54 protein-coding genes and 1 pseudogene (1 of these 55 only partly in view) are annotated in these 56,148 nt (G+C 61.2%); 12 read left to right on the forward strand and 43 right to left on the reverse strand.

Translation table 11 applies throughout. From position 1 onward, the window contains the following. Positions 1–357: 357 nt before the first annotated feature. The 8 genes and pseudogenes from LXM94_RS07435 to LXM94_RS07470 all read right to left on the reverse strand — a co-directional run. Positions 358–1,611, reverse strand: a pseudogene (locus LXM94_RS07435) (acyl-CoA dehydrogenase family protein); the annotation flags it as partial. Further along, entirely contained in the window at positions 1,608–2,483 is an 876-nt protein-coding gene (locus tag LXM94_RS07440; RefSeq protein ID WP_235770530.1) for an amidohydrolase family protein, read from the reverse strand. The gene LXM94_RS07440 and the pseudogene LXM94_RS07435, both read right to left, overlap by 4 nt. An 11-nt stretch (positions 2,484–2,494) precedes the next feature. Beyond that, positions 2,495–4,372 carry a feruloyl-CoA synthase gene (locus LXM94_RS07445; RefSeq protein ID WP_235770531.1) on the reverse strand — a complete coding sequence of 626 codons (1,878 nt, stop codon included), beginning with the start codon at positions 4,370–4,372 and terminating at the stop codon, positions 2,495–2,497. A 23-nt stretch (positions 4,373–4,395) separates the two neighbouring features. Further along, a complete protein-coding gene (locus LXM94_RS07450; protein WP_235770532.1) occupies positions 4,396–5,166 on the reverse strand; it encodes a crotonase/enoyl-CoA hydratase family protein in 771 nt (256 codons plus the stop codon). A 7-nt stretch (positions 5,167–5,173) separates the two neighbouring features. After that, positions 5,174–5,941: an SDR family NAD(P)-dependent oxidoreductase gene (locus LXM94_RS07455; RefSeq protein WP_235770533.1), complete on the reverse strand. Its 768-nt coding sequence runs from the start codon at positions 5,939–5,941 to the stop codon at positions 5,174–5,176. 76 nt (positions 5,942–6,017) lie between these two features. Further along, on the reverse strand, positions 6,018–7,535 hold the full coding sequence (locus LXM94_RS07460; RefSeq protein ID WP_235770534.1) for a tripartite tricarboxylate transporter permease: 1,518 nt from the start codon (positions 7,533–7,535) through the stop codon (positions 6,018–6,020). 17 nt (positions 7,536–7,552) lie between these two features. Next, on the reverse strand, positions 7,553–7,975 hold the full coding sequence (locus LXM94_RS07465; RefSeq protein ID WP_235770535.1) for a tripartite tricarboxylate transporter TctB family protein: 423 nt from the start codon (positions 7,973–7,975) through the stop codon (positions 7,553–7,555). 58 nt (positions 7,976–8,033) lie between these two features. Continuing rightward, positions 8,034–8,990, reverse strand: a complete 957-nt coding sequence (locus LXM94_RS07470) for a Bug family tripartite tricarboxylate transporter substrate binding protein (protein ID WP_235770536.1) — start codon at positions 8,988–8,990, stop codon at positions 8,034–8,036. A gap of 109 nt (positions 8,991–9,099) precedes the next feature. On the opposite strand from LXM94_RS07470, the gene LXM94_RS07475 reads away from it, so the two are divergent. Genes LXM94_RS07475 through LXM94_RS07485 form a run of 3 tightly spaced genes read left to right on the forward strand, consistent with a single transcriptional unit; the run spans position 9,100 to position 12,045 of the window. Beyond that, positions 9,100–9,774, forward strand: a complete 675-nt coding sequence (locus tag LXM94_RS07475; RefSeq protein ID WP_268965051.1) for a GntR family transcriptional regulator — start codon at positions 9,100–9,102, stop codon at positions 9,772–9,774. Continuing rightward, on the forward strand, positions 9,771–10,541 hold the full coding sequence (locus tag LXM94_RS07480; RefSeq protein ID WP_235770537.1) for an enoyl-CoA hydratase-related protein: 771 nt from the start codon (positions 9,771–9,773) through the stop codon (positions 10,539–10,541). The genes LXM94_RS07475 and LXM94_RS07480 overlap by 4 nt, the downstream gene beginning before the upstream one ends. A gap of 1 nt (position 10,542) precedes the next feature. Further along, entirely contained in the window at positions 10,543–12,045 is a 1,503-nt protein-coding gene (locus LXM94_RS07485; protein WP_235770538.1) for an AMP-binding protein, read from the forward strand. 229 nt (positions 12,046–12,274) lie between these two features. On the opposite strand, the gene LXM94_RS07490 is transcribed toward LXM94_RS07485, so the two are convergent. After that, positions 12,275–13,255 (reverse strand): quinone oxidoreductase family protein, encoded by a 981-nt coding sequence (locus LXM94_RS07490; RefSeq protein ID WP_235770539.1) that lies wholly within the window; start codon positions 13,253–13,255, stop codon positions 12,275–12,277. Positions 13,256–13,320: 65 nt separating this feature from the next. On the opposite strand from LXM94_RS07490, the gene LXM94_RS26150 reads away from it, so the two are divergent. Beyond that, complete coding sequence (locus LXM94_RS26150) at positions 13,321–13,674, forward strand: ArsR/SmtB family transcription factor (protein ID WP_329605593.1); 354 nt, start codon at positions 13,321–13,323, stop codon at positions 13,672–13,674. Between the two features lie 152 nt (positions 13,675–13,826). Here the strand turns inward: LXM94_RS26150 and LXM94_RS07500 are convergent, their stop codons facing one another. Genes LXM94_RS07500 through LXM94_RS07510 form a run of 3 tightly spaced genes read right to left on the reverse strand, consistent with a single transcriptional unit; the run spans position 13,827 to position 17,665 of the window. Then, positions 13,827–14,915 carry an alpha/beta hydrolase family protein gene (locus LXM94_RS07500; protein ID WP_235770540.1) on the reverse strand — a complete coding sequence of 363 codons (1,089 nt, stop codon included), beginning with the start codon at positions 14,913–14,915 and terminating at the stop codon, positions 13,827–13,829. Then, positions 14,912–16,561, reverse strand: a complete 1,650-nt coding sequence (mhpA, locus tag LXM94_RS07505) for a bifunctional 3-(3-hydroxy-phenyl)propionate/3-hydroxycinnamic acid hydroxylase MhpA (protein ID WP_235770541.1) — start codon at positions 16,559–16,561, stop codon at positions 14,912–14,914. Before mhpA (LXM94_RS07505) ends, LXM94_RS07500 begins: the two co-directional genes overlap by 4 nt. Positions 16,562–16,600: 39 nt before the next feature. After that, positions 16,601–17,665: a maleylacetate reductase gene (locus LXM94_RS07510; RefSeq protein ID WP_235770590.1), complete on the reverse strand. Its 1,065-nt coding sequence runs from the start codon at positions 17,663–17,665 to the stop codon at positions 16,601–16,603. Positions 17,666–17,753: 88 nt separating this feature from the next. On the opposite strand from LXM94_RS07510, the gene LXM94_RS07515 reads away from it, so the two are divergent. Next, on the forward strand, positions 17,754–18,770 hold the full coding sequence (locus LXM94_RS07515) for a LysR family transcriptional regulator (protein WP_235770542.1): 1,017 nt from the start codon (positions 17,754–17,756) through the stop codon (positions 18,768–18,770). Positions 18,771–19,002: 232 nt separating this feature from the next. Continuing rightward, entirely contained in the window at positions 19,003–19,662 is a 660-nt protein-coding gene (locus tag LXM94_RS07520; protein ID WP_235770543.1) for a TetR/AcrR family transcriptional regulator, read from the forward strand. Between the two features lie 336 nt (positions 19,663–19,998). On the opposite strand, the gene LXM94_RS07525 is transcribed toward LXM94_RS07520, so the two are convergent. From LXM94_RS07525 to LXM94_RS07545, 5 genes are all read right to left on the reverse strand, one after another. Further along, positions 19,999–20,910, reverse strand: coding sequence for an alpha/beta hydrolase (locus tag LXM94_RS07525; protein ID WP_235770544.1), 912 nt, complete (start codon positions 20,908–20,910; stop codon positions 19,999–20,001). A gap of 454 nt (positions 20,911–21,364) precedes the next feature. Continuing rightward, positions 21,365–21,697, reverse strand: a complete 333-nt coding sequence (locus LXM94_RS07530) for a hypothetical protein (protein ID WP_235770545.1) — start codon at positions 21,695–21,697, stop codon at positions 21,365–21,367. Further along, complete coding sequence (locus tag LXM94_RS07535; protein WP_235770546.1) at positions 21,685–22,596, reverse strand: dioxygenase family protein; 912 nt, start codon at positions 22,594–22,596, stop codon at positions 21,685–21,687. Before LXM94_RS07535 ends, LXM94_RS07530 begins: the two co-directional genes overlap by 13 nt. Before the next feature lie 98 nt (positions 22,597–22,694). Beyond that, positions 22,695–23,756, reverse strand: a complete 1,062-nt coding sequence (locus LXM94_RS07540) for a maleylacetate reductase (RefSeq protein WP_235770547.1) — start codon at positions 23,754–23,756, stop codon at positions 22,695–22,697. Positions 23,757–23,759: 3 nt separating this feature from the next. Next, positions 23,760–24,968: an FAD-dependent monooxygenase gene (locus LXM94_RS07545; protein ID WP_235770548.1), complete on the reverse strand. Its 1,209-nt coding sequence runs from the start codon at positions 24,966–24,968 to the stop codon at positions 23,760–23,762. Between the two features lie 375 nt (positions 24,969–25,343). Here LXM94_RS07545 and LXM94_RS07550 point away from each other — a divergent pair, with 375 nt between their 5' ends. Next, positions 25,344–26,231: an AraC family transcriptional regulator gene (locus LXM94_RS07550; protein ID WP_235770549.1), complete on the forward strand. Its 888-nt coding sequence runs from the start codon at positions 25,344–25,346 to the stop codon at positions 26,229–26,231. 109 nt (positions 26,232–26,340) lie between these two features. On the opposite strand, the gene LXM94_RS07555 is transcribed toward LXM94_RS07550, so the two are convergent. From LXM94_RS07555 to LXM94_RS07575, 5 genes are all read right to left on the reverse strand, one after another. Next, positions 26,341–27,072 (reverse strand): dienelactone hydrolase family protein, encoded by a 732-nt coding sequence (locus LXM94_RS07555; RefSeq protein ID WP_235770550.1) that lies wholly within the window; start codon positions 27,070–27,072, stop codon positions 26,341–26,343. A gap of 9 nt (positions 27,073–27,081) precedes the next feature. Continuing rightward, a complete protein-coding gene (locus LXM94_RS07560) occupies positions 27,082–28,026 on the reverse strand; it encodes a Vgb family protein (protein WP_235770551.1) in 945 nt (314 codons plus the stop codon). 66 nt (positions 28,027–28,092) lie between these two features. Beyond that, positions 28,093–28,926, reverse strand: coding sequence for a D-2-hydroxyacid dehydrogenase (locus LXM94_RS07565; RefSeq protein ID WP_235770552.1), 834 nt, complete (start codon positions 28,924–28,926; stop codon positions 28,093–28,095). Between the two features lie 149 nt (positions 28,927–29,075). Then, the gene (gene mdlC / locus LXM94_RS07570; protein ID WP_235770591.1) at positions 29,076–30,707 is read right to left on the reverse strand and encodes a benzoylformate decarboxylase; all 1,632 of its coding nucleotides are present in this window, start codon (positions 30,705–30,707) and stop codon (positions 29,076–29,078) included. Positions 30,708–30,819: 112 nt separating this feature from the next. Further along, complete coding sequence (locus tag LXM94_RS07575; RefSeq protein ID WP_235770553.1) at positions 30,820–32,268, reverse strand: aldehyde dehydrogenase; 1,449 nt, start codon at positions 32,266–32,268, stop codon at positions 30,820–30,822. Between the two features lie 320 nt (positions 32,269–32,588). On the opposite strand from LXM94_RS07575, the gene LXM94_RS07580 reads away from it, so the two are divergent. The 4 genes from LXM94_RS07580 (at position 32,589) to LXM94_RS07595 (ending at position 36,403) form a co-directional block, all read left to right on the forward strand. After that, entirely contained in the window at positions 32,589–33,632 is a 1,044-nt protein-coding gene (locus LXM94_RS07580) for a TRAP transporter substrate-binding protein (RefSeq protein WP_235770554.1), read from the forward strand. A 74-nt stretch (positions 33,633–33,706) separates the two neighbouring features. Continuing rightward, a complete protein-coding gene (locus LXM94_RS07585; protein WP_235770555.1) occupies positions 33,707–34,213 on the forward strand; it encodes a TRAP transporter small permease in 507 nt (168 codons plus the stop codon). Between the two features lie 6 nt (positions 34,214–34,219). Further along, positions 34,220–35,542: a TRAP transporter large permease gene (locus tag LXM94_RS07590; RefSeq protein WP_235770556.1), complete on the forward strand. Its 1,323-nt coding sequence runs from the start codon at positions 34,220–34,222 to the stop codon at positions 35,540–35,542. 90 nt (positions 35,543–35,632) lie between these two features. After that, positions 35,633–36,403 (forward strand): IclR family transcriptional regulator, encoded by a 771-nt coding sequence (locus LXM94_RS07595; RefSeq protein WP_235770557.1) that lies wholly within the window; start codon positions 35,633–35,635, stop codon positions 36,401–36,403. An 88-nt stretch (positions 36,404–36,491) separates the two neighbouring features. Here LXM94_RS07595 and LXM94_RS07600 read toward each other — a convergent pair whose 3' ends face one another. The 10 genes from LXM94_RS07600 to mhpA (LXM94_RS07645) all read right to left on the reverse strand — a co-directional run bounded on the left by LXM94_RS07600 (position 36,492) and on the right by mhpA (LXM94_RS07645) (position 45,330). After that, positions 36,492–36,632 carry a hypothetical protein gene (locus LXM94_RS07600; protein WP_235770558.1) on the reverse strand — a complete coding sequence of 47 codons (141 nt, stop codon included), beginning with the start codon at positions 36,630–36,632 and terminating at the stop codon, positions 36,492–36,494. A 17-nt stretch (positions 36,633–36,649) separates the two neighbouring features. Continuing rightward, entirely contained in the window at positions 36,650–36,817 is a 168-nt protein-coding gene (locus LXM94_RS07605) for a hypothetical protein (protein WP_235770559.1), read from the reverse strand. A gap of 41 nt (positions 36,818–36,858) precedes the next feature. Then, on the reverse strand, positions 36,859–37,707 hold the full coding sequence (locus tag LXM94_RS07610; protein ID WP_235770560.1) for an intradiol ring-cleavage dioxygenase: 849 nt from the start codon (positions 37,705–37,707) through the stop codon (positions 36,859–36,861). 25 nt (positions 37,708–37,732) lie between these two features. Continuing rightward, positions 37,733–38,812: a branched-chain amino acid ABC transporter permease gene (locus LXM94_RS07615; protein WP_235770561.1), complete on the reverse strand. Its 1,080-nt coding sequence runs from the start codon at positions 38,810–38,812 to the stop codon at positions 37,733–37,735. Between the two features lie 8 nt (positions 38,813–38,820). Further along, positions 38,821–39,684, reverse strand: a complete 864-nt coding sequence (locus LXM94_RS07620) for a branched-chain amino acid ABC transporter permease (RefSeq protein WP_235770562.1) — start codon at positions 39,682–39,684, stop codon at positions 38,821–38,823. Beyond that, a complete protein-coding gene (locus LXM94_RS07625) occupies positions 39,681–40,394 on the reverse strand; it encodes an ABC transporter ATP-binding protein (protein ID WP_235770563.1) in 714 nt (237 codons plus the stop codon). Before LXM94_RS07625 ends, LXM94_RS07620 begins: the two co-directional genes overlap by 4 nt. After that, a complete protein-coding gene (locus LXM94_RS07630) occupies positions 40,391–41,110 on the reverse strand; it encodes an ABC transporter ATP-binding protein (RefSeq protein WP_235770592.1) in 720 nt (239 codons plus the stop codon). Before LXM94_RS07630 ends, LXM94_RS07625 begins: the two co-directional genes overlap by 4 nt. A gap of 64 nt (positions 41,111–41,174) precedes the next feature. After that, the gene (locus LXM94_RS07635) at positions 41,175–42,440 is read right to left on the reverse strand and encodes an ABC transporter substrate-binding protein (protein WP_235770564.1); all 1,266 of its coding nucleotides are present in this window, start codon (positions 42,438–42,440) and stop codon (positions 41,175–41,177) included. Between the two features lie 32 nt (positions 42,441–42,472). Beyond that, complete coding sequence (locus tag LXM94_RS07640) at positions 42,473–43,534, reverse strand: maleylacetate reductase (protein WP_235770565.1); 1,062 nt, start codon at positions 43,532–43,534, stop codon at positions 42,473–42,475. Between the two features lie 65 nt (positions 43,535–43,599). After that, complete coding sequence (mhpA, locus tag LXM94_RS07645; protein ID WP_408015600.1) at positions 43,600–45,330, reverse strand: bifunctional 3-(3-hydroxy-phenyl)propionate/3-hydroxycinnamic acid hydroxylase MhpA; 1,731 nt, start codon at positions 45,328–45,330, stop codon at positions 43,600–43,602. A 409-nt stretch (positions 45,331–45,739) separates the two neighbouring features. Here mhpA (LXM94_RS07645) and LXM94_RS07650 point away from each other — a divergent pair, with 409 nt between their 5' ends. Continuing rightward, positions 45,740–46,441 carry a TetR/AcrR family transcriptional regulator gene (locus LXM94_RS07650; protein WP_235770567.1) on the forward strand — a complete coding sequence of 234 codons (702 nt, stop codon included), beginning with the start codon at positions 45,740–45,742 and terminating at the stop codon, positions 46,439–46,441. Positions 46,442–46,906: 465 nt separating this feature from the next. On the opposite strand, the gene trbI is transcribed toward LXM94_RS07650, so the two are convergent. The 11 genes in view from trbI to trbB are tightly spaced (at most 17 nt apart) and all read right to left on the reverse strand, a layout consistent with a single transcriptional unit that may run on beyond the window. Continuing rightward, positions 46,907–48,223, reverse strand: a complete 1,317-nt coding sequence (trbI, locus tag LXM94_RS07655) for an IncP-type conjugal transfer protein TrbI (RefSeq protein ID WP_235770568.1) — start codon at positions 48,221–48,223, stop codon at positions 46,907–46,909. An 11-nt stretch (positions 48,224–48,234) separates the two neighbouring features. Continuing rightward, positions 48,235–48,708, reverse strand: a complete 474-nt coding sequence (gene trbH / locus LXM94_RS07660; protein WP_235770569.1) for a conjugal transfer protein TrbH — start codon at positions 48,706–48,708, stop codon at positions 48,235–48,237. After that, positions 48,708–49,562 (reverse strand): P-type conjugative transfer protein TrbG, encoded by an 855-nt coding sequence (gene trbG, locus LXM94_RS07665; protein WP_235770570.1) that lies wholly within the window; start codon positions 49,560–49,562, stop codon positions 48,708–48,710. Before trbG ends, trbH begins: the two co-directional genes overlap by 1 nt. 17 nt (positions 49,563–49,579) lie before the next feature. After that, a complete protein-coding gene (locus LXM94_RS07670; RefSeq protein ID WP_235770571.1) occupies positions 49,580–50,257 on the reverse strand; it encodes a conjugal transfer protein TrbF in 678 nt (225 codons plus the stop codon). A gap of 17 nt (positions 50,258–50,274) precedes the next feature. Next, complete coding sequence (trbL, locus tag LXM94_RS07675; RefSeq protein ID WP_235770572.1) at positions 50,275–51,471, reverse strand: P-type conjugative transfer protein TrbL; 1,197 nt, start codon at positions 51,469–51,471, stop codon at positions 50,275–50,277. Continuing rightward, positions 51,465–51,695, reverse strand: a complete 231-nt coding sequence (gene trbK / locus LXM94_RS07680) for an entry exclusion protein TrbK (protein WP_235770573.1) — start codon at positions 51,693–51,695, stop codon at positions 51,465–51,467. Before trbK ends, trbL begins: the two co-directional genes overlap by 7 nt. Then, complete coding sequence (gene trbJ / locus LXM94_RS07685; protein WP_235770574.1) at positions 51,692–52,501, reverse strand: P-type conjugative transfer protein TrbJ; 810 nt, start codon at positions 52,499–52,501, stop codon at positions 51,692–51,694. Before trbJ ends, trbK begins: the two co-directional genes overlap by 4 nt. After that, positions 52,473–54,935, reverse strand: coding sequence for a conjugal transfer protein TrbE (locus LXM94_RS07690; RefSeq protein ID WP_235770575.1), 2,463 nt, complete (start codon positions 54,933–54,935; stop codon positions 52,473–52,475). Before LXM94_RS07690 ends, trbJ begins: the two co-directional genes overlap by 29 nt. A gap of 10 nt (positions 54,936–54,945) precedes the next feature. Next, positions 54,946–55,245 carry a conjugal transfer protein TrbD gene (locus tag LXM94_RS07695; RefSeq protein WP_235770576.1) on the reverse strand — a complete coding sequence of 100 codons (300 nt, stop codon included), beginning with the start codon at positions 55,243–55,245 and terminating at the stop codon, positions 54,946–54,948. Then, on the reverse strand, positions 55,238–55,642 hold the full coding sequence (gene trbC, locus LXM94_RS07700; protein ID WP_235770577.1) for a conjugal transfer pilin TrbC: 405 nt from the start codon (positions 55,640–55,642) through the stop codon (positions 55,238–55,240). Before trbC ends, LXM94_RS07695 begins: the two co-directional genes overlap by 8 nt. Then, positions 55,632–56,148, reverse strand: the 3' portion of a protein-coding gene (trbB, locus tag LXM94_RS07705) for a P-type conjugative transfer ATPase TrbB (RefSeq protein ID WP_235770578.1). The gene runs 455 nt beyond the window's last position; 517 of the gene's 972 nt are visible here — the last part of the coding sequence; the start codon falls outside the window, past its right edge; the stop codon is at positions 55,632–55,634. Before trbB ends, trbC begins: the two co-directional genes overlap by 11 nt.

The following is a 56,148-nucleotide window of genomic DNA, read 5'->3' on the forward strand; positions in this document are numbered from 1 at the left end:
AAATTTGTTCGTCGTCTTGCTTGTCATAGACCCTACTTCTCACGAGTTGGGGTCTCCGGCAAACCCGGCGCGGTTCAGCGGGAACGACAGCACCCGATCGAACAACCGCGCAAATTCCGGTTCGTGCCCCGCGTTTGCCATGCGCGACCAAACCGCGCGGTAGAACAGCGTACATGTCAACTGAGCGAAGTCGTGCGCCAGCGCTGCCGGATCGTGGGCTTCTTCAACGAGCTTGCGCGCCGCGCGCCATGTCTCACGCAGCGTTAAGATTTCGGGCCGCTCGCTCAACCGCCCGATCAACGCGTCGAAAGCATCAGCCCCTGCGCCGCCCTGCGCCCGAAGACCCCGGCTCGCAACGGCAGACTCGTGAATACCATTGGCGCCCTCGTAGATCGAGGTGATACGCGCATCGCGCCAAGTCTGATGAACGCGATACTCGTTGAGATAGCCGTATCCGCCCAGCACCTGTATGCCCAGATCGGCCGCCCGGATCCCTGCCTCGGTGCAGAACACCTTGCAAAGCGGCGTGAGGAAGTCCGCCAGCGCGCCATCCGCTCCGCGCGCCATCTCCACCAGGGTCACATGCACCATGGAGCGAGCGCCAAGTGCCAGGCTGCGCTGCTCGTCCAGCATCCGGCGAACATCGGCGTGATCGGACAGAACCGCCGCGCTGCCATCGGGCCTGCGGCCCTGTTTGCGTTCGGCGGCATAGGCTGTGGCGATGGCATGGGCGCGACTGGCATGGGCGACACCCTGAAGCGCCACGTCGAGCCGGGCATGGTTCATCAGCGTGAACATCGCCTTCAGCCCGTCGCCTGGCGCGCCGATCAACTCGGCCGGCGCCCCGTCGAAAGCCATCTGGCAGGTGGGCGAGGCATGCAGGCCCAACTTGTCCTCGATCCGGGTGATCTTGATCGCGGGCCCCGCCCGCGTCTTGCCGGCGAGGAACAGCGACAGGCCCTTGACCCCATCCTCGAGCGCGCCGGTCCGGGCGAGCACGAGATGCAGGATGTCCTCGGACAAGTCCTGATCGCCGCCGGATATGAAGATCTTCTCTCCGTCGATCCGCCACCCGTCGCCATCCCGCGTGGCTTTCGTGCGAATGCGCGACAGATCCGAACCCGCGTCGGGTTCGGTGAGGCACATGGTCGACAGCGCTTCGCCCGCCGCCAGGCGCGGAATCCATTCGGCCTGCTGTGTCTCGGTGCCGAAACGTCGCAAGGTCGTGATGGCGCCCGGCACGAGGTTGCAGATCATCTGCATCGCGTGGTTCGCGCCGGAAAAGACCTCGGACACCATCGCAGCGACCAGCGGACCCTGACCCATGCCTCCGTGGATTTCAGGCGCCGTCAGGCCCTGCCACCCCATTTCGGACAGCTGACGGAACGCATCGGGGAAGCCTTCGGGCATCCGGACATGGCCATTCTCCAGCCGGCAGCCCTGGGTGTCGCCGATCTCATCCAGTGGTGCGATGACGCCTTCGGCGAATGACGCGAAGGCCTTCAGGATATCGGCGGCGAGCTCGTCGTCCCAGTCCGGCAGCTGATCCGCCGTGGCGACCTTGCGCAGCGAAAACAAGATGTCGTCAACCGGCGCGGCAAATGGTGTCATGCCCCGACCCCCAACAGACGCATCGCGTTTTCCTTCAGGATTAGCGGCCGCACCTCATCGCGGAAGTCGGCCTTATCGAAGGCGTCAAGCCATTTCTCGGGGGCGATCATCGGCCAGTCCGAGCCGAACAGCATCTTCTTCTTCAGGATCGTGTTCGCATACTGAATAAGAATTTTTGGGAAGTATTTCGGCGACCAACCCGAAAGGTCGATGTAGACGTTCGGCTTGTGCTGGGCGACCGCCAGCGCCTCCTCCTGCCAGGGGAAGGAAGGGTGAGCCAGGATGATCGGCATGTCGGGGAAATCGACCGCGACATCGTCGATATACATCGGGTTCGAGTATTTAAGCCGCATTCCGTTGCCGCCCTTCATTCCCGAGCCAACGCCAGTTTGGCCGGTGTGGAACAGCGCAGGTTTGCCGGTCTCGGCAATGGCCTCGTAAAGCGGCCAGGCCAGTCGGTCGTTGGGGTAAAAGCCCTGCATGGTCGGGTGGAACTTGAAGCCCTGCACGCCGTGGTTTTCGACCAGGTTGCGCGCCTCGCGAGCGCCGAGCTTGCCCTTGTGCGGGTCGATCGAGGCAAAGGGGATCAGGACGTCATCGTTCTCGGCGGCAAGCGCTGCCACCTCCTCATTCTTATAGCGCCGATAGCCAGTTTCACGCTCTGCATCGACGGGGAAGATCACCGCCGCAATGTTCATCGCCCGGTAATGCGCTGCGGTCTGCGGCACGGTGGGCGGATGCTCCCAGGGCGCGCCGAAATACTTCGCCATTGTGGACTGCAGATCATCATAGCCGTCGTCGGCGTGGCAACCGCAGGCTTCCTCGGCGTGAGTGTGGAAGTCAATTGCCCGCACGGATGCGAAATCGACCATCTCGGCCTCCTTCAGACGCGGATCAGCGCCGGATCTTCGTTGTCATAAAGCCGCTCCAGAAGTTCAGTACGGCGGGTGAGGATTTTCTTGATGTTCAGCGACCCCTTGTCGGTGATCTCGTGATGCTGCAGAGACGGTGGCTCGGCGAGGATCAGCGCCCGGGTTATACGCCTGGCCGAGCCGGTGACCTGGGCGTTCATGGTCCTCAACCGCTCTTCGATCAGCGCCATCAGGAGCGGATCGGTGATGGTCCCGCCAGTGTTCGGGCTGACCTCGGCCCCGCCGGTTGCGGGAAAGACGAACAATCCGACCTCGCCGCGATCGTGGCCGCAGATGACAACGTCCTGCACCAGACCAGCCATCTCCTTCAATGCCGCCATTCTCAAATTACCTGCCTGCACCCAGGTGCCAGTGTCGAGCTTGAAGTCCTCAGACACGCGGCCGTCGAAGACAAGGCCGCGTGAGGCGTCGGAGGGATCCACGAATTTCACCGCGTCACCGGTGATTAGGAAGCCCTCATCGTCGAAGGCCTCCGCGGTTTTGGCGGGATCGTTGAAATAACCTTGCGTCACGTTCGGCCCCTTCACCCGGATCTCGCAGCGCATCTCATCGTCGGGGATCAGCTTGACCGTCACCCCCGGCAGCGGCACGCCGATCACACCCGATCGGCCGATCGGCTCGTGAACCAGCAGGCAGGCGGGTGCGGTCTCGGTCAGACCCCAACTCGAGATCATTAGAGGCAGTCCGCCGCGCGCCTCGATGCAGAAGCGTTCCAGCGCTTCCCAGACCTGCTGCGGCAGCGAGGCGCCTGCGTAGAACAGAAGCTGCTGATCTTTGAAGAGGTGGCGTTGCAGGGCGGGATCGTCCTTGATCGCCTCGACCAGCATCCCCCAGCCGACCGGCACGTTGAAGGTTAATGTCCCCGGTCGGTCGGTGCGGTTCTTCAGCGTGGTGGCAAACCCCTTGTCGGTAGGCTTGCCACTGTCGATGGTCAGCGTGCCGCCATGGGCGAGCATCATGTTCACGTTGTGGCTGCCACCAAAGACGTGGTTCCACGGCAGCCAGTCGGTGATCCGCGGCGGTTCATCGGTCAGGAACGGTAGCGCTACCGCCAGTTGCGCCTGGTTCACGCACATCATGCCGTGTGTGGTCAGCACACCTTTAGGGTCCGAGTTGGAACCGGAGGTAAAAAGGATCTTGGCCAACGTGTCCGGTCCGACCTCGGCATGGACGGCGTCAATATCGACGCTCGCATCGCCATTCAAAAGCTCTGCAAACGGCGTCAGGGGGCGATCCGCCGCGCCGCGCACGACGACCACTTCGACCTCGGCAAGCTGCGGCAGGGCTATGGCGGCGGCATAGCGCGCAGCGTCGTCGACGAAAGCCAGCTTCGGTTTCACCGTGTCGAGCATATAGATCAACCGCCCATGCGCTTCGGGGATCAGCGAATACTGTTCGGCGAGCGGCACCACGGGGACACCGGCATATTGCGCGGCAAGCGACAGGATCAGGTGGTCCAGCCCGTTTCCAGACATCATCGTGATGCAGTCGTCCTGTCCCAGCCCGCGCGCCACCAGGGCGGAAGCGACAGCGCGCACCTGGTTCAGAAGCTCGCCATAGGTAACGTTTCGCCAGCCCGGACCGGTGTCGGGACGCTCAGCCACCGCGACCCGATAGGGCGCCTTCTCGGCCCATTCATGTAGCCAGGCGCCGGTGTTCGATACTGCTTGCGGCAACTCGTAGCCCGAACTCAATAGGATAGTTCCGTCGGCACGCGTCTGAGCGAGGACACTGTGCGGCAAATATCGGGTCGCGGTATGCTGGCGAGCCCAGTCCGCCCGCGAGGTGAGGTCGGTCGGATACTCGGGCTGTCTTGTGATCGCGGCCATCTCTCGCCCCCCTCTCCTAGTTCTCAGCGAAATTTCGGCTCGCGCTTTTCCAAGAACGCTTTAAGCCCCTCGGTGGCGTCGGGCGTCGTCTGGACCAGCGAGGCCGCAAGGCTTTCAGCGAACAGTCCGTCGGCCCGGGCCATGTCGCTGATCCGCGCGATGGCATGGACCATGAAATAGTTCGACATTGGCGCGTTGGCCGCGATCTTCGCGGCGAGCTTGCGGGCCAGCGGTAGCGCATCACCCTCGCCAACCGCATAATGGGCAAGGCCCAGGCGCAGCCCTTCCTCTGCGTCGTACTTGCGACCGGTCAGCATCATCTCGACCATGCGGTCGGGGCCGATGATCCGTCCGACACGCACTGTCGCGCCGCCGCCGACGAAAATGCCGCGACGCCCTTCGGGAAGCTGGAAAATTACCGATGGCTCGGCGATACGCACATGCGTCGCGGTGGCAAGCTCCAGCCCGCCGCCGATCACCGCTCCGGTCATGGCGGAAACCGTCACCGGGCCGCCAAACTGGATCATGTCCATGACCCGGTGCCAGTTGCGCGAGTGGTAGACGCCTTCCTCGGCACTGCGCGCGACATGCTCGACCAAGTCGAGGCCCGAGCAGTAATGCCCGCCCGTGCCATGGAGGATGACCACCCGGACCTGTTTCGGCAACCCGGCATAAAAAGCTTCGATCTCGGCCAGGAGGCCGTCCGACATCGCATTCCGCTTGTCCTCGCGGATCAACGCCAGCTCAGCGATCGGGCCGTCATAGCTGAATTTGGTGAATGCGCCTTTGGTCATCGATACCTCATTTTGGTGAAAGCCGGACGGCGCCGTCGATTCGGATAACTTCGCCATTCAGAAGCGGGTTCTCCAAGATCTGCTGCACCAGCATTGCAAATTCTTCCGGTCGGCCCATGCGCGAAGGAAACGGCAGCCCAGCCTCCAGCGTGGCACGAACTTCGGGGGACAGGCCCGCGCTCATCGCAGTTTCAAACAGGCCCGGCGCGATCGTCATCACCCGAATTCCAAACCGGGCCAGCTCACGCGCAGCCGGCAGGGTCAGTGAGGCCACGCCGCCTTTGGAGGCGGCGTAGGCGGCCTGCCCGATCTGGCCGTCCTGATAGGCGATTGAGGCGGTGTTGACGATCACCCCGCGCGCGCCGTCCTCGTCGAGTGGTTCGAGCGCAGCCATCGCCCGCGCCGCAACGCTAAGGACGGTGTAAGTGCCGATCAGGTTCACTCGGATCGTGCGCTCGAATGCCTCTATTGAAAGCGCGCCGTCTCGCGGCAGGATCCGCGCGGCCGTGCCGATCCCGGCGCAGTTCACAACGACCCGTGGTGCCTCTCCCATTTCGGCAATGGTCCGGCGAAACGCAGCCTCGACGTCGCCCGCATCGGTCACATCGGCGGTCAGACCCAGCCCGCCGATCCCGCCCGAGACAAGCGCTGCCGCTTCCTCGCTCCGGTCCAGAACTGCCACGCGGGCTCCCGCTGCGGCGAGCCTTCGGGCAGTCGCTTCGCCGAGCCCGCTGCCGCCGCCGGTGACAAGAGCGATACTTCCATTGATATTCACGTCCGGTTCTCCTGATAATCCATCCTGTCTTCAAGTCGCCTGCCTATCGGTCGGGAAGCGCATTACCATCCAGCAATCAGGCTTCCGAGACCGACCGGCGCGGGGCCCTGGCCGGCGCCCGGATCCCGAAGATCCAGACCGACAGCAGCGACAGGGCCAGCAGGGCCAACGCGACCGGATGATGCAGCAGGTTCAGCGGATTGCCGCCAAGGATCGTCAGCGCCTGGGACAGCGACAGCTCCAGCTGCGTGGCCAGTACAAACATGATGATGAAGGCGACGATGGGCAGGCCGGCCGCCTGCATCAGCACCGAGAGAACGCCGAAGCCGATCAGTATCCAAACTGCGATCGCGCCACCTTCGGCGACATAGACGCCGGTGATGCACAAAAGGAAGGTCAGCGGGAAGATTACCGAGGCGGGCGCCGCAATCACCTTTGCCCAGAGCCGCAGGCCCACCAGACCGACAAGAAAGTTCACCAGATTCGCTAGAATCATCGCGCCGAAGAGGCCGTAGATCAGCTTGCCTTGCGACTGGAACAGCAGAGGTCCCGGCTGAATGCCCTGCACCATGAAGGCGCCGATGATCAGGGCGGCGGTGACGTTGCCGGGGATGCCTAGCGTCAGGAGCGGGATCATGTTCGCCCCCATCACCGCGGAATTCGCCGATTCGCAAGCGGCGATTCCGTTCAGGTTACCCTTGCCGAAGCTTTCAGGCTCTTTCGAGGCGCTACGGGCCATGCCATAGGACAGGAAGGCCGCGACGGTCGAGCCGAGGCCCGGCAGGGCGCCGACGACAGTGCCGATAACGGCGCCACGGGCGATGGTCACGCGGCAGCCCCAGTATTCGGCCCACGAGATGCGCCGGTTCTCGGCCGGGCTGTCCAGATCGACTGGCAGCGGGGCGTTGGCCGCGCCGTGGCGGGTGGCGAGCTGAGTCAGGATCTCGCCCATCGCCAGCATGCCCACCGCAACCGCCGAGATCGGCAGGCCGTTGTAAAGGTCGTAGTTGCCGAAGATTAGCCGCGGCGTTCCGTGCTCGGGGTCGATGCCTATACTGGCGCAGAGGATGCCGAGACCGGCCGCGATCAACCCTTTGGCCATCGAAGGTCCGACAAGGCCGGTGATTATGGCAATGGAGAGCACGATCAGCGCGGTGATCTCGACAGGCCCCATTGCCAGCGCCACAACCGCGAGCGGCGCCGCGACCAGGATAAGGACAATGTCCGAAAACGTATCGCCAGTGATTGAGGCATAGAGCGCCATCTTCATTGCCTTGAGCGGCTTGCCGGCGCGCGCCAACGGGTGACCGTCCAAAGCGGTTGCCGCCGCATCGGGGGTTCCCGGCGTGTTCAGGAGCACGGCCGGAATTGCTCCACCCACCGTGCCGCCTTTGCCGACGCCGATCAGAAAGGCAATGGCGGCCAGCGGTGAGAGTGTGAAGGTGAAAGGTACCGCGATGGCGATGGCCATCGGCGCCGAAAGGCCAGGGATCGCGCCCACAACCTGGCCGAGTGCTACGCCGGCGACCACGAACAGGAAGGTGGTCAGCGTCATAGCTTCGGAAAGGCCGGACAGGATCGTGGTGGGATCCATGAACATCTTTGCGGCCCTCAGGGTAGCGGGCGGTCTAGGACCATCACGAAGATGGCCCAAATGCCGAGCGGCGCAGCGATCCCGCCGGCCACCAGCCACAGTGGATTGCGCTGGCCCGCCAGCAGCATCAGCGTCAGTACCAGCGGCGATGCGATCCAGACATAGCCCAGCCAGTCGAGCGCGCCGAATCCCGCTGCGCCGAGAAGCGCGATCCCGATCGCGCGCGCCGCCGGCCGCAGGTCGATGGTCGCGCCCGATCGTGGGGCGATCATCAGCCATAGCGCGCCGATACCGACGGCGGCAGCGCCGATCAAGGGGAACATCGCGGGGCTAGTCGAGCCGTAGCTTGCGGTCGAGGTCTGAGCCGGAATCACCACCCACATCAGGAGTGCCGCGACAAGGCAGGCCAGAAGGCCCAGGAGTCGGTCAGCTTGAATCATCGAAAGGGTCCTACTGTTGCGGCCGGGTCATCTGGGCGGACTCGGCTGGGTTGGAGGCTCAGCCGTTCTCGGCGGTCAGCCGTTGCGCCAGAGCGAAAGCATCCGCCATCATCGCTGCGGCGCCCTCGGAGCCGAGATTCCTGGTCTCGATCCCGAAGGTGTTCATCACCGCCTTGCCGACTTCGTCTGATTTCGCCGCAGCGTCGATTTGCGCCGCAATCGCCGCCTTGGCGTCCTCAGGCAGCCCCTTGGGCGCCATCATTATGAACCAGGGCTCCAGCGCGTAGTCGAAGCCCTGTTCCTTCAGGGTCTTCACGTTGGGTGCGTAGCTGTGCCGCTCGTTGGTCGCCGCCGCCAGCATCTTCATGTCGCCGGAGGTCATGTAGTCGACATGCCGGCCGCCGTCGAAGCCAGCCTGGATATGTCCGCCCAGGATATTCTGCAGCACTTCGGCCCCGCCGCGGGTGCTGATCGTTTTGATGTTGACATTCTCAGCCTTGGCAATGGCACGAACGATCAGCTCGGCCCCGCGTTCATTCACGCCAACCACCGCGCCGCTATTGGTTCGCGCCCAGTCGACCAGACCACGCATGTCGTCGAAGGGCGCATCGGCGCCGGCCATGATCGCCGCCGGCGAGATTGCAACGGTGCCCAGAAAGTCGAAATCGTCGAGCTTGAACGGCAGGTTCGGATCGCCTGCCAGGCCGAAGGCCATGGCGCTGGACACGCCCATGCCGATCACGCTGCCGTCAGCGCGTTCGCGGCTCAGGCCGGTGGCCATCACGATACCGCCGCCTCCGCCCACGTTCTCGACGACGGTTCCCCAGCCCGCGACCTGTTCGAAGCTCGCGGCGGCCAGCCGGCCGATAGTGTCCGCGCTGCCCCCCGGATTGAAGCCCACGCGCAACGTCAGTCGCGCAGGTGCCCAATTCTGGGCAAAGGCGCCGACTGGGGCGAGGGCCGACGCGACCAGCCCCGCCCCCATGACAATCAGACTCCGGCGACTCGGATTCATGTTTTCCTCCCATGTTTCGGCGCTATCTCCCAGCAGCGGCTATAAATTTCTATACACAGTTTCTACAAAAGCGTATACACTTTTTTGAGAATCAGGACGGAATTCGCCTATGACTACGAAAATCACCAGCGAAGCAGTGCTTTCGACGTTGAACGAGATGATCCTGGCGGGCGACCTGCCCCCCGGGACCATCGTCAGCGAAATGGGGCTGGCCAAGCGCTTGGGTGTTTCGCGCACCCCGGTGCGCGAGGCGATTCGGCTGCTTTCGGAGGACGGGTTAATCACCCTGAGGCCACGGCAGCGGCCGGTTGTAGCGCTGCCCAGCCTCGCTGACGCGCTCGACCAGTTCGAAGCGCTGGCAATGCTCGAGGCAGATTGCAGCGAACTCGCCGCGCGGCGGTGCACGACCGAGGCCAGGGGGCGCATTCAGGCGCTTCACGAGACCTGCGGGCGGCACTTCGAGAATGGCGACGTTGCTGCCTATTTCAACGCGAACGAGGGGTTTCATCAGGCGATTTCCGAGGCCTCGAATAACGCATATCTCGCCGGCCGGGCCGTCCACATGCGCCAGCGCCTGCGCAGCCTGCGTGCGCCCCGCGCCAGCGAGCCGGACAGGATGCGCGACTCCTTCGCCGAACACGGCGCCATCGTGGCGGCCATCGTCGCGGGTGACCCGGTGGCCGCGCGGCAGACCATGCTGGCGCATGTCGCCATGGTCGGCGAACGGACGACGGACTTCATCCGCGCCTACTCCCGGCGGTGGGACAAGGAGGAGGCAGCATGACCGTTCGGCTTGAATGGGCCTCGGCCACAGTTGCGCGCCTCATCATCGACAATCCTGCGCATCGCAATGCGGTGACGCTGGCCATGTGGGGCGAATTGTCCTCCCACTGCGCTGCGCTAGCCGACAGCCCGGCGCGGGTGGTCATCCTGCGCGGCGCAGGCGAGACGGCTTTTTCCACGGGTGCCGATCTATGGGAATTCCAAACACAGCGGAATGATCCTGCGGCCGTCGCCCGCTATGACGCCGCGATCAGCGCCGCGATGGCCGCCGTGCGCGATTTGCCGATGCCGGTGATCGCACAGCTCTCGGGCCTCTGCGTCGGCGGCGGACTGGCACTGGCGGCGATGGCCGACCTGCGGATCGCCGGCGCGGACTGCCGGTTCGGCATCCCCGCCGGCAAGCTCGGTATCGCCTACCGCCGCGACTGGATCGACCGCATTGCCGGCCTGACCGGGACCGCCCCAGTAACCGAGATGCTGCTGACCGCAGCGATGGTTCCGGCTGACGTCGCGTTGCGCTGGGGCCTGATCAACCGGCTTTGCCCGGCGCTCGAACTTGCCGCAACTGTCGAGGACGACGCGCGGCGTATGTCCGCGCTCGCACCCCTCTCACTTCGCGCAACGAAGGCTGCACTGGCGGCGCGGGCCGGGCATGGCACGCCAGCTGAAGCCGATCGCATGGTCGTCGCCTGCGACCTCAGTCAGGACTATCAGCGCGGCATAGATGCATTTCGCTCTGGCGTGGTTCCGCAATTCGAAGGGAATTGAGATGATCGACCCCTTGCAGGCCAATATCTGGGATTTCGTTTCGGCACGCGCAGCGGCCAATCCGAACAAACCGGCGGTGACTTTCGAAGGTTGCAGCCTGGCCTACGCGGAGTTTTCCCGGATGGTCGAAGCGCTGTCGGCCGGGCTGGTCGCCTCCGGCGTGCGTCCGGGCGACCGGGTGGCCGCCAAGATCGGGAAGTCCCCACAGGCGCTGGCGCTGGCGCTGGCGGCAATCCGCATGGGCGCGGTCTATATCCCGGTCAACCCGACCTTCAGCAAGCCCGAAACCGAAACGCTGCTGGAGGATGCAAGCCCGCGGCTGTTCGTGTCCGATACCGGCGATGCCGCCCTCTCGATGCCGGCCCTGCCGCTTGCCGACCTGGCGCGACCCGACGCTCCGATGCCGGCTGTCGCCCCAGGCGGCGAGCAGCCCTGCGCCATGCTCTATACTTCGGGGACCACCGGGCGGCCCAAAGGCGCGCAGATCTCCCACCGCAACATGTGCGCAACGTTCATCGCCTTTAATCGGATGTGGGACATCAACGCGTCCGACCGGCTGCTGCATGTGCTGCCCACCTACCACGCCCACGGTCTTCTGATGGCCACGCTCTGCCCACTCTTCGCCGGCGGGGAGATCGTGATGCTGGCGAAATTCGACATCGACCGGGTGATCGAGCTGCTTCCCGAGGTCACTGTGCTGATGGCCGTCCCGACGATCCATTCGCGCCTGCTGGCCCATCCCGGCTTCGATGCCGCGGCCTGCCGCGGCCTGCGGCTCATTACCTCCGGCTCGGCGCCGCTCTCACCCGAACTGTTCGATGGGATTCGCGCAAAGGCCGGCATCACCCTGACCGACCGCTACGGCTCGACCGAGGCCGGCATGATCGCCGCCAATCCGGCCGGACGCGAGCGTCGCGGCTCGGTCGGCAAGCCGCTGCCGGGGGTCGAGGTGCGGCTGATGACGCCCTCGGGTGAGGCCGCGCAGGGTGAGCCTGGCCGGATCCAGGTCCGCAGCCCGCATGTCTTCCTGGGTTACTGGAACCGGCCCGATCTGGAGGGCGACGGCGTCTTGCCCGATGGCTGGTTCGATACCGGTGACATCGGCAGGTTCGACGAGGACGGCTATTTGTTCATCGTCGGCCGCGACAAGGATATGATCATCTCGGGCGGGTTCAACGTGTATCCGCGCGAGGTCGAGATTGCGCTCGAAGCCTGCCCCGGCGTGGCCGAGGCTGCGGTCTTTGGTCTGCCGCATCCCGATTTCGGCGAAGGTGTCGCCGCCGCAATCCTCCCCGCTCCTGGCGCGACACTCACCGCCGAGATGGTGTTGAGCGACGTAGCGACCCGGCTGGCGAGCTACAAGCGGCCCAAGGCCTTGTTCATCGTCGATAGCTTGCCGAAGAACGAGCTCGGCAAAATCCTGAAGCCGGCACTTGTCACACGCTATGGCGACCGGCAGTTTCTGGCGGACGCGACCCCTTCGCCGTCGCGAAAGCTGCGCTGAGCACGATAATAGCAGCGGCGGCAGTCATGGGCATCATAGGCGTCGTGGGCACGGACGTCGGATATTGCTGACGCGGCATCTACCCCTCTCGTGTTATTGTCTAAAAATCCCTTTTGAGCGATTGGGCGTCGACGAGTAGGGCCTTCGTTTGGCGCAGTCATACACACCTTATAAGAGATTCCGATAGCGAACTGGTGTCGCGTTTATCAGTATGAGTTAGACCGCTCGGCTATGGGATTGCCACGATGGCTCCACTGGCGCGCCGTTCTTCGGCTGCGCGGTGCGCCTCGGCGATATCCTCCAGTGCAAAGCGTTGCCCGATCTCGAGCGAAACATGCCCCTTCGCAACTGCATCGAACAGATCGGCCGCATTCGACCGGAACCGGTTGAGATCGGCATTGTGCGGAAAAACGGACGGACGAGTCAGGAACAGACAGCCCTTCTTGTTCAACAATTCGGGGTCGATCGCCGGCGCCTTTCCCGAGGAGGCACCGTAGATCACCACGAGTCCGAAGGGCGCTGCGCAGTCGAGTGACTTAATCAGCGTGTCTTTGCCAACGGCATCATAAACAACGCGCGCCCTTTCGCCGTCAGTCGCCTTGAGCAAAGCATCCGGCCAATCCTGCTGGCTCGTGTCCACGACCGCGATACAGCCGGCGTCGAAAGCCGCCTGGCGCTTCTGAGGCGATCCCGTGCCGCCGACCACGCGCGCACCAAGGGCGGTAGCCCAGCGTGTCAAAATCTGTCCGACGCCACCGGCTGCGGAATGCACGAATATGAGGTCGCCCCGCTGAACTGCATGGGTGTGGCGCAGGAGGTACTGCGCAGTCATGCCCTTGAACAGGACTGTCGCAGCCGTTTCGTCGTCGATGTCATCGGGCACCTGCACGAGCTTCTCTGCCGGAACATTGCGCCGGTCGGCATAGGCGCCAACACCGGCATTCATATAGGCAACCCGCTGGCCTGGCTTGATATCATGAACCCCTTCGCCCACCGCTTCCACGATACCAGCCGCTTCGAAGCCGAGGCCTGTGGGCAGAGGAAGCGGATAAATGCCTTTCCGCTGATAGATGTCGATAAAATTGAAGCCGATCGCCGTCTGGCGGACCTGCACCTCACCTTCGGCCGGGTCGGGAATATCTTCTTGCACGATCTTGAGAACTGACGGATCGCCAAACTCCGCTATTTCTATCACACGTCTGTTCGTCATGCCGGTTGCCTCTCAATAATTCGCACGATAGGTATGACAAGAACCATACCTTCGACGAGGACGCAATGGCAGAGTTTCTTCCGGAGCCACGACCTGGCGAGATGGATCTGCTGACAGTTCTTTCCGCTTTGGCCGATCCGCATCGCTTGCGCATTGCACTTGCGCTTGCGAGAGCGCCAGACGCAGTGCTTCCCTGTACCGCGTTTGAACTTCCTGTCACCAAGGCGACGCGCACGCATCATTTCAGGATTCTGCGCGAAGCAGGTGTCATTCGCCAGTACGACCATGGTAACGGGCGCTCAAATCAATTGCGGCTCGCGGACTTGAGACAACGCTTTCCCGGCCTCCTATCGACACTGCTTGAAGAACAACTGGCCGTGGAGCCTCAAGACGTTCCACCGATTGGTCGAGGCGGCTGATGGGCGTTTTGGACTTTCGGCCCCCCTGCGGATAATGCCAAATGTAGCGGTGCAACCAGGCGGGCAACTCCGCAGCGTGCTGGCCGGACTTCAGGGGGAGAATTTGTTTGTCGTCTTGCTTGTCATAGACCCTACCTTCTCGGAAGCGTGGATCAAGCCGTTGATCCCGGATGGCCGAGCCGCGCGGCGAACCAGTCGGCGACGAGAGCATTTCGCTCGAAACTGTGGTTGTATATCGTATGCTCGCCATCCGGCCAGACACGCAACTCGGCTTCACCGATTGCGGCATCCAGAAAAGGTTGCTGATCGCCCAAGGTCACCAGCGGGTCCGCGCCGCCGTGCAAGACGAGAAGCGGACAGGTGATCCGCTGCCTTGCCGGATTAAAGCGCAAGCTTTCCATAACGGCCTCAATCGCAGCGCGATCATCGATGCCGAGCATGGCAGCAGACTGCTCAAATGCCGTCCGAAACGGTAGGATGCCGGGCTTGGCGAAAGAACCATTGACGCAGCAGGCCCGGATCCGATCATCGCTGCTCGCCGTCCGCGCAGCCCAGAGTCCGCCATAGCTGTTGCCCCAGATGCCCGGCGCGCCCAAGCTGGCATCGGACAGGACGAAATCGACCCAGCGGCTAAAGGCTGCCTCGACATCGGCTTGCAGATAAAGGCGTTGCTCGATCCGGGTCTCACCTTGCCCAGGGCCCTCGACCAGTAGCGCAGCCAGACCGCGAGCCGCAAGTTCGCGAGCGAGAGGGAGGTACGCGATGCCCCAGCCACTTTGCCCGCCGAATAGAATGACGGTTCCGCTTGCCGCATGGCTTGCAGGACGCACCAGCCAACCGATCAGGCTCTTGCCCGCAAAATCGGTCTCAATCCGCTCAAAGGGCAAATCGAAAACCGGGCCGAGCTTATGGCAGGCGGCAACCAGATTGCGATACAGTTCGACCTTGCGCGGCTCGTCGAAATTGAAGGCCATCTGGGCGAAGACGAGCGCAGCAATGCCGCGCTGTCGTGCCTCCGAAGCCGTGATGGGCCGCCCCTCGGACTCAGCCCAATCGGCCTGCTCCAGGCGCACTGTAGCGATGGTCTCGGCTACTCTATCCCAGGGTTCACCCGCCGAGGTCCTGGCAAGGAGCCGGCCCGCATCAGCATGGTCCATGCCGCAATCCAGCAAACGGGTCATAGGCATGGCCCGCTGATGAGCGAGGTTCGCCTTGACGACCGGATCGTCCTGACTTGTCATGCCCTTGCCTCTATGATCGGTCGGTCCATGGGAACTGGCAGATTTTGCCAGTGTAGCCTGTCGCGCAGCCCGCGCAGCAGCGCTGGCAGATCGGCCAGATCCGAAACCGCGCCATACATCAGGAAATCTGGCCGACGCAGATATGCGGCAAAACCGTGCGTTTCTAGGAACTCGAGTTGCACACCGTCGAGTTCCGTGATCCGGTGCGGCGCGGCATGGTCGCCGTCCATTATAACCCAGCGACCCCCGATGTCCTCGAAGAAGGCGCGGGTCTCGGGGTCGAGATGGGCGCTCGGATCGGCCCGGCTAACGATCAGGAAACCTCCGCCGACCACCTTATCCATCAACCCCTCGCGGCCATTTGCGCGTACCTGCCCCTGCGGTGTCGGAGCCCCGGTTGGCATGAGGATGCATCCATCGGTCTCCATATGGATCACACCGGCCTCGACTTTCGGGAACGGCGGAGGCGGCGGCATCTTGCCGGAAAGGAACATTTCGTTGCGCGCGGCCACCTTCACCGGATCGTCCTCGTTGGCAACCTCGCCGAGCATCGTCGAAATCTCAGTGATCTGTGTCGCGTGGGGACGCCGCTCCTCCTCATAGGTATCCAGCAGCTCCGGCCCGGCCTTCCTTTGCAGCACCAGATCCAGTTTCCATGCCAGGTTGGCGCTATCTCGAATGGCCGAACAGGCACCCTGGCCCATATAGGGCATCATGGTATGCGCCGCGTCGCCCACCAGCATGACTCTGCCTTCTTTCCAGCTCTTGGCGATCGCCGGATCGAACGTATAGACGACGTTGCGGATCGGCCGGATCTCGTCCAGCCCGATGCCGTGCTGGTCGCGCAGCCACGCGAGGCCATTCTTGATATCTTCCCAATAGCTGGTTTCCTCACCCGGCAGGACGCGCATTTCGAACCGCACGCGAGATCTGCCAATCGGCATGTGCATATGGGCCCGCGCCGGGTCACAATAGATCGAGGTGATGGCGAATCGGTCACCCAGATCCTTGACGTATTCGGAGTCGAGGTTCAGCCAGCGTTCGTGGTGACCGTATTGGTGCCGTTCGATCCCGAGCGAGCGGCGGGTGAAGCTGTTCGCGCCATCCGCGCCGATCACATAGTCCACCTCGATCCGGCGGACATGGTCGGTCTCGTCAGACACCGTCTTCCACGATCCATCCCACGGCCGAGCTTCCAGGATGACCGTGTCGCCCTGCTGTTGGAGTGAGGAGACCTCCCAGCCGCGCAAAAACTCCACATTCGGCAGAGGCTGCGCGCGGGAATAAATCGCGTCTTCGATCTCAGGCTGGAAAATCGAGATATGGGCGGGAAAGCCGCATTGTTTGCCCTTCCAGTCAAGATCGATCAGAACGTTTCCCTGATCGTCCAGATAGTGGTATGTGTCGATCGGCTGCGCGTCACGAAGTGCGTGGTCGATATCGCCGGCCGAAGCAACCAGGCGTGCGGTCTCGCCGTCGATGTGGCTGAGGCGGGGCAGGCCGTAGGGCTCGGGCCAGCGTTCGATGACGATGACCGCGTGGCCGGCCTGGCCCAGAAGCGACGCGGCGGTGAGGCCTGCCGGCCCGCAACCGATGACGGCTACCTGCCGGCGATCCGCCGGCGACGATGCCTTTGATTGGCTCATGTTCTCCTCCCGTTTCCAGACGTATCTCAATGCTTCCGCTCAGTGAGTCGGGGGATCGCCCCGCCATGCCGCGGCCAGCAGGGCACGGATGTCGGCCCGCGTCACCTCCCGCGGGTTCCAATAGGGATTTGCCGTGGCGATGTCGGCGGCGCGGTCCAGGTCCTCTTCTTGCAGGCCGATATCTTTCAGGGCCGTAGGCACTCCAAGTCCGACGGCAAAATCATGCAGCGCCACGCCCGGAGCGCTTCCACCGAAAATCTCGGTTATCGGGCGCAGTTCGCTGGCTGCGGAGGATGAATTGAAGGCGACGGCATGCGGCAGGACAATCGCGTGCGTTTCGGCGTGAGGCAGATCGAACGATCCGCCCAGCACGTGACAAAGCTTGTGGTGCAGCGACATGTCAACCGCACCCAACACCGTGCCGCAAAGCCAGGCGCCATAGAGCGCGCCGCTTCGGGCGGAAAGGTTGTGCGGCGCCTCGGCGATCCGGGGCAAGGCGTCGGCAAGCGCTTTGAGGCCCTCAGCTGCCATCAGCGAGGAGACCGGATTGCGGTCGCGTGCATAAAGCGCCTCGGCGGCATGCGCCATGCCGTTGAGGCCGCTGGTCATCGTCATCGGGACAGGTAGGCCGAGGGTTAGTTCCGGATCATAGATCACCGCCTCCGGCAGGACGGAGGCGGTGCGCACCGTCTCCTTGCGGTGCGCCTGGGTCTGGCCGAGAATTGGCGTCACCTCGGAACCGGCATAGGTGGTGGGGATGACGACCTGCGGCGTATCAAGGTGATAGGCGACCGCCTTGCCCAGTCCTGTCGTCGAGCCGCCACCGAAAGCTACGGTGCAGTCCGCGCCGGTATCGCGCATGGCCTGAAGTGCCCGCTCGGTGATCTCGACCGGGGTATGCATCGCCGCGTGCGTGAAGAGACCGGCGGCTCGATCTGCCAAAAGAGCGACAATGACGCCGGCGTCATCGGCCTGCTGCGGGGTGGAGAGGACGAGGGCGCGTTTGCAGTCCAGCGCCGCAACCGTCTCGGCCACTCGGGTCCGGGCGCCGGCGCCAAATAAGATTTTCGCCGACGAGCCCTGATAGTCGAATGCTCTCATCAGTTCCTCCCTGAGCCATGGATGCGCGGGCGATACCTTGCCGCTCGGTTCTGCGAGAAACTATAGTGTCGAGCAAAATAGAAATCGAATAATGAAATCCACCAACAATATAACGCTGTGGTATGTTGTGGGTGGAGTGCGAGACCCTTTGGAGGATATCGCCGTGCAGATCGACCCGCGCCATCTGCTGCAAATCTGGGCCATCGTCGACACCCGAGGCATGTCCGAGGCAGCGGCGGTGCTCGGCATGACTCAGCCAGGCCTGTCGCGCACAGTTGCCTATCTGGAAAGGCGATTGGGTGAACCCCTGTTCCTGCGTAACCGTCGTCCTATAGAGCCAACCCCCTTATGCCGGGATCTCGCTGATCTTGGCGCAGCGGTGCGACGCGCCACGACGCGCGCAAGCGATGTGACCGAGTCGTTCAAGCGCGGCGAGCGCGGCGATATCCGGATCGGCGGCACGCCCTTCTTCATGGATGCGCTCGTCTCCGCCATGGTCGGCCAGTTCCAGCGGACAAGACCGAATGTCAGAATTTCACAGGTCTACGGCTACACCGCCGTTCTTGCCGAAAGGATCAGGGCGGGACAACTGGACCTGGCGATCTGCCCGGTCGAGGTTTTCGATACGGACAGCGATCTGACATTCGATCCGATCCTGACCGGGCGCAACGTCGTGGCCTGCCGTGCGAACCACCCCCTTCTCGCGTCAGACCGGCTTCAGGCAGCCAATCTCCTGCAATACCCCTGGATCGAGCCTCCGGCCGGCAGCCCGTTGAGTGCAGATCTTAGAACTACTTTGCTCAATCTCGGCGCCGAGCATGTGCGGATCAACTTCTCCGGGGCATCGCTTGCCGGAATTCTGGCCCATCTCGGCCATTCCGACAGTCTGGCCGTCCTGCCTTTCGGCGTGGTCTTCGCCCAGCGGGAAACCGACGGCATCACCGCTCTGCCCCTGCTCCCGAGCAGCGTGCCGCGTGCCCTCGGTTTCCTCCAGTCTAAACTGATGCCGCCCGGCCCTGCCGCTTTACAGCTCAAGATGCACGTGCTTTCGGCCTTCGCCGATCTGAAGCCGGAGATGGAACGCTACGCGCTGCGCTGCGGCATTTGAAACTCCGGCAGTACATCGACGGGTACGGCGGCTGGCGCGTCGTTGCACCACGGAGAAGCCGCTCGTGCCTAAGGGGCTGCTTGGCAATTAAATCAGTGAAGGTAGCCGTTCCAATCAAGTTTGGTCGATAAGGCTCAGAATTCAACCGTCCGAAATTTAGCAGGAGGGGACGACCGCCCATCGAACCTACAAAACTATTGCGTCTCATAACGTTAACGGGCATTCGAGAGTGATGGAGTCGATCAAAGCCGGAAGTGAAGGTCTCCGCGTAGGCCGTCCCCTCGTTCTGACGCCTGAAGAGCGTCGCGGGCGCATCCTTGAGTCTGCGGAAAAGCTATTCGTGGAATCGGGATACGTTGATACGACAATGGTGCGCATCGCGGCGCGCGCCGGCATGTCCAAGCGGACACTTTACGAGACCTTTCCCGACAAGCGGGAGATATTCACTGCCGTGGTGAATTTTCAGAACAGCGTCCCTCCGCTGCCGCCGGTCGCTAATGATGACGATCCGCGTAGGGTGTTGCGTGATACGCTCGTCCATATCGCCCATTTCCTTCTTGAACCTCGCCGGATTGCTTTGGCGCGGCTTGCCATAGCCGAAGCACGAAGCCTGCCGGACGTAACCCAGAACTTCTTTGAAAACGCATATGATGTACTGACACGCCTAGTCGTCGAACGCCTCGAACTGTTGATTGGGCGCGGACAAATAACGATCGTTGACACACCGCAATCCGTCGCGGAATTGCTTTTGGGGGCAACGCTTGGTGATTCCCTTCTTCGCTATCTTGGTTTTCCCGACAGGGCGACAGAGTTACAGAAGGAGGAACTCTCACGCCGAGCGACCGCCGCAATCACCATGATGGCTGCGGGGCTGGGCTTGCCGTCTTCCTGATCGGAAGCCGCGCCCCCTCATCGATGCTGAATGTGGAGCCTGAGGTGTGCCCGCTTTCATGGGATGCACAAGCTATCAACCAGTTCGCGAGGATCGCCGCAGCCTTCGAGCGGACCGCGTTTTGAATGGATGTCGGTCCGGGGAAACCGGATCTTGGCTCGCCGGTGCTCCCGGCGCTTCGTGTGGGCTTGAGAAACTATCCGGCCAGTATATGACAAGGGGACTGGATTACCCCGCGCCCGTGCCGCCCCGAATACGAGGCGGCATTCATCTCCCTGCGTGATTTCTGTTCATTTCACAATCGTCGAATTTAAAGGAAGTGGCACGAACTCGATCTCACCGTTCTTCCTTCTCCACCCTGCCCACGCCGAATTTTTTGGCGATCCACTGCGCGGAAAGCCCGACGATCTCCGGATATCGACCGAGAAGCATGCCGTAGTGCTGGCCGGGGTATTCCAGAAGCTCCTTGTCGGCAGTGACCTGCTCGAACATCTTTCGAGCGTCCTCGACCGGGGCAACCGTGTCCTCCGATGCGAGCACGAGCAGCAGAGGCGATTTGATGCGTTCCGCGTATGCTGGAGCTTCCATCTCGAACAGATAGTCAAGTGAACCGATAGCAAGTTCATTCCGGAAACTTGGGATAGCGTGGTAGTGCTTGGTGAACTCGAGACCCTCAGGATCGGTGAACATGACCGGAGGAGCGCCGGGCTTACGCTCACCGGACGTCGTCAAGGTGACGGGTGGCTCACCATGAAGCTGCGCGTCACGGTCGGCATAGATCGCTGCCTCCAGCTGCGCCAGGTCGTCCGGTGGGAACAATTTTCGTGCAGACCAACCGGAAACCGGTGGCACGATAGACACAACGGCGTTTACGCGGCGATCTGTTCCCGCCACGAACAGCGCCACCAGGCCGCCAAGGCTGATCCCCCACACCGCGATCCGGTTGCGATCGACATCGGCGCGCGCTGATAGATGTGTGATGACGTGGCGAAGATCGCGGCCGAACTGCCAGGGATCAACGAGCTGGCGGGGTTCGCCTTCGCTCAGACCGAAGCCGCGGTGATCATAAAAGAGGACGCCGAGGCCTGCATCGGTATAGTGCGGGGCATCAGCGTAAATGCCCTCAGCGACGCTTCCTATTCCCGAATGCGCGATAACGACGGGAACAGGGCCAGCCGAGGTTTCGGGCAGGAACAACCGCCCGCGCAGGACAGCTCCGGAAACAGGGAACTCAATATCTTCGTACATGGTCTTCTCCCTTTGACGAATGGGTTACCGGGCGTGGCGTTCGTTCTCCAACGCACGGCGAGCACGCGGAGAATTACAAAACACCATGGTTTCCAAATGTCAATGGGCGATCATGGCGACGTAGGAGAGCGCCCCTGGTCGATTGGTATCGGAGTAAAGTCAGTCGACCATGTGGATTCATTCTGACTCGAAAAGATGGCGTATCCAAACTCCATCGTTGTTTGCGCCTCCTGTATGTTTCTTGGGGCGCAGCCGATTTGAGGCAGCATGCAGTGCAAGGGGCTACAACTGTCGGCACAGTCCAGATCCAACTCTGGCATGGCTAGCTATAAGTGACGCAACCAACGACGTTGACAATCACAATCTGTCTCACCCGCCGAACAGCGATTCTTGGCGTGGACTGTGAGAGTCCTAAGGCTTCTTTTCGCTGCCTGCTACTCCTCATGTCTATCCGCTACTTCAGCGCTACATATTTTTCGGGATCGAGCTGGGTTGCGCGGATGACGACGTATTCTCCACTGGCATTGCCAAGCATGGCGCGTAGTTGCTGACAGGCAGACAGGATCAGTTCGGGTGTTCGCTCGGGCTTCTGCATGATCTGGATCTCCGCGGCCACCGGCGGCTGGTCCGGCAGACCATAGGACGGGATCAGCAGAAGCTGGCAGAGCGAGGCGTCGACCCTGAACGTCTCGCACAGATAGCTGCGGATATCTGGCAGGATCGCCTGAACGGCCTCGCCCTTTTGCGCCCAGAGTGGTGCATCGACATAGACCTTCAACAACGGCATTGCGTTTTCTTTTCCTTAAGTTCGGTCTGTCCGCTCGGTGTGAGCATTCTCAGAACGTCCGCGATCGGTGTCAGGACGAAGTCGAAGGGCGAATGCCAGTCAGTTTCGCCGCCCTCAATCTTCTCGAAAGGCGCAACCAGCGTCCTCTTGACGCCGAACACCGCATCGGAGGTGACGTAATGATCGTCGCCGACGAAGGTATGGGTTACGAGTTTCTGGAAACCTGGCGCCGTGACCAGGAAGTGCATATGCGCCGGCCGATACGGGTGGCGACCAAGATGGCCAAGCATTTTGCCGACTGGACCGTCGTCGGGAATCGGGTAGGAGACCGGCTTGATTCCGACGAAGCAGTACTTCCCGTCCTTGCCGGTGACGAAGATGCCGCGGTTGTTCCACTTCGGCTGGATTCCGGGCTGCTGGACGTCGTAGAATCCGTCGGCATTGTCCGACCAGACATCGACATGCGCGCCTTCGATCGGATTGCCGTGCAGGTCGATGACGCGTCCCTCGAACAGGCACGCCTCGCCCTTGCCGTCGAGGCAGATGTTCTCGCCCATCTGTCTTATCGGTGCGCCGGCGACATGGAACGGGCCGAACACGGTATTCTCCGTAGCCCCGACCGGCCTGCGGTTGTTGATCGCGTCCACCAGCATCGATATCCCAAGCACATCGCTGAGGAGAATATACTCCTGCCGCTCTTCGGAGCAGATCTGCCCCGTCCTGGTGAAGAAGTCGATGGCCAGATCCCATTCGTCCTGTGTGAGATGCACGTCCTTGATGAAAGCGTGGACGTGGCGGACCAGCGAAGCCATCACCTGCTTGAGACGCGGGTTTACGTTGTCGCCCATTCGGGCATTGACGGTCTCAGCCGAATGCTCCTCGGTAAAGAACTGGGTCATGAACTCTCTCCTTTCCTGAACCTGTGATCGGGTCACGCTTGCGTTTGATGGGCAGGTATATGAGCCAATTGGGGTGCGCATCCGACGGTTCCCGTGGCTCATTCAGGACGCCTGCCTTCCCAGGCCTGCTGCAGGAGTTCTCGAATTGCGTCCCGTTCGATCGGGCGCGGGTTCCAATAAGGGTTCTTGACGGCCAGTTCGGCGGCTTTGTCCAGGTCACGTTCCGCCAGCCCCAGGTCTTTCAGAGCAAGGGGAGCGCCAAGCGACGCAGCAAAATCGTGGAGCCCGCCCCCGACCGTTCCACCGAACAGTGCGGCGATTGGGGAAAGCGCTTCGGCTGCCGCAGTAGCGTTGTAGGATGCCGCGTGCGGCAGCAAAATTGCATGAGTCTCGGCATGCGGCAGGTTGAAGCTGCCACCGAGGGTGTGGCAAAGCTTGTGATGCAAAGCCATGCCGACCTGTGCGAGAACCGTACCGCACAGCCAGGAGCCGAACTGGGTTTCGCTTCGTGCGACAAGATTCCCGGGATCGGCAATAACTCGCGGCAACCCGTCTTTGAAGGCGCGGATGCCGGCAATCGCCAATTGATCGGAAAGCGGATTTCGGTCCTGCGCGTAGAGAGCCTCCACCGCATGGGCCATGGCGTTGAGACCGCTTGTGACAGTGAGCTTGACAGGCAGAGTGGCAACCAGTTCCGGATCGTATAGAATGACCTCGGGCTGCACCCTGGGCGAGCGCAGGGTCTCCTTGACCCCGTTCGCCGTCTGGCCCAGCACGGGCGTCGCCTCGGAACCCGCATAGGTCGTCGGTAGAACAATCTGCGGCAGGTCGGAGCGGAGCGCGATTGCCTTGGACAAACCTATGGTCGAACCGCCACCGATGGCGACAAGGCAGTCCGCACCGGCGGCAGCCTCCACGGCGTCCTCCGTGATTTCGACGGGCGTGTGCATGGCCGCTCGACTGAAAAGGCTATGTCCCCTCGGACCCAAGGCTGACAGAACCGCCTCCCCCTGATCCGACTGTTCCGGTGTCGTCAGCACCATCGCACTTCGAAGGCCAAGGGCCTCCATCTCGGAGCCGATCTCGTGTCGAACGCCCGCCCCTAAGCGAATTCGCACGGGAGGATGTCCCGGCTCAAAACCGGCATGAAACGTCTGCATGGCTTAGACCACCTTCTTCTGGAAGCCGGCAATATGCCTGTAGCTGGCTGCGACCTCTTCCAATTCCTCCGCCGTAATCAAATCCTCGATGCGGTCGTCCAGTCCCTTGACCCGAGCAGCAGCGATGTCGAGAACCCGTTCGGGACCGGACTTGCGGTTGTTCAGAACAACATTGGTGGTGATTGGATGCCGTATGGCTTCGTAGGCGAGGAGCCCTTCAGGTCCTGTCTGCTCAGCCAGGCAATCGGCAAGCACGCGTCCATCGATTATCGCCTGAGACGCTCCGTTTGCCCCCATCGGATACATGGGATGGGCGGCATCCCCCAGAAGCGTGACCCGTCCATCGGTCCACCAAGGGAGTGGATCGCGGTCGATCATCGGATATTGGGTGATCTTCTGCGTATTTTTCAGAAGCGCGGGAATGTCGATATCCCCCATGCAGAAGCCTCCATATTCGGCAATGAAATCCCGATCGGCCTCGCGTGTCCAATCTGCTTCCTCGGCGGCCCGAGGATTATCATGACGGATTTCCGCGACCCAATTGATCAGAGCCTTGCCGTCACGCGCAGCGCGGCCGCTGATTGGATAGCAGACGAATTTGACATCATGGTCACCTGCAATGAACATCGTGCGACCGTCAGCGAAGGGCTCCTGCAGACTGGCGCCGCGCCACATCATCGTCCCTTCGTAGTGTGCCGGCCCCTCGTTGGGATGCAGTTGGCGGCGCACATTTGATCGGAAGCCGCTCGCGTCGATCAAGAGATCGCAATCATGGACGGTCCCGTCGGCGAATTTCACATGAACGTGCTCAGCATCCTGGGTGAAGCCGATCACCGCCTTACCGGGGGTAACCGAGCCTTCGCCGAGGCGGGCGCGCGCCGTGTCAAGTAAAAGAAACTGCAATTCGCCGCGGTGGATCGAATATTGCGGGTATTCGAAACCGGCCTCGACCGAGCGCGGATCCGACTGGATGAGATGGCCGAAGCGGGTGCGGTATTCGATGGCGCGGGTGCGGATCGCCATCTCGTCGAGGGCGTCGCCAAGCCCCAAGCCATGGAGAACACCGGCAGCATGGGGCATCACGTTGATACCCACGCCAAGCGGCTGCAACGCATCGACAGCCTCAAAGACCTGAACCTCGAACCCTTTTTCCTGCAGGCAGAGCGCTGCCGCCAAACCGCCAATACCGGCACCCGCTATTGCTATCTTCACTACGAAATCTCCAGCTATAGTTATGTGATCGCAGACCGACCGCACCCAGAGCGGGATCCAAGAACCGATATCCGGATTGGCGCGACCATGGCGTCACGAAAACGGTGATGTGAGTGAGAAGGCCGAAAGCGCCTGGCCGCTATTTCGGCGGATCGTAAATCCGACCTGCGACCGCCAAGGAAAGCTGCGGCTTCTGCGGGAATGTGATGCCGTCAGGAAATCGCACGATCATCCTCCTCATGGTATCCAACAGAATTGTGCTCCCCTCCAAAGGAACAAAATCCTCTTCTTGCTTTCATAAATTGCACCTAGATAATGCTGTTCTCAATGCACAGGACTGATTATAAATGTCACAAATGCAAACAGGAACGCCGCATGGACGGACCTCGGATCGACCGCGAGCACTACGTTTTGGGAGACGCCTCGCAACATGTGGGTTTGCTGAACTGCGAACGGATTTCCGAGCGCAGCCACATACACGGCTGGCATGTAGATACGCATTATCACGAGGGTCTGGCCCAGCTCTTCTATTTCGCAGATGGTGAAATACTCGGGCATCTCGATTTCGAGGAAATACGCATCTCATCTCCAGCGGTCATTTGGATGCCGCAGCTAGTGAGCCATGGCTTCGAATATCCGGAGGGCATTTGTGGATGGGTGGTGACGATCCCAAGTGCCGACCTCATGCGCATCTCGCACACCATGCCCTGGATCGATTCCTGGCTGTCACGTCCGGCGCACATCTTCGGCCACGAACATCAGGCAGGTCTCTTGCCGTTCCATTCGCTCTTCGAAGAGATAGAAGCCGAGCACGCGCATTGGGGAGAAGACCGTGGCGTGACACTGGAGGCGCTGTTCCGTATCGCTCTTGTTCGGCTCCACCGCTGCCTGCAGCACGCATCACCCCGCAAGAGAACAGCGCTCGTACCGCATCAGGCGCTGGTCAGTGAATTCCGAGCTTTGGTGGATCGTGACTACCTCCGGAACAGGTCCGTCAGTGACTACGCGGTAGAGCTCTCGGTGACATCAACCTATCTGACCCGGTGCGTCCGGGCAGCCATCGGTCGCACCGCCAGCGAGATCATTCATGACCGCCTCATGCTGGAGGCGCGCCGTCTGATGGTCTTCACCGATCTTCCAATCGCGCAGATCGCCTATCGTCTCAACTTTTCCACGCCCTCGTATTTCACGCGCTTCTTTGTTGCGCTTGCGGGCGAAAAGCCGACAATTTTCAGAAGTCGCATGCGAGCGCGCAACAGTTAGAGAAATAGTCGAAGACTGTTGTCGCAATTGAAGGCGGCTCGACCGGTCGCCCGGTGCTGAAACGCGTGGCCGGCCTTCGGGGCGCTTGAGCTGTCCGAGAGGTGCGATGTCAAGAGCGCCTGTTGCTTGAGAGGGAGTCCGTGAGAAAGGCTTCAAGCAGCGCATAGCTACGGCGCGCGCCCCATGGGCTGTATTTTGCAATGCCCTCTACATCGGCCTCCTCTTCGCAGAAGGAATGCAGCAGGCCGCCAAACATACACATTTCCCACCGCGCTCCCGCAGCGTCCAACTCCCTCTCGATACTCAGTCGATGGTTCTGGGGTTCGACCGGATCCTCTGATCCATGCAAAATCAGAAGCTTTGCCTTGATGTCGCCTTTGCCGGCCGGAGCCTTGGTCACGAGATCGCCATGTATGCTGACGGCAGCATGCAAGTCAGCGCCGGTGCGCGCCAGTTCCAGAACGTTGCCGCCGCCGAAGCAGAAGCCGACCGCAACAACTGGCCGTGCGGCGGCCTTGTCGCCAACTGCTTCACGCAGCGCGCGAAGCGCGGCTTGCATCCTGAGCCGGCGAGCCTCCATATCCGCTCGTAGGCCGTTCGCCAGTTCCGCGGCCTCGTCGAAACTTTGTGCGATACGGCCTTCGCCATACATATCAACCACCAGGCCGACATATTGATCACGGACGAGGCGCTCCGCCCTTTCGATCGCTTCCGGCGAGACCCCGATCCAGTTCGGCGCGATCAACATCAACGGTTGGTCGGAGTGGGTACCGCGACTTGAGACCAAAACGCTCTTCAGAACGACACCATTCGCTTCGTATTCTACATCTTTCCTTTGCATTGCAGCTCCTCAGACATTGATCCAACTCCGCGGCAGGCGAATTTCCGCGAGAATGCCGGCATCGTATTCGGTGAAATAAAGGCGCCCGCTCGAGTGGGCCAAAATGCAGCGAGCACCGGAGGCGGGGGTTGGTATGTCGAGCGTCCCCGTCATCTCCCCCGTGGTGAGCATCCGACCGATCTTGTTGGACGCATTGGCGGTGAACCACAGAGCATTGTCGGCGCCCACCGTGACGCCCCTGAGCGAGGCACCGGTAAGGCCCACCGAATGCTGCTGGATTGACAGGTCTGGGTGGACGACCCCAAGCGAATCCCCGCTTGTTTCAACAAACCACACGCCTCCATCAGGATGAACGATCAGGGCGCGGGGTTGGCGGTCGCTTCCCGGCAGTTGCAGTCGGTCAATATCGCCGTTTTGCGAGAGCCGCGCTATGGCACTCCCCCCGACGAGGCTCACCCAGATATTTCCATCGCGTTCACCTATGGCTAGGGGCCTGTCATCTAGCCTCAAGCCCTGCGAAAACTCCCTGAAATGGCCGTGCGCATCACAGTGAGCGAGCTTTCCCACGTTTCCTTCAGCAAACCAGACGCCGCTGGCGCCATCCTCAAGCATACCCAATGGGCTCGCGCCCGCAGTCGGAAGGGGCAATAATTCGAATGTGCCGTCACGGTCCATGCGGCCGATATGGCCGGTTCCTTGCGCGGCGAACCAGACACCATTCTCGGGTCTTGCCGCAAGCCCAACCGGCCTGCTGCCGGTGGGAAGGTCGAACCTCTCCCAGGTGCCAGAAAGCAGATCAAAGCGTGCAATACCGTCCCCCAGGTTTTCGCTGATCCACAGCGCACCATCGGTGCTTTCAACGCATATGTAGGGGCCAGTCGCCGGATCGGGCAGCTGGTGTTCCCATATTTCAGGCTGCTTTCCGTCTGCGAGGCATAAGTGCGACATTGCCATCGCAGTTTCTCCCCAACTTGCTCCAGCTCAGACCACCCCGGTTCTCAAAACCGCCAGAATGTCTCCTCAAGATCGCATGTCTGGCAGGGCGCTCAGGTCATTCGTCCTAAGGGTGACGAGATGACGCTCGAATATGGGTATCGCTTGCTCAGCATAAATGTCGCTCATTCCACCGATATGCGGTGTGACGATAACATTCGGCTCCATCCACAGTGGATGTTCGTGTGGCAAAGGCTCGATTGAGAAGACATCGAGCGCCGCTCCGGCGATAGAGCCGGCGCGCAGGTGAGACAAAAGTGCAGCCTCGTCCACGCAGCCGCTACGTGCGATATTCACCAGGTATGCGCTCGATGACATAGCCGAAAGCACAGCATCCGAAATGATATGGTGCGTGCCTGGGGTGTAGGGTGTGAGCACCACCACAAAGTCGGCGCCGCCAACGGCATCCTCCAACCGCTCCGGTGGATAGATACGAGCGAAGTCGTCCAACTCCGAGTAACGGTCAGAGACCCCGACAACAGTCATTCCAAAGGCTGTGCAGCGCGGAGCCAGCACGCCTGCCACTGCGCTGGCGCCAACGATACAAACGGTTTTCCCCGATAAAAGTGGTTGCGGTATACGTTCCCACCGCGCATCCGTCTGATTGGCCAGAATTCTTGGGAACTGTCTCGGGAGGCTGAGCATCAACAGAATGGCAAGCTCAGACATTTGCGGCCCGTGGATGCCGCTGGTATTGGTCACAATGACCTCGCTCGGCAGGTCGCGCATACCGATCAGGTTATCAACTCCCGTCGTCAATGCGTGTATCCATTTCAACCGAGGCATCCGGCTTATCATTTCGGGCGTGATAAGCGGCGCAATAACTACAAGGCATTCCGCGCTGTCGTCATGGGTGCTCATTTCGTCCCAGAGGGGCCACTCATGCTCCGCAAATCTCGATTGCAAGTTTCTGGCGCACCAGGCGGCTTCCTCACCATAGCAGACTATATTCATGGCCCTACCGATCACGTACGAGACATCGTCAACGTGGCTCCTGCCGACACAGGGTGCTAGTCGTAAAGAGACTGGACCTCGCTATCGACAACGACCTCCAGGAGCCTCGGCCCGGTACCCTTGACTACGTCCTCAAGCATCTCGTCCAACTCCGTGACCGTTGTCGCACGTTTGGCCCGGCATCCCATGCCTTTGGAAAGGCTCACAAAGTCGAGACCTTGGAAATCGATGCCGGGTACTCCAGAGACGTTGAGAACCCGGCTGAAGGAACGCATCGCCCCATAACCGCTGTTGTTTAGCAATATGACACAGAGATTCTGGTCATGCTGGGCGGCCGTCCACAGCGCCTGAGCCGAGTACATGAACGATCCGTCTCCGATGAGGCAGACAACATTTTTTTCGGGCTCCGCAAAAGCCAGACCGACCGCTCCGGGTAATCCATACCCGAGACCGCCACTGGCCATCGTGAAAAAGCTTCCCCATTCGCGCATTCGCACATGCTGCTGCATCATAGGACGGTAGGACGGTGCTTCCTCCATCAGCAGCGCCTCGGGCGGCAAAATCTGCCCGAAACGATGAAAGAAATAATGGGGCGATATTGTTTTGCCCATTTTGGGCACAGGCGGGGCGGCGCGCTCTGCGAACATACCACCGGCGCCTGAGGGTAGTGCCTGCTCGAGAGCGGGAAGCGAGAAGCGAAGGCTACCGACAATGCTGGTTCCGACAGGCGCCGATGCGGCGGCCTCGGCATCAGTGGTCAGATGAATGATCGACACACCCGAAGCGACAAGTTCGGACACGCCTGGAATGTGGTAGGTGAAGACAGGGGCTCCGACGACGAGAATAGCATCGTGCTTGGTCAGTCTGGCCGAAACCTCCGACGGAGCAGCCGGCAGGAAGCCTTGGAACAGAGGATGATCCTCAGGGAAGGCAATTCTGGAAGCAAATGGTGCTGTATGAACCGGGACGTTGAGCTTTTCCGCCAAGGCAACCAAAGCCGGGCCGGCATTTTCCTCATCAACCTCCGAGCCAGCGACGATGACAGGTCTGCGCGCGCGCGCGAGTTCTGCCGCAGCGGACCGTATCAACTCAATATCCGGTGCAAAGTCCTGAGAAACCGTGCGGTATCTGACCGGAGTGCAAGGTCGGTCCCAATCATCGACAGGAACCGAAACGAAGGTCGGGCCTTGAGGTCTTTGCATCGCGATACGGTAGGCGTGGGCGATCGCAGCCGGCACATCCTCGGCGCGTGCCGGCTCAATCGCATATTTCACATATGGTCGGGGAAAAGTAGTCGCCTCGCTTGCACCCAGAAACGGCAGATTGGGAAGCAGTTCGCGCGCCTGTTGTCCAGCGATGATCACCATCGGCGCGCGGTTGCGGTACGCGGTATAGACATTTCCCAAGGCATGGCCGAGCCCAGCGGCGGAGTGCACGTTGACCACGGCCGCCCGGCCGGTCTTGCGGGCATAGCCATCCGCCATTGCGACCACCGAAGCTTCCTGGAGACCCAGCACATACTGGATATCATTGGGCCAGCGGTTCAGAAATGGCAGTTCGGTCGAACCGGGATTGCCAAATAGCTTGCTGACCCCCAGTGATCGGAACAGTTCCATCGTTGCTTCACGGACCGTGGTTTGGGTCGTCGGTGCGCCGATAGAGGCGGGCGATATTGCCTGTTGCGCCATGGCCAATGTTTCCTTTTCAGTGCGGCTTCCACAGAGCCACTTATGTCGCTTGCGATGCGGGATATCCGGGGTTCCGGGCGGATGGTCGTCGCCATCCGCCCGGTCATCTTGCTCAGAATGGATAGTGCTGATGTGGATCTTCAATCGTGACCCAGCGCAATTCGGTGAAAGCCTCGACTGCGGGCTGTCCCCCGAACCGGCCATAGCCGCTGCCTTTCATGCCGCCGAAAGGCATGTTTGCTTCGTCTGCAACGGTGGGACCGTTGATATGGCAGATCCCGGCCTCAATCCGGCTGGCAACATCCATCGCACGGTTGATGTCGGAACCGAAAACGGCGGAGGAAAGACCATAGGTATTGTCATTGGCAAGTGCGATGGCATGCTCGGTGTCGCGCGCCCGAACCACGCATACGACCGGACCGAAGCTCTCGTCGCCGTACAGGGCCATCTCGGACGTCACGTGGTCGACAACCGCCGCCGGCATGATCGTGCCGGCTTCGGGAACCGCTCCCGTCACGACCTTGCCTCCCTTGTCGATTGCGTCCTTCACCAGGAAGCGCACGCGCTCGATAATATCCGTATCGACGACCGAGCCTAGTACGACGTTTTCGGTCGATTTGCCAAAGCTGAGCGATGCGGCCTTGGCGGCGAATTTTTCGACGAACGCATCCGCCACCTTTTCATCGACGATAATCCGCTCCGTCGACATGCAGATCTGGCCCTGATTGAGGAATGCGCCGAAGGCAGCGGCATTGACGGCAGCGTCGAGATCGGCGTCATCCAGAACGATCAGCGGCGCCTTGCCGCCGAGTTCGAGTAGAACCGGTTTCAAATGACGCCCAGCCTGCTCGGCAATGATCTGTCCTACTCGGGTCGACCCCGTAAAATTGATACGTTTCACCTTCGGGTGGGCAATGAGCGCCGAGACGACCTCCGGCGCGTCTTCCGCGGAGTGTGTGACCACGTTCAGCGCGCCTTCAGGCAGTCCCGCCTTGGCGAAGATCTCACCGATCATGACATGCGTCCGCGGGCAGCGTTCGGAAGCCTTGAGGACGACCGTGTTGCCGCAGGCGAGAGGCATCGCGACCGCACGAACGCTGAGGATGATCGGCGCATTCCAAGGGGCCATGCCGACCAGCACGCCTACCGGTTGCCGCAAGGTCATCGCATAGGTACCGGGCTTGTCTGACGGAATGGTCTGACCGGCTATCTGGGTGGTCATTGCAGCCGCCTCTCTGATCATGCGCGCAGCAAGCATGACGTTGAAGCCGAGCCAGATTTTCGTGGCTCCGGTTTCCAGTGCCGCGATTTCGGCGAGTTTTGGCGTTGCCTCGTCAAACAGGTCCGCAGCCTTCAACAGGATCGCCCGACGCTGTGTCGGCCCCATCTTCGACCATGTCCGGAATGCCTTGTCCGCCGCTTCGACTGCGCGGTCGACATCCTGTTTTTTGCCGGCCGCGGCGCGCGTGACAACCTCACCCGACATAGGGTTCTTGCGATCGAACAGAGCTCCCGACTCGGTAAAGCTTTGTTTCCCGTCAATCAGCATTCCGACATCCATGACTTCTCCTCCTAAGTGATGTTTCGTGTCAGTACGACGCATCGGCGCTCGGCCCCGCCCTCATCTCGTCCACAATGCCTACTAGGCTAAAACTTCTATTATAGCAATATGTATTTCAATAATAGATTGACAGCGGGAACCGTCTTGCCTCATATTGCCGAGGCTGCGACTATGGTGCGCGTTGCCAGTCGGCTATCGCATTCAGCGCAGGGGGCGGGGTGTGCCATTCGTCACCAGACATCGCGCCGACGGAGGAGAGGAAGTGTCGGGCCGCAAGGGCTGACCACTTCTTGGGACGTGCCATTCATGGGAGGATAAACATGACCACTCGACGGAAATTCATACTCGCGTCCGCCAGCATACTGGCCGCGCCGGCGCTAGTCCGTTCGGCTTTTGCGCAAAAAGCCGAATACTCTTTCAAGATTCACCACTTCCTCGGCCCTAAGGCACCGGCGCAGACAAAGATGATGGAGCCCTGGGCGCAGCGGATCGAGGATGAAAGCAAGGGGCGAGTCAAATTCGAGATCTACCCTTCAATGTCGTTGGGTGGCTCCCCTCCGCAATTGTTTCGCCAGGTGGCTCAAGGGGTCGTCGACATCGTCTGGACGCTGCAGGGATACACGCCCGGGCTGTTTCCGCGATCTGAAATTTTCGAGCTGCCCACGGTTTACGTAAACGACCCTGCGGCCGCCAATCTTGCGATGCGGGCCATGTTCGATGAGTATCTCGCATCGGAATATGAAGCCGTCCATGTCTTGTATTTTCACGTCCACGCGGGCCAGGCCATGCAAATGGCGAACAGCATTGTTCGATCGCCTGCTGACCTCGCCGGCAAGAAAATGCGTGTGCCGGGACCGACCGGAATCGCCGTTCTCGAGGCCTTGGGCGCCAGCCCTGTTTCCATGCCAATCCCGGATTTGCCACAGGCTCTCGCGACCAGCGCGATCGATGGTGCGCTATCGCCCTTCGAGGTCATTCCGGCATTGCAGCTCCAGGATACGACCAATTATCAAATCGAAGGACCGAATAACTCTCGTTTCGGCACAAGTTGCTTCCAGTTCGTGATGAACAAGGAGCGGTGGGCCTCCCTGCCGGAGGATATCCAAGACATCTTCAACCGGAACTCCGGCGAGGATTGGCTGCGGGAAGTCGGCGACCTCTGGCGTGCCAACGATGACGCGGGAATCAAGATTGCCGTGGATTCGGGCAACGAGCATATTGCTCTCAGCGAAGCCGAAATGGCGGAATTCGACAAAGCACTGGCAGGCGTGGTGGATTCGTGGGTCGCCAAGAACAAGGCCACTTTCGATGCACAAGCCATTGCTGACCGTGCTCGGGCCCTGATCGCGCAGTATTCCAAATGAGTGCAGTTCCTCACGTCACAAAAGACGGTGGCAACCCTCAAAGGCGCCGCTTTCTCAAGTACTGGGACGGCCCCTTGTCAGCCGTAATTCATCTGTGGGCCCTCTTCGGGGGCCTCATCATCGTGGGGCTCGCACTCATCACGGCCGCGAGCGCCACGGGCAAACTATTACTTGGTGCACCATTTCCTGCCGACCACGAATTGGTGAAGCACTTTGTGGCAATCGCGGTGTTCATGTTCCTTCCGTATTGTCAGCTAACGCATGCCAATGTCACGGTCGACGTTTTCACCGAAGGAATGAGTGAGACGAAGAAAGCGCTCATGGAACTCGTCGCTTCGCTTGTTGCGCTCGGATTCTCGCTCTTGCTGTTTCGCCAGATGTATCTTGGAATGGGTGGCTATCTGCTCTTTCCTGAAGTGACGCCTGTGCTGGGGCTCCCGCTCTGGACCGCCTTCCCGGCCATGCTGGCTTCGCTGCTCCTTCTGATGGTCGCCTCAATTCTCACCACGCTTGAAGCACTGCGTGCGTACAAGGCTGCCTCAGCCGCTTCCGCGCCTTCCAGCAAACCCGCACGAGACTGAAAAATCATGAGTGAAAATGTCGTTCTAGGCATCGGTGGCCTTTTTGCGCTGATCGGTTTGCTTGCCGTGAGGGTGCCTGTGGCCTACACAATGCTGATCGTCGGGATGGCGGGTATCGCAATGATATCGGGATCCGCGATCCTTCTGAGCCAGCTCGAAGATCTCGCCTATGCTCAGTTTTCCGTCTACGACCTTTCAGTCGTGCCCATGTTTGTGCTGATGGGAGGTATCGCGTCACGATGCGGACTATCCAGGGATTTGTTCAGGGCGGCTAACGCTTGGATCGGTCAACTGAGGGGTGGTGCGGCCATGGCTGCGATAGCCGCATGTGCGGGCTTCGGGGCACTTTGCGGCTCCTCGACCGCCACCGCTTCGACGATGGCACAGGTGGCGCTTCCTGAGCTGAAGAGGTTGAACTATTCCGGTTCCCTTGCCACCGGGACACTTGCCGCCGGCGGCACTTTGGGCATCCTTATTCCGCCATCCGTTGTTTTGATCGTCTACGCCGTCATCGTGGAGGCGAACATCGTCAACATGTTCGCCGCTGCTTTGATACCCGGCATTCTGGCGATGGTTCTCTTCATGCTGGCGATCTGGATCTACACGTTGATCTGGCCCGAAGCGGCACCCCGGAACACGGCCCCGTCCCTATCCGAGCGGATACAGGCGCTATATGCAGTCGTGCCGGTGTTTGCCATCTTCGGCGTCGTGATCGGTGGTATTTACGCCGGAATCTATAGCCCGACGGCGGCAGCCGCGATCGGTGTGGTGTTGGTCGTCGCCTATGGCGTGATCCGCCGACGCCTGACGCTCTCGGCTTTCTTCACATCCCTCAACGAAACCGCGCGTACCACGGGTATGATCTTCCTCATCCTCCTGGGCGCAGAGCTGCTCAAAATTTTTCTGGCACGAATAGGCGCTCCGCAAGCTGCGGCGGAAATGCTGCAAGGCTCGGGTCTCTCGCCCTATGCCATCCTAATTTTGACCATCGCCATTTTCCTGGTTCTCGGCTGTTTGATGGATAGCCTGTCGATGGTCATCCTCGCGGTGCCTTTCTTCTGGCCGGTGATTTCCGGTCTCGATTTCGGATTGACCCCAGACGAGACGAAAATCTGGTTCGGCATCATCATCCTGATCGTCGTGGAGTTAGGCCTGATCACACCACCAGTTGGGTTGAATGTGTTCATTATAAGTGCCATGTCGCCTGATGTTCCAATGCGCGAGACCTTCAAAGGTGTCATGCCCTTCTTCTTCTCTGAGATTGTCAGAGTGACCTTGTTGATTGCGTTGCCATCTATCGTTCTGGCGCTTCCTCGTTTGTTGCAATAGAAGCTGTCACTGCAGTTGCAGGCGACCCACTGGGATTGCAGGTTGGCCGCGGGCGAGTATCGGCAATGAAACAATGAATGGATCCAGTACATGAGTGGGCAGCTCAATAGCTCGGTATCGACAGCTTTTTCCATACTAAATTTGCTGTCAGAAAGCCGGCCTGTCATCACCACGCAGGACGTAACTCGTGAACTCGCTATCAATCAGACGACTGCTTACCGCTTTCTGCGGACGCTTGAGGATCTGGGAGCCTTGGTGACGGTCAAGCGGGGTCAGTATCGGCTAGGCGCAGTACTCGCTGATCTTGGCGAACGCGCGATCGCGAACAACACACTGGCTTATGTTGTCCAGCCGTACCTGAACGAGATTACCGAGGAGCTTAAAGAATCGGCGCTGGCGACGGCCAACCATCATAATCGCACAATAGTCATTGCTCGAACCAGATCGCGGCAGCCCTATTCAGTCAATATCGACGTCGGAACAGAACTCGAAGCCCACTGCACCGCAAACGGCAAGCTTTGGCTGGCAAATTTGTCGGAAGAGGAGTTGAACCATTATCTTTCGAACTCCGAACGGCCTGCGTTCACGGCCAAAACCATTGTCGATGCACAAGCTCTGAAAGTGGCTGTCGCTCTCACACGCAAAGACGGCTATGCCATATGCTTGGGCGAGCGGGAGCAGGAGATGTCGGCGGTTGGCGTCCCGGTGCTTTCGCGCAGTGGAAGAATGATTATGGGGTTGTCGGTTTTCGGCCCGAATTCTCATTTCAACGAGGCCTTTCGAAGGAAATCAGTCGAAGTGTTGAGCAAGATGGCCGTGCAGGTTCAAGCATCTCTCTACGGCGACAACAAAGTGAATTGAGTTTCAGAGATTGGAATAGTTTATCATGCTCAAATCGAAACGCCAGCCAATGCGGCGCTCGCCAAGGGTGAGCTGTCTTACGTTGCAACTACTTGAGCGCCATATATCTTTCTGGATCGAGTTGTGTTGCGCGGATGACGATATATTCGCCGCTGGCGGTGCCGAGCATGCTGCGCAATTGGTGGCAAGCGGACATGATGATCTTCGACGTTCGCTCCGGCTTCTGCATGATCTGGATCTCGGCTGCTATCGGAGGCTGGTCCGGCAGGACGGGATGAGCAGAAGCTGACAGCGCGAGGCGTCAACCTTGAATGTCTCGCACAGATAACGGCGGATGTCTGGCAGTATCGCCTGCACGCCTTCGCCCGTCTCCGCCCAGAGCGACGCATCGACATAGACCTTCAACAACGGCATCGTGTTTTCCTTTTCTTGAGTTCGGCCAGTCGTGAACGCGCTCAGTCTTCCGAAATCGGTGTCAGGACGAAGTCGAAGGGTGAGTGCCAGTCGGTTTCTCCGCCCTCGATCTTCTCGAAGGGCGCAACGAGCGTCTTCTTCACGCCGAACACGGTATCCGAGGTGATGTATTTGTCGTCGCCGACGAAGGTGTGGGTCACCACCTTTTCGTAGCCTGGAGCGGTGACGATGTAATGCATGTGGGCGGGCCGATAGGGATGGCGGCCGAGATGGCTGAGCATCTGGCCGACCGGGCCGTCGTCCGGAATCGGGTAGGACACCGGCTTGATTCCGACGAAGCAGTACTTCCCGTCCTTGCCGGTGACGAAGATGCCGCGGTTGTTCCACTTCGGCTGGATTCCGGGCTGCTGGACGTCGTAGAATCCGTCGGCATTGTCCGACCAGACATCGACATGCGCGCCTTCGATCGGATTGCCGTGCAGGTCGATGACGCGTCCCTCGAACAGGCACGCCTCGCCCTTGCCGTCGAGGCAGATGTTCTCGCCCATCTGGCGCAAGGGCGCATTGGCGACGTGGAAGGGACCGAGCACCGTGTTCTCGGTGGCGTCGGGCGGCCGGCGGTTGTTGATCGCATCGACCAGCATGGAAAAGCCGAGCGTGTCGGAGAGGAGGATGAACTCCTGGCGTTCGTCCGATGAGATCTGGCCGACCTTGGTGAGAAAGTCGATGCCATAGTCCCACTCGGCCTGCGTCAGTTGGATTTCCTTGGCGAAGGCATGGAGGTGCTTGACCAGACAGGTCATGACCTCGGCGAGGCGTGGGTCGGTGGACGCAGCCATACGGGCATTGACGGATTCTTCTGAATTCTGTTCGGTGAAATAGCGCGACATGGTCAACGCTCCTTTGTGTCTGGGATTAGTGGGCTGCAGGTTTAATTGGCGCGAGCGTCCGCGCCGGAGCGGCGGCCGTCAATTTCGGCGCACGGTGGCGCAGTGAAAATAGTTCGATGCCGAAACGATCGGCCAAGGTGCCCCACAGGCCGCGCCGGGCAAACAGCATCGTGCCAATGCCGATCAGACCGAGCAGGATCAGATAGACAGTTCCGTAGTCGGCGAAGACCCGCTGCAGGATGTAGAAGACGATGACGCCGACGATGGGGCCGGGTAGCGTGCCGATGCCTCCGATCACGACGATGAAGATGACGAATGCGGTCCAGTCGATTACCGAGAAAGCGGCATTGGGCGTAATGCGGGTGATCTGCAAAAATATCAGCGCGCCACAGAGCCCGGTCCCGAAGGCGCAAAGCAGGAAGACGGCCGACTTGAGTATGAGCGGATCGACGCCGACCGCGCGGGCCGCGGTGATATTGTCGCGGACGGCCTGGAGGCCGAGGCCCATGCGCGAGCGGAGAAAGAGGTAGGACGCAACGAGCATCACCACCGCCAGCGCGAGCGCGATCCAATAGGCCAGCGCATCGGCTGCCGCCGCGCTTGAGACACGCAGAAGCGCGCGGATCTCATCGACGCCGATCATCGCCTTGGCGGTGCCTTTGGGTAGCGAGGTGCCCGTGCCGCCGCCGAGTGCCGTGACCTGACTGGCGGCGAGCCGGGCGATGTCGGCGACGACCCAGGTACCGATGGCGAAATAGGCGCCGTTCAGCCGGAAGGCGAAGTAGGCCATCGGCATGGAAAATACCATGGCGACCAGTCCGCCGATGACGATGCCGACGAGCGGATCGAGATCAAAGACGATAATGGCGGCAAACATGGCATAGGCGCCAATGCCGACGAAAGCCTGCTGGCCAACGGAAACTAGCCCGGCAAAACCCGCCAGCATGTTCCAGTTCATTGCAAGCACCAGCAGCGTCAACACGCCGAATAGGTCCTGGATGACGGCGCGCGGGGCAAAGAACGGCAACGCCGCCAGGGTGAGAACGCCGGCAACACCAATCAAGGTCATGGCGAGGCGACCGGCCACTTTGGGGAACATGGACATGGCGAACCTCAATCAAGCGCACGCGGGAACAGCCCGCGTGGACGGAAAAGCAGGATGATGACGAAGGCGATATGGCCGGACAGAATCTGCCATTCCGGATTGACGGCCGCGCCCAGCGCCTGGGCGAGACCGATGACGATGCCGCCGAACAGCGTTCCCCAAAGGCTGCCAAGACCGCCGATGATCACCGCTTCGAAGGCATAGAGCAGCCGGGCCGGGCCGATCGAAGGGTCGAAATTGGCCCGGATGCCAAGATAGACCGCAGCGATGGTGGCAACGACCATCGCGATGCCGGTGGCGATCGAAAAGATCCGGGCCGGCCGGATCCCCATAAGTTGCACGGTGACGGCGTCATCCGAGGTTGCGCGGAAGGCGCGGCCGAGCGCCGTGCGATAGAAGAGCTGGTTCAACAGCCAGATCACCAGGATCGCCGATGCAAGCGTCATGAGCGGTATGACGCCGAGCGAAGACGAACCAAGCGCCACGGACTTGGCCTCGATGGGGCCGGCAACGAGCTTCTGGCTGTCGGCGGAAAACCCCTCGAGCAGGGCATTCTGGATGACGACCGAAAGGCCGAAGGTGACGAGCAGCGGTGGCAGGATGTCGTCGCCCAGCACCCTGTTGAACAGGGAAGTCTGCAACAGCCAGCCGAAACCGAACATAACAGGCAGCGCCATCAGAGCGGCGATGAAGGGATTGAGGCCGGTGGCGGTGGCAATCGTCAGTACGAGATAGGCGGTCAGCACGATAAGGTCGCCATGGGCGAGATTGACCAGCCGCATGATGCCGAAAACGAGGCTCAATCCCGCGGCAAACAACGCATAGAGCCCCCCGAGCAGGATCCCCTGCATGATCGTGTCGACCCAGATCATGTCCGCACTCCGAAATAGGCGTCGTGAATGGCCTCCCGCGACAGGGATGCCGGCGCTCCCTCGAGCGTGAACCGCCCCTCCATCATGCAATAGATCCGGTCAGCGACTTTCAGCGCCTGGCCGATATCCTGCTCGACGACGACGATCGAGGCACCCGACGCCTTGATCGCAGGCAGCGCGGCATAGATGTCGCGGATGACAACAGGGGCGAGCCCGAGCGAAAGCTCGTCGCAGAGGAGAACGCGCGGATTGCTCATCAGCGCCCGGCCGACCGCCACCATCTGCTGCTGGCCGCCGGACAGCGCCGTGCCAGGATGGTTTCTTCGTTCCTTGAGGATCGGAAACAGCTCGTAGATTGTCGCAAGCGACCAGGGGCCCGGCACCTTGCGCACATGGGCGCCGATCAGCAGGTTTTCCTCCACCGACAGCGAGGGAAAGAGCCGCCGGCCTTCGGGAACAGTGGCAATGCCCATTTCCAGGATGTCCGGCGCCATCCGGGCGTGGGCAGGCTGACCGTCGAGAAGGATCGTGCCGCTTGATGGCCGGACAATACCCGTGATGGCGCGCATTAGTGTGGTCTTGCCGGCGCCATTGGCGCCGATGATGGCCACGGTCTCGCCGGCACCAAGTGTCATGTCGACGCCGAAAAGCGCCAGGAAATCGCCGTAGCCAGCCTTGAGCGCCGAAAGCGAAAGGAGCGGTCTTGTCATGCGTCGATTCCCAGATAGATTTCCTTGACCTCGGGCGAAGCCATCACCACATCGGGTTCCCCGACCATCAGCATCTTACCGAAATTGAGCACCAGCAGGCGACTGACCACATTGGTCAGTGCGTGGAGCACATGCTCGATCCAGATGATGGAAGCGCCTTCGGCATGGATCTGGCGGATGGTCTCGACCAGCTCGCCGCACTCGCCCTCGGTCAGGCCGCCGGCGATTTCATCCAGAAGGATGAGCTTGGGCCTTGTCGCCATGGCGCGGGCCAGTTCCAGCCGCTTTCGGCTCAAGAGCGGCAAACCGCCCGCCGGGGTGTCCGCCTGCGTCCCCAGACGCGTGCGTTCCAGGATCTGCATGCAGAAATCCGGTGCGTCGGCGGCCGACTCGTTTCCGCCGAACCGGGCGGCGACCAGCAGGTTTTCGTAGACGGAGAGATGGCCGAAGGGCTGCGGGATCTGGAACGAACGGCCGATGCCTGCCTTGCAGCGCTCCATCGCCGACATGCGGGTGATGGCACGACCTTTGAGGGTGATCTCGCCCTGATCGGCGGAGACGGTTCCGGTGATCAGGTTGAAGAGCGTCGACTTGCCGGCCCCGTTCGGACCGATAATGCCGAGCGCTTCGCCCCTGGTGAGATCGAAGGAGACATCGTCCGTCGCCTTGAGCGCCCCAAAGGACTTTGACACCGCATTGAGCGAGAGAATCGGCATGATCTGGTCCGTTGTGAGTAAATCCGGCAGGGTTTCGGCGCTGGAGCGCCGGAACCCTCTTCGATCAGTTGAGCGCTTCGAGTTTGCCGCCGAGCGGTATCTCCGGCGCATTGGCATTCTCGACGATGACGAGGTCGAACGAACCATCGGTCTGGCGGCGCCACTGGCCACCGACCAGCGGCGTCTTGGCGACGTTCTTGCGGGCGAAGGGCGGGACATTTTCCTTGCCCCAGCCGATATTGCCAACGACTGTGTCAAGGCTGGTCGCGGAAATGGCCTCAACCAGCGCCTGGCTGTCGGTCGGGTCGGAGGCGCGCTTGAGCACGTCGGCCGCGACTTCGAACAAGGCATGGGTAAAGCCGACCGGCTGGGTCCACTGGCGCTTGGCCGACGTACTGAAACCCGCCGCCAGCTCCTCGCAGCTTTCGCCTGTCAGCGACGACTTGAAAGGGAATTTCGGCGACCAGTAGATCTCTGCCGTCAGGTTGTGGCCGAGCTCGCCGAGCGCATTGACGCTTTCCGGAAACAACAGGGCCTTGGCGATCGAGACGATCTTCGGCTTGTAGCCCTGCTGGGCGGCTTGCGTCCAGAAAGTGGTGAAATCCGGCGGGATGGGAATGCCGGTCATGATCTCGCAATTGCCTTGCTTGAAGGCGTTGATCTGGGCGGAGAAATCGTCCGTCAGGTTCTGGTAGCGGCCGGGATCGCTGAGCTTGTAACCCGACTTGGCAGCGGCTTGCGGCATGCCGACATCGGACGCCCAGGCATTGCCGTCGCCGTCGTTCGGCCAAAGCGCTCCGACCTGCTTGTTGGTATCGAGGCTCTTCCACATTTTGAGGAACACCGAGACATTGTCCTCAAGGCCCCAGAAGAAGTGGAAGACGTAGTCGAAAGGCTGCCAGCTCGCGGGATCGAGCGGATTGCCCTGCTGGCCGATGAACCAGGGCTGCCATGGCGCGACCGACGAGATCACGGGGACTTCCTCGGCTTCGGCCACGGTGCAGACCGGATTGGTGGTTTCCGGCGTCGAGGCGACAAGGATCATGTTGACCTCGTCGCGGCTGATCAGTTCCTTGGCGACTTCCGCCGCGCGGTTCGGATTGGACTGGCTGTCCTTGACGATGACCTCGACGTCGAGACCGAGGGCCTTGGCGGCCTCGAGAAAACGCCCAACCATGTATTTGTCGGCCTGGGCAAAGGCCGAAAGCGGCCCCGATTGTGGCGTCACGTAACCGATCTTTATCCTGGCGCCGGCTGCAAAAGCCGGCATGGCGAAGCCCGCCGCCGCAGTGGCGGCTGTCGCTTTCAATAGAGTTCGTCTGGTCAGCATCGTAGTTCCTCCCAAAGATTTAATGGTGATGGTCATGCCGGTCTGGTCCCGACCCATGCCCTGCGGATCAGTGTCCTGATGCCTTCGAGTTCTATGGGTTGGGGATTATAGTAGGGGTTCAGCGTTGCCAGTTCGGCCGCACGCTCGATATCGGCTTCGGCAAAGCCGAGGCTCGCGAGGCTAAGCGGCGCGCCGAGGCTCACGGCGAAATCATAAAGGCCGACACCGGCGGAAGGTCCTGCAAACAGATCGGCCACCGGTTTGAGCAGATCGGCCGCGCCGCGCTCGGTATAGGCGGTGGTGTGCGGCAGAAGCACGGCGTGCGTCTCGGCATGCGGCATGTCGAAACTGCCGCCGATCGTATGGCAGAGCTTGTGGTGCAGCGCCATGCCCGCCATGCCGAGCACACTGCCGCACAGCCATGAACCATAGAGCGCGCGGGATCTCGCCTCGATATTGTCTGGTGTCGCGACGATCGCCGGCAGCGCGTCACGCAGGGCCTGAATGGCCTCGAGCGCGATCATCGTGGTGATCGGATTGCGGTCCTGGGCATAGAGCGCCTCGACCGCATGGGCCATGGCATTCAATCCGGATGTGACGCTCATCGCAACCGGTAGACTGAGGGTCAGTTCAGGATCATAGATCACCGTCTCAGGCAGGATGTCAGGTCCGCGGACCGTGGTCTTGATGCCGTTTTCGGTCTCGCCGAGGATATTGGTCACTTCCGAGCCGGCATAGGTTGTGGCCACGACGATGTGGTCGGCGCCGTTGCGCCGGGCGATCGCCTTGCCAAGGCCGATCGTCGAGCCGCCGCCCAGCGACACGACACAATCGGCGCCATGGTCGTTGTAGGCCGAAAGCGCCCCTTCTGTGACCTCGCGTGGTGTGTGCATGGTAGCGCCGGCAAAGACGCCGGCGGCCATTGGACCGAGCGATGCTACAAGGGCTTCCGCATCCGTCTTCTGGAACGGGGTCGAAAGCACCAGCGCATGGCTTCGTCCGAGCCGGCCGATTTCCTCGGCGAGGCGGGCGCGGCTTCCGCACCCGAACAGGATGCGGGCGGGATTGCCCGTGTACATAAAGGACGAGGTCAAGATCTTGCTTTCCAGATTGATGGAGGGCTTCCCGTCCGCTTTGGAAGGGCGGACGGGAATTGAGGTCAGGCGACGGCGCGCTCAGGTTCCACGACGACATGGAGGCGCGAGACGACTTCGTCGAATCGGCGGCGCAGTTCGGCCGGAGAGCCCGCGGTTGCCGCGACATAAAAATCCGGCCGGAGCATCACATAGCTTGCGCCGATGCCGTTCAGCCAACGGGCATAGGTGCCTTCCACATCGACCACGTCACTTTCCGTACCCATCGAACCGATCCGGACCGTGTGGCCGCCAAGAAGATCGAGAACCTCGCGCTGGCCGACCGACAGCGCGTGCGCCGGATCGGCATCGAGCCCGATCACCATCCAGCCGAAACCGACGGCTTGGTCGAAGCGATCACGCTTGCCATTCGCCTCGACCACACCCTGGACCGAGAGTTCACCGGCATGGGCGGCATCGCCACACCAGATGCCGGGGCCGAGCTGGCAGATATCGGTCGGAACGGGCTTGAAGGCGCGCGCCTTGAGCTCGTCCTTCATCCACCGGTCGCGTTCGGCGGCTTCGGCCGGATCAGCGATACAGATAATGCTGCCAAGTTCCTGGCTGAAATTGATGTAGTGTTTGGCATGCTCGATGCGCTCGGAAGAATAGCTGTCGAGCACGCCAGCGCCGACACGGCCTTCCAGGATGGCGTTGAGTCGCCAGCCGAGAGCCAGCGCATCGCGAAGGCCGGCACACATGCCCTCGCCTGCAAATGGCGGCATCAGATGCGCGGCATCCCCGGCAATGGCGCAACGGCCCTTGTTCCAGACCTTGGCCCAGCGCGCCTGGAACCGGTAGACGGCACTGCGTTCGAGGACCGCATTGTCCGGTGTCAGGCCCCAAGGCTCCAAAAGCTTCCAGGCATTTTCCGGCTTGGTGAGTTCCTCGGGGTTTTCACCCGGCAGCACCATATATTCCCAGCGTCGCCGCCGCGGGCCGCCGGCGACCGGGCCGGGGCCGCCGGGTACGATCGTGGTCGGCCGCTTCGGATCACAGAGCTGCCACTGCGCCGGCTCGCCTTTGCGCGAGGCGACGTAATCGAAGCTCGGCAGCATGTCGAGGATCAGCCAGTCGAAGAAATAGCCCTTGTCCTCGTTTTCGATGCCGAGCGCCTGACGCACCATGCTGTTGGCGCCATCCGCCCCCACCACATAGCGCGCTCGGATTGTCCGCGTTTCGGTGCTTTGTGCATCCTCCAGCGGGTTGCGCTTGATGCTCAGTGTCGCGGATTCAGCGTCCTGGTGAAGGTCGACAGCCTCATATCCGCTGAGACGCCTCACCGAGGGAAGTTGCGTGGCAATGTTGGTGAGACGGGATTCGAGCTCGGGCTGGTTGAACCAGTAGCGGACGCGCCAGCCAGAGGCAGAGGTGCTCTGCCAGTCGAGGATCTGGATGTTTTCGCGGTTGGCGTCTTTCCAGTAATAGAGTTCGTCATGGTAATTGATCGCCGCATCGTTTTCCGAATCGATACCGAGGCTTGCGAGGATGCGGGCGATCTCATGATCATAGGTGACGGCGCGCGGGCGGCCATAGGCCTCGCTCCAGCGCTCGATGAGCGTCACCTTCTTTCCCGTATTGCCGAGGATGATTGCCAGAAATGTACCGACCGGGCCACCGCCGACAATGGCGACATCGGTATCAAATTCGCCGGCTGCATTCCGGTCGGAATTGGTTTGAAACGTCACGTTCTTCTCCCTCGTTTGGCGTGGTGATGGCGCATTTCGCGAAGTCGGTGACAATGCTGCAGCAGGCACCGGCAACGGATCGCCGGACAACAGTCAGCCGTTCCATGGACGCGCTTCTTCGCGGGCACACGGGGTAGCCGTCAGTTTTTGCTTTTGCTTGACTTGCTTTTGTCGCCGTCTTATGCGGCCGATCTTCAGATCTCGGTTACCCCGATCTTCATGCCTACCTCCCTACTTTCTCCATCGGATAAATGATCCTATCTCATAACTGAATGATTTTCAAGATAGAGCGTATGTCACTGTTGAGCACAATTCATTCGCACTGCAGCATCGAATTTTATCGTTTATTATCATCAGCCTATGAAGCCACAGGCCAATGCACGACAGGAGTTTACGAGTGCTAAGACGATTCTCCTGCAGTGCACTTGATGCTAAAATTCATGGATGAAATACATTCACTGTTGAACGTCTGTCATTTTTGGCTAAGCTGGAATCGGCAAAATGGGAGATCTTTGTGGATAGCGCAGGGAATGAAGGCCGCGTGGCACGGCGCCAGCGGCGCAACCGCGAGGCCTTGCTCAAGGCTGGACATGAGGTGATTTCCGAAAAGGGCATCGACGCGGCAACGATGATGGAGATCGCAGAGCGGGCGGACGTCGCCTCGGGCACGATCTACAATTATTTCAAATCCAAGGATGAGCTTGCGATCGCTGTTCTCGAGTTGGTGATGGAACAGCTGGCCAGGCGCATCGAAGATGTAACAAACACGTTTGCCGACCCGGCACAGGTCTATGCGTTTGGTATTCGCACGGTTCTAGAAACGGCAACCGGAGACATGCGTTGGCGACAGCTCTTACATCGCTCGGAAGTCATTGCCGACGCCATATTCCAACGCATGGGTCCCTTTGCCATTCGAGACGTGCAAAACGCAACCTCAGCCGGACGCTTTTCGACTCCCGATCCTGATCTCACATGGCGGATGAGCTGCTTTGCGATCGTCGGCGTCTCGCTGGCGATCACAAAGGACGAGCTGCCGGCTTCCGTGATCGACGAGACCGTCGTGCGTCTCCTTTGCATGGCCGGCATGAGCGAGACGGATTCGCGCGAACTCGCCTCGCGTCCACGTCCTTCCCTGCCCCCCGAAGCCGCGCCGAACTGGAGCAAAGCAAAGGCGCGTTGAACTACAAGGCATTTCGCGCTCATTGTCGAAGATCAAGGATCGGCGATATCCGCAAGCAAGCTGGCTCTGATATTCCGAGGTCGTGATTTCGCCGAAGCTCTGAACAACTAATGAAAGATGGGCGAGTGATCTCCAGCAGAAATTCGCAGCGGAACGCGTTACAGCCTTCCATGAGTTTGGCTCAACCGGGAGCCTATCGGCATCACCTGAACCAAGCTTTGAGCCACACGCCTTCATCGAAATCGAACAGATGACCTAGCCGGCGGTCTTGATGAGATTGGAGCTGGCGCCTCCGTTATTGGAAGTCATTGATTCGGCACGGCAAATGAGCGAAGCTGTGTTACCTGCGCCTCGCAGTCTTCCAATGGACCGACCTTGTCCTCGCAACCCAAGCATTGGCGATCGTATCGCTTCGGTACCTTCCGTTGACGCGGCGCCAACACTCCGACGGCTTCAGCGTGAGCTTTAGTCTCGAAATGCATTCGGAAACACGATGTCCTGATCAACGAGGATGTTGAACTTGTATCCCGGTCGGATTTCCAGTGTCGGCTGGACGTTGAGGTTGCGGCTGATGGTTTGTTCTGCAACGCGGCCGAAGCTCTCCGCAAAATTCCGCCTTGCCGCATCGGAAGCCGTTTCCTGCGTGGCAAGCGTCGAGCTTTCCGGCAAGGAAGCGTCGACCCCTGTTCCAATGAGCGCGATCAGCGCCGCCGAGCCGAATGTTCTCCAATAGTGATTGTTCACCTTGTCGTGGAAACCGCCATACCCTTGCGCATCGGTTCCTGCCATGCCGCCAATCTGCAGCGTTGAGCCGTTCGGGAAGATGATATCCGTCCACGCGACGAGGACACGGCTTTGGCCGAACGAGACCTTGCTGTCATAGCGGCCGAAGAGCTTCGTTCCCTGCGGGATCAGCAGACGATGCCCTGTCACACTGTCATAGACGTTCTGGCTAACCTGGGCGGTGATGCGGCCGGGCAGGTCCGAATTGATGCCTGATATCAGCGTCGCCGGGATGACCGAACCGCGTTTCAGTTCAAAGGGTGACTGCTGCGGCACAACGCGGTTGGGGAGATATCCGAGGTCCTTGAGATCGGCGTTGAAGAAATCCTCCTTGGAGGACTGTCCGTTCGGATCGATATTTTGCCCGCCGATACCCGCCCGCAACGCGGCGGCATAGAGATCAGAGTTGGCTCCGGCGATTGTTGATGATGGACTGTTTGTCGTAGTTTCGGCCGAGGTGGTTTCGTCTGCTCTCGCCTCCAGTTTGCTGCGGTCGATGGCAAGCGGCGCGTCATAGGCCGCGTCGTTCGCCTGTAGGCGCGCCATGCGCTGTCGATGCCGCTCGCGCAGATATTGCTCCCTCTGCTCGCGCTCGAGGCGGGCGCGCCAGACCTCTTCGGATTCCAGCTCCTGCCCGCGCTGCTGCCCCTCACGTTCTCCCGGCTGCGGCGTGAAGGGATTGTCCACCTTTTCTCCGTCCTGTTTTGTCTCGACAGGTATCGGCTGGAACGTCGTCTGCTGCTGCGGCTCTCCGATGATGCCGTCCGTCACACCGCGCTTGATCTGGTCGGCGAAGGTAGAAGCGGGATTGCCCGAGCTCGTTTCCGGACCGGTGTCCTTTCCGAAGTAGAGACCACGCGAGGCGAGCCCATAAAAGATCACGCCAAGAAAGGCGACCAGCAGCACGATCACCACGATAATCGGCAGGCGATTGATCCGCTTGATGCCGGCTTCCGCTTCGGCATTCGCAGCGCCACCAAGCTTGAGGGATTGTACCATGATCCTCTCCCTCAGCCGCGCCGCATCAGCGAGAGCGCGCTCGCCGGCGTCGCGCCACCCGGCGTCACGTTATAGGCCCGACCCAGTTCGACGTTATCGGTCGAAAGACGCACCAGAACCTGGCCATCGAAGGGCAAAACGACATAGGCGAGCGGGATGACCTTCGTACCGCTGTCCGTCTTCTGATCGGCGACGACGGCATAACCCCAGCCTTTCAGCGCCGCCTCCAGCGCCTGCCCGAAGGGCGAGGTGTCCGGTATGAGGGTAACCGTCGCCTTGCCGGGTCCGATCTGCTCGGCAAGGCGGCTGACCATATCGCCGGCAATGGCGCTTGCAGCCGGGCCGGAGATATCCGGCGGCGCGTTGCTGGCGACGAGACCATCAGTCCCCATCGACTGGCATCCGGAAAGGAGGATGGTGAGGGTGAAGGCTGTGGCAAGGGCGCGGATGGGGCGCAAGAGGAGATAAAGCGGAAAGGTTCGCATCACCGCCCTCCCCTTCTGATCGTCACTTTTTCCTGTTTCCAGCCGACGCCCGAGACCAGCACCGCGCGATCAATGTGATAATCGACCACCATCATGTCGTTCTTCATGCGGTAGTTGACGATCCGGTTCTCGCCGCCCGACGTGACGAAGAGCACCGGAGCATCCTGGCCGGAGATCGAGCGCGGGAACTGGATGTAGGTTTTCAGACCGTCGGAATAGACCCGTGTCGGCCGCCAGCCGGCTCTGCCCGAGACCGAATAGGAGAAGTTCAACTGCTCGGCTGGCACGCCGGCTCCGGGGATCATGCTTGCCTCAAGCCGGGCATTGATGTCGGCGAGCTTAGCCGAGACGTCCTCCGGATACTCGAATCCAACGCGGGCCATATATTGCGTGGCATGGGACTTGAGCTGGATATGATAGGTCCGCCGCGATGTCGTCACCACCATCGAGGTGACGAGACCCGGCTCCGACGGTTTGACGATTAGGTGGATCGCCTGGCCGCCCGCCGCCCCTGATGTGGCCGGTTCGACCTTCCAGCGCACCGTGTCGCCGACCAGCACGTCGCGAACGACCTCGCCTCCCTGAAGTTCGATGTCGCAGACCTGCAGCGGTGAGCAGACGACCGACGGCTGCACCTCGCCAAAAAGAAAAATCACCTTGCCGTCGGCTCCCTTGGTCACAAGACCACGCGATCCGCGCCACTGGCCGGAGATGCCCATGCCCTTTGCCTCATTGGCGGTGACGCCGTCGGCCGCAACGACATCGAGAGGTGCAAGGATGGAGAACGCCAGCGCCGCTGATATGATGGCACCGGCAGTCAGCATGGCCGAATAATTCTCAAGTCGGATATTCATGTTCGGGGCCATGCCTTTCAAAGCTGCGCTGTCCAGTCGAAATCGCGGAGATAGAGACCGATGGGGTTGAGACGGATGACGCCCTCGTCCTGCGGCGGGGTGAGGGTTACGGTAGCGATGCCGCGAAAACGGCGCGTGGCCGTCTCCTTGCCGCGGCGGTCGCGCTCGAACTCGGTCCAGTCGACCTGATAGGACTGGTTCGATCGTGCGACGATGTTGTTGACCTCGACCGCCACCGTCGCGGTCTTCGCCTTTTCGAAGGGAGAATTGGAACGGAACCAGGCATTGACCTTCTCGGTCGCCGGGTCCGAGGTGCGCAACAGCGCATAGGTCCGGTCGATATATTGCTTCTGCACGACCGCATCCGGTGTCACGCTGCGGAAGTTCGAGACGAAGCTGCCGAGCGTGGCGCGCACCACACGCGGGTCGGCATATTCGATCTGCTGCGGGAAGCCGGCATTGGAGGCCGTGCCGAGCTTGTCGACCTCGACGATATAGGGAACGAGCTTCACCTGCGTGCTCTGGTAAAGAGCGTAGCCGAAGCCGATCACGGCCATCACCATGCCGGTGATACCGACAATGCGCCAGGCCGCGGCTGCTCTCACATAGGAGCCGTAACGCTCGTTCCATTCGTTGCGCGCGGCGAGATAAGGATTGGCAATATGGGGATTATTTGGCGGATTGCGTCCGGTCATGGGGGGTCAGCCTCCAGCTATTTGTTCTCGTTGATGGGCGGGGGCGGAGGTAGCGGCGTGGGCCGGTTCGACTGACGCGTCTGGTCGAGCTTGGCGTTAGCAAGGCCGAGCAGCGATCCGGCATAGGCGCCGGGTGAGGCTATCGCCTTTTCCTTTGCCGCCGATCCGGCAGCGTGAGCAGCACTACCGATCCCCGATGCCATGCCGCGAAGTGCCGCGCCGGCCATCGAAGAGCCCCCTGCCCTGGCCGAGCTGGCCGTCTGCGCTCCTTTCGTTGCGGCACTCGCGCCAAGGAAAGCGCCGCCGGCCGCGAATGTCGCGGCCTGGCCGCCATGACGGATCGCTTCCATGCCGCCGGCAATCGAGGCGCCCTGAACCACACCCTGCAGGATCGGCGGCACATACATGGCGATGACGAAGACCACGACCGAGATGCCGGCGATGGCAAGTGTGGTGATGAACTGCTCGGAGGTCGCCGTCGGCGCCTCGGCCAAGCCTAGCAGGATGTCCGAGCCGATCTTGGCGATCATCACCAGCGCCATCAGCTTCATGCCGACGGAGAAGGCGTAGACCAGATATTTGACCGCGAAGTCCTTGGTGAAGGACGAGCCGCCGAGACCGAGCATGATCATGCCGGCGAGCAGGCCGACATACATTTCGACCATCACGGCAACGAAGATCGCTGCGACGAGTGAAAACGACACGACCACGACCACCATGGCGAAGACTGCGGCGATCGCCAGCGCATTGTCTTCCCAAAGCCCGAACTTTGCCTGTTCGGACATCTTGGTCGCGACCCGGATGCCCGCGTCGAAGATGTTTGCGGGCGACGCCGAGCCGCCGCCGGCGCCGATCTGATAGAGGCTGTCGACCACGGCCTTCGCGAAGGTCGGTCCCTGGTCGAGGATGAAGGCGAAGAGGCCGATGAACATGATCCGCCGGACGAGTTCGGCGAACCAGCTATCGAGCGAGGCGGCATTGATCGCCAGCCACACGGCGGCGATCCCGACCTCGATGCCGGCAAGGATCCAGAACAGCGAACGCGCCGCGTTCAACACCGTCGTCTCCCAGCCTTTCGCGGCGGTGACGACGGAGTTTTCGAGCGTGGTCAGGACGGAACCCTGCTGTGCGAATGCAGGTGCACTCGCCAACAGGACGAGCCCAATTGCAATGAACACGAGCTCCAGCTTCCGGGAGGGACGGACGATCACCATCGCGGTTTCATCTCCTGGCCGCCACGGACGTCGCGGTCCGGATCGCCGCTGAAGAACTTTTCGCGATGCTCGCGGCGCTGGGTATCGGAGGCAGGTTGCGTAGCGGTAGCGCCCGACCCGGACATGGGTACTGGACTTGGCTGGACCACGTTCCAGGTGACGACGCCGGCACTGAGTGCGGCGATGCCCGCCAAGACGAGGATGATAATCAGACGCGGGCTCACCAGCGGGGCTCCATGGTCTGGCCGCCGCGGATGTCACGCTCGGTCGCACTGAAAAATTGTTCACGGCGCGCCTGGGCCAGATCCTTTTGGGCCTGCTCGGACTGGAACCACGTGCCCATCATGGTCATCTGTTGGGAGACGAGGCCGCGCAGCTTCTGCATCTGCGCGACCTGCTGTGCGGCGATCTGGTGCCCGACCTGCAGCGCCTTCATCTGGCCGTCGGCCGATTCCGACATCGAGCGCAGCGACGACATTGTGCTTTCCTCGCTCGAGAACTGGTCGGCCGTCAGGTTCGCCGCCTTCAGTGTTCCGGCGATCGTATCGCGGTTGGTATCCGACCAGTTCTGGTAGGTCGTGGAGAAGCTCGCCCCGTCAGGCAGATTGCTCTTCATCTCGGCAAAGCTCTGGAAGCGCTGTTTGAGCACATCGTCGATATTGCCCATCGAGAAGGCGACGCCTTGCCCCTGGGCGACGACGTTTTGCAGGCTATTCAGGTCGCTTTCGACCTGCCCCCAGATATGGTTCGGCAACTGCGCCGTGTTTTGCAGGAGGTTGTTGTAGATGTTGAGCTGGTTCTGGATCTGCTCGGCAAGCTGGGAGATCTGGGTGATCTGGTTGTTCACCTGCTCCGCCGACTTGCCGACCAGCGAGACGAGCTCGGCATTGTTGGCGAGCTGCGTCCATTCGGTCGCTTGGCCTGTCACGCCACCGGCCTGAGCGGGAACTGGTAGTACAGCCGGGAGAATGATCAACGCGATGACGGCGGTGCGTGCCACCCTATTCGACCGGGAAGAGTGTTTCGGCATGGGCGATTCCCCTTTGCTGAAGCCAGTGGAGGGGCCATGCGGCCCCATGTTCGGAGTGGAGGGCGCGAATACGCTTCAAGTCTTCCTTGCCGGACGCGCCCACGAAGGAGAGCGCGACGGGACCGAGCGCCATGTCGAACAACCGGCGGCCCTCCGGTGAAACGACGTAGTATTCGCGCTTCGGAAGCGCCGTCGCGACGATCTCGATCTGCCGCTCGTTGAAGCCGATGCGCTCATAGAACTCGCGCGTGCCCGGCTCCCGCGCGGCCCCGTTGGGCAGGCAGATTTTTGTCGGGCAGGATTCCTTGAGCACGTCGATGATGCCGGAGCGCTCCGCATCCGAGATCGACTGGGTGGCGAGCACGACGGCGCAATTGGCCTTGCGCAACACCTTCAGCCACTCGCGGATCTTGTCGAGAAACACCGGGTGGCCGAGCATCAGCCAGGCCTCGTCGAGAATGATGAGGCTCGGTGCCCCGGTCAGCCGTCTTTCGATGCGGCGGAAGAGATAGGTGAGCACGGGCACAAGATTGCGCTCGCCCATGTTCATTAGTTCCTCGATCTCGAAGCACTGGAACGCGCCGAGCGCCAGACCATCTTCCTCGGCGTCGAGAAGCTGACCCATGGGGCCGTCGACCGTATAGTGATGCAGCGCATCCTTTATCTCGCGCATCTGCACGCCGGATACGAAGTCCGAGAGCGAGCGGCCGCGCGATTCCGCCATCAGCCCGATCTGCCGGGAGATGGCGTTGCGATAGTCGGGCGTGATGGTCACACCTTGCAGCGCCACGAGTGTCTCGATCCACTCGGTTGCCCAGGCGCGATCACCATCGGTCGAAAGTTCCGCCAGTGGGCAGAAGGCCAGCGCCCTCCCCTCCCCTGCTGGACCGATATCGCCGCTGATCGGGTAGTGATCGCCATTGAGTCCGAGCGTCAGCGGCAGCATCGAGCCACCCTTGTCGAAGGCGAAGACCTGGGCTTGGCTGTAGCGCCGGAACTGCGCGGCGATCAGCGCCAGCAGGGTCGACTTACCCGAACCGGTCGGCCCGAAGATCAGCGTGTGCCCGACATCGTCGACATGCAGATTCAGCCGGAACGGCGTCGAGCCGCTGGCAACCTGCATCAGCGGCGGTGAGCCAGGCGGATAGAACGGGCAAGGCGCCGTCGGGCTTCCCGACCAGACGCTATTGAGCGGGATAAGATCGGCGAGATTGCGCGTATTGATCAGCGGTTCGCGAATATTGGCATAGGAAACGCCCGGCAGGCTGCCGAGAAAGCCATCGGTCGCATTCAGCGTCTCGATCCGTGCACCGAAACCTTCCGCCTGGATCAGCCGGCGGACCGCCTCGCACTTTTCCTGAAGGCGGCTCCGCTGCTCGTCGAAAATCACGATGACAGGCGTGTAGTAGCCATAGGCGACGAGTTGCGATGCCGCTTCGGCGATCGCGTCCTCGGTCTCGGCAACCATCATCATGGCGTCCTGATCGACTGAGCGGCTTTGCGTCTGGAAGAGCTGATCGAAGAAGGGCCTGACCTTCTGCTGCCATTTCTTGCGGGTGCGTTCCAGCTTTGCCCTCGCCTCCTCGGCATCGAGGAAGACGAAACGCGATGACCAGCGATAGGTGAGCGGCATCAGGTCGAGGCTGTTCAGGATCCCCGGCCAGCTTTCCGCTGGCAGGCCGTCGATCGCCACCACGCCGAGGAATCGGTTCTCGACCAGCGGCGTCAAACCATGCTGCAGCTCGGCCGTCACCAGCCAGTCGAGATACATCGGGATCTCGGGCAAGCGCACCGGATGGTTCTCGCCGGTGATGCAGAAGCGGATAAACTGGAAGAGTTCGTCATAGCGGGCGACCCGGAATCCGCTGCGCTCTTTAGTCTCCCGTGTCATCATCCGGCGGATCGACACAACGTTCGCGAGATATTGCTCGACCTCGCGGATCGAGGTCAGGAAGCTTTCGAGCGCCTTGTCGGCATAAGTGGCGGAACGACTGGCCGCATCCGAATAGACATAGCGGGTCAGCCCCGAGCGCCGCGGCTCCGGCGGCCGCCATGTCAGGATCAGTGCGTGCCGGCTCTCGAAATGGCCCCTCTCCTTCTGGAAATGCGCTCGCCGTTCGGCGTCGATCGCCCGCGTGACCGGATCGGGAAAATGGCAATCATCCTCGGCCGGATAATCGCCGGTCGGAACTCGGACGGCCTCGACCTGGATCATCCATCCGGAGCCGAGCCGGGACAGGATCGCGTTGATCTGCCGCGACACCTCGTTGCGCTCGGCGTCGGTCGAGCTCTCGCTGTCCGGCCCGGCGAAATACCAGCCGGCCATCAGAGAGCCGTCCTTGAGCAGGATCACGCCGTTGTCGACCAGGCCGGCATAGGGCACCAGATCGGCAAACGACGGTCCCGAATGGCGGAAGGATTTGAGGGCGACCATCTCAAGACCCTCAGAACCTGCGCCACGGTGAGGACGTGGTGCGGTAGAATGTCTTGTAGGAGATGTGGCGGATATAGACCCGGCGCATCAGGGGATCGGCTTTCGCCATCATGCGCAGCGCCGCGACCGCGATCAGCCAGATCGCGATACCGAAGAGCGCCGCGTACCAGGTCAGTACGACGAAGATCAGGATAACGGCGGCAAGGGCCGTGAGCAGCACGAGCTCGCGGTCGGCGCCCATCAGCAGGTTCGGACGCGACAGCGCCCTGTGCACGCGCGAACGGGAAAGCCTGGAGCCGGCCTCAGCCATGAGCCCCCTCCCCTTCCATGTGAAGCGTTGCCGACGGCTCGGTGATGTCAGGCGCCGATTGCGCTTCGGCCTCGCCGATGCTGGCGCCGGTCGCACCGAAGAGGGCGACGATCTGCGTAGCGCCGAGCAGAACCCCGCCGACGAGGGCCACGTAGCAAAGCCTTCTCGCGAAATCGTTCAGTTCACCGCCGAAGATCAGCATGGCGCCGGCGATCGCGACGGCCGCCAGAGCGATGAAGCCGGCAACAGGCCCGGTGATGGACTGCTGGATCTGCTGCAGCGGCGACTCCCATGGAAGGCCGCCGCCACCCGAGGAAGCCAATGCCGGCTCTGCCAGGCCGAGAGAGATGGCGGCGAGTGCCGCGCAGGCGAGCGTGATCTTTGTCTTATGCGACATGGCTGTCCTCATCGATCTGTGCGTAATGTTCGGTCCGGTAGCGGGCGTTATTGAACCCCTCGACATGGATCACCTCGCGGACCCGCCTGCCCTTGCTCGTGCGTTCGATGGAAACGACGAGATCGACCGCCTCGCCGATCACTTCCTGCATCGGCTGCTGGCTCGCTTCCGCGGTCAGCTGCTCCAGCCGGCGCAAGGCCGACATCGCCGTGTTGGAGTGGATGGTGGTGACGCCGCCCGGATGGCCGGTGTTCCATGCCTTGAGCAGTGTCAGTGCGGCGCCGTCGCGGACCTCCCCGACGATGATGCGGTCGGGTCTGAGACGCATCGTGCTCTTCAGGAGCCGGGCCATATCGACCGTGTCGGTCGTGTGCAGGCACACAGCGTTTTCCGCCGCGCACTGAATCTCGGCTGTGTCTTCCAGAATGACCATACGATCCTCCGGCGCCGTCGCGACGATCTCGGCGATGGCGGCATTTGCAAGCGTCGTCTTTCCGGATCCGGTT

The organism is Rhizobium alarense (assembly GCF_021555155.1).
Classification (GTDB): Bacteria; Pseudomonadota; Alphaproteobacteria; order Rhizobiales; family Rhizobiaceae; genus Rhizobium_D; species Rhizobium_D alarense.

What these genes read in the sequence shown, in the direction of transcription:
- LXM94_RS07440 (WP_235770530.1), bottom strand. Translation starts at nt 2,483, where the DNA reads ATGGTCGATTTCGCATCCGTGCGGGCAATTGACTTCCACACTCACGCC.
- LXM94_RS07445 (WP_235770531.1), bottom strand. Translation starts at nt 4,372, where the DNA reads ATGGCCGCGATCACAAGACAGCCCGAGTATCCGACCGACCTCACCTCG.
- LXM94_RS07450 (WP_235770532.1), bottom strand. Translation starts at nt 5,166, where the DNA reads ATGACCAAAGGCGCATTCACCAAATTCAGCTATGACGGCCCGATCGCT.
- LXM94_RS07460 (WP_235770534.1), bottom strand. Translation starts at nt 7,535, where the DNA reads ATGGATCCCACCACGATCCTGTCCGGCCTTTCCGAAGCTATGACGCTG.
- LXM94_RS07465 (WP_235770535.1), bottom strand. Translation starts at nt 7,975, where the DNA reads ATGATTCAAGCTGACCGACTCCTGGGCCTTCTGGCCTGCCTTGTCGCG.
- LXM94_RS07470 (WP_235770536.1), bottom strand. Translation starts at nt 8,990, where the DNA reads ATGAATCCGAGTCGCCGGAGTCTGATTGTCATGGGGGCGGGGCTGGTC.
- LXM94_RS07475 (WP_268965051.1), top strand. Translation starts at nt 9,100, where the DNA reads ATGACTACGAAAATCACCAGCGAAGCAGTGCTTTCGACGTTGAACGAG.
- LXM94_RS07480 (WP_235770537.1), top strand. Translation starts at nt 9,771, where the DNA reads ATGACCGTTCGGCTTGAATGGGCCTCGGCCACAGTTGCGCGCCTCATC.
- LXM94_RS07485 (WP_235770538.1), top strand. Translation starts at nt 10,543, where the DNA reads ATGATCGACCCCTTGCAGGCCAATATCTGGGATTTCGTTTCGGCACGC.
- LXM94_RS07490 (WP_235770539.1), bottom strand. Translation starts at nt 13,255, where the DNA reads ATGACGAACAGACGTGTGATAGAAATAGCGGAGTTTGGCGATCCGTCA.
- LXM94_RS26150 (WP_329605593.1), top strand. Translation starts at nt 13,321, where the DNA reads ATGGCAGAGTTTCTTCCGGAGCCACGACCTGGCGAGATGGATCTGCTG.
- LXM94_RS07500 (WP_235770540.1), bottom strand. Translation starts at nt 14,915, where the DNA reads ATGACAAGTCAGGACGATCCGGTCGTCAAGGCGAACCTCGCTCATCAG.
- mhpA (WP_235770541.1), bottom strand. Translation starts at nt 16,561, where the DNA reads ATGAGCCAATCAAAGGCATCGTCGCCGGCGGATCGCCGGCAGGTAGCC.
- LXM94_RS07515 (WP_235770542.1), top strand. Translation starts at nt 17,754, where the DNA reads ATGAAATCCACCAACAATATAACGCTGTGGTATGTTGTGGGTGGAGTG.
- LXM94_RS07520 (WP_235770543.1), top strand. Translation starts at nt 19,003, where the DNA reads ATGGAGTCGATCAAAGCCGGAAGTGAAGGTCTCCGCGTAGGCCGTCCC.
- LXM94_RS07525 (WP_235770544.1), bottom strand. Translation starts at nt 20,910, where the DNA reads ATGTACGAAGATATTGAGTTCCCTGTTTCCGGAGCTGTCCTGCGCGGG.
- LXM94_RS07530 (WP_235770545.1), bottom strand. Translation starts at nt 21,697, where the DNA reads ATGCCGTTGTTGAAGGTCTATGTCGATGCACCACTCTGGGCGCAAAAG.
- LXM94_RS07535 (WP_235770546.1), bottom strand. Translation starts at nt 22,596, where the DNA reads ATGACCCAGTTCTTTACCGAGGAGCATTCGGCTGAGACCGTCAATGCC.
- LXM94_RS07540 (WP_235770547.1), bottom strand. Translation starts at nt 23,756, where the DNA reads ATGCAGACGTTTCATGCCGGTTTTGAGCCGGGACATCCTCCCGTGCGA.
- LXM94_RS07550 (WP_235770549.1), top strand. Translation starts at nt 25,344, where the DNA reads ATGGACGGACCTCGGATCGACCGCGAGCACTACGTTTTGGGAGACGCC.
- LXM94_RS07555 (WP_235770550.1), bottom strand. Translation starts at nt 27,072, where the DNA reads ATGCAAAGGAAAGATGTAGAATACGAAGCGAATGGTGTCGTTCTGAAG.
- LXM94_RS07560 (WP_235770551.1), bottom strand. Translation starts at nt 28,026, where the DNA reads ATGGCAATGTCGCACTTATGCCTCGCAGACGGAAAGCAGCCTGAAATA.
- LXM94_RS07565 (WP_235770552.1), bottom strand. Translation starts at nt 28,926, where the DNA reads ATGAGCACCCATGACGACAGCGCGGAATGCCTTGTAGTTATTGCGCCG.
- mdlC (WP_235770591.1), bottom strand. Translation starts at nt 30,707, where the DNA reads ATGGCGCAACAGGCAATATCGCCCGCCTCTATCGGCGCACCGACGACC.
- LXM94_RS07575 (WP_235770553.1), bottom strand. Translation starts at nt 32,268, where the DNA reads ATGGATGTCGGAATGCTGATTGACGGGAAACAAAGCTTTACCGAGTCG.
- LXM94_RS07580 (WP_235770554.1), top strand. Translation starts at nt 32,589, where the DNA reads ATGACCACTCGACGGAAATTCATACTCGCGTCCGCCAGCATACTGGCC.
- LXM94_RS07590 (WP_235770556.1), top strand. Translation starts at nt 34,220, where the DNA reads ATGAGTGAAAATGTCGTTCTAGGCATCGGTGGCCTTTTTGCGCTGATC.
- LXM94_RS07595 (WP_235770557.1), top strand. Translation starts at nt 35,633, where the DNA reads ATGAGTGGGCAGCTCAATAGCTCGGTATCGACAGCTTTTTCCATACTA.
- LXM94_RS07600 (WP_235770558.1), bottom strand. Translation starts at nt 36,632, where the DNA reads ATGCAGAAGCCGGAGCGAACGTCGAAGATCATCATGTCCGCTTGCCAC.
- LXM94_RS07605 (WP_235770559.1), bottom strand. Translation starts at nt 36,817, where the DNA reads ATGCCGTTGTTGAAGGTCTATGTCGATGCGTCGCTCTGGGCGGAGACG.
- LXM94_RS07610 (WP_235770560.1), bottom strand. Translation starts at nt 37,707, where the DNA reads ATGTCGCGCTATTTCACCGAACAGAATTCAGAAGAATCCGTCAATGCC.
- LXM94_RS07615 (WP_235770561.1), bottom strand. Translation starts at nt 38,812, where the DNA reads ATGTCCATGTTCCCCAAAGTGGCCGGTCGCCTCGCCATGACCTTGATT.
- LXM94_RS07620 (WP_235770562.1), bottom strand. Translation starts at nt 39,684, where the DNA reads ATGATCTGGGTCGACACGATCATGCAGGGGATCCTGCTCGGGGGGCTC.
- LXM94_RS07625 (WP_235770563.1), bottom strand. Translation starts at nt 40,394, where the DNA reads ATGACAAGACCGCTCCTTTCGCTTTCGGCGCTCAAGGCTGGCTACGGC.
- LXM94_RS07630 (WP_235770592.1), bottom strand. Translation starts at nt 41,110, where the DNA reads ATGCCGATTCTCTCGCTCAATGCGGTGTCAAAGTCCTTTGGGGCGCTC.
- LXM94_RS07635 (WP_235770564.1), bottom strand. Translation starts at nt 42,440, where the DNA reads ATGCTGACCAGACGAACTCTATTGAAAGCGACAGCCGCCACTGCGGCG.
- trbI (WP_235770568.1), bottom strand. Translation starts at nt 48,223, where the DNA reads ATGGTACAATCCCTCAAGCTTGGTGGCGCTGCGAATGCCGAAGCGGAA.
- trbH (WP_235770569.1), bottom strand. Translation starts at nt 48,708, where the DNA reads ATGCGAACCTTTCCGCTTTATCTCCTCTTGCGCCCCATCCGCGCCCTT.
- trbG (WP_235770570.1), bottom strand. Translation starts at nt 49,562, where the DNA reads ATGAATATCCGACTTGAGAATTATTCGGCCATGCTGACTGCCGGTGCC.
- LXM94_RS07670 (WP_235770571.1), bottom strand. Translation starts at nt 50,257, where the DNA reads ATGACCGGACGCAATCCGCCAAATAATCCCCATATTGCCAATCCTTAT.
- trbL (WP_235770572.1), bottom strand. Translation starts at nt 51,471, where the DNA reads ATGGTGATCGTCCGTCCCTCCCGGAAGCTGGAGCTCGTGTTCATTGCA.
- trbJ (WP_235770574.1), bottom strand. Translation starts at nt 52,501, where the DNA reads ATGCCGAAACACTCTTCCCGGTCGAATAGGGTGGCACGCACCGCCGTC.
- LXM94_RS07690 (WP_235770575.1), bottom strand. Translation starts at nt 54,935, where the DNA reads ATGGTCGCCCTCAAATCCTTCCGCCATTCGGGACCGTCGTTTGCCGAT.
- LXM94_RS07695 (WP_235770576.1), bottom strand. Translation starts at nt 55,245, where the DNA reads ATGGCTGAGGCCGGCTCCAGGCTTTCCCGTTCGCGCGTGCACAGGGCG.
- trbC (WP_235770577.1), bottom strand. Translation starts at nt 55,642, where the DNA reads ATGTCGCATAAGACAAAGATCACGCTCGCCTGCGCGGCACTCGCCGCC.